General features: G+C 63.9%; 48 protein-coding genes and 1 riboswitch (2 of these 49 only partly in view). Of the genes, 12 read left to right on the plus strand and 36 right to left on the minus strand.

Annotation, left to right across the window (positions count from 1 at the left end; genetic code table 11):
* Positions 1–798: the 5' portion of an ATP-binding protein gene (locus H2O75_RS07270; RefSeq protein WP_182170244.1), read on the minus strand. Its footprint begins 345 nt before the window's first position; 798 of the gene's 1,143 nt are visible here — the first part of the coding sequence; the start codon lies at positions 796–798; its stop codon lies off the left edge, out of view.
* A gap of 113 nt (positions 799–911) precedes the next feature.
* On the opposite strand from H2O75_RS07270, the gene H2O75_RS07275 reads away from it, so the two are divergent.
* Positions 912–2,051 (plus strand): PspC domain-containing protein, encoded by a 1,140-nt coding sequence (locus H2O75_RS07275; RefSeq protein WP_182170247.1) that lies wholly within the window; start codon positions 912–914, stop codon positions 2,049–2,051.
* On the plus strand, positions 2,048–2,584 hold the full coding sequence (locus H2O75_RS07280) for a hypothetical protein (protein WP_182170250.1): 537 nt from the start codon (positions 2,048–2,050) through the stop codon (positions 2,582–2,584). Before H2O75_RS07275 ends, H2O75_RS07280 begins: the two co-directional genes overlap by 4 nt.
* A 40-nt stretch (positions 2,585–2,624) precedes the next feature.
* Here H2O75_RS07280 and H2O75_RS07285 read toward each other — a convergent pair whose 3' ends face one another.
* Positions 2,625–6,026 carry a proline dehydrogenase family protein gene (locus H2O75_RS07285; protein WP_182170253.1) on the minus strand — a complete coding sequence of 1,134 codons (3,402 nt, stop codon included), beginning with the start codon at positions 6,024–6,026 and terminating at the stop codon, positions 2,625–2,627.
* A gap of 13 nt (positions 6,027–6,039) precedes the next feature.
* Complete coding sequence (locus H2O75_RS07290; protein ID WP_182170256.1) at positions 6,040–6,312, minus strand: DUF3017 domain-containing protein; 273 nt, start codon at positions 6,310–6,312, stop codon at positions 6,040–6,042.
* On the opposite strand from H2O75_RS07290, the gene H2O75_RS07295 reads away from it, so the two are divergent.
* The gene (locus H2O75_RS07295; RefSeq protein WP_259365223.1) at positions 6,288–7,382 is read left to right on the plus strand and encodes an FAD-dependent oxidoreductase; all 1,095 of its coding nucleotides are present in this window, start codon (positions 6,288–6,290) and stop codon (positions 7,380–7,382) included. The two genes, H2O75_RS07290 and H2O75_RS07295, sit on opposite strands and share 25 nt — an antisense overlap.
* A gap of 32 nt (positions 7,383–7,414) precedes the next feature.
* Here the strand turns inward: H2O75_RS07295 and purH are convergent, their stop codons facing one another.
* From purH to H2O75_RS07315, 4 genes are all read right to left on the minus strand, one after another.
* Complete coding sequence (purH, locus tag H2O75_RS07300; protein WP_259365224.1) at positions 7,415–9,001, minus strand: bifunctional phosphoribosylaminoimidazolecarboxamide formyltransferase/IMP cyclohydrolase; 1,587 nt, start codon at positions 8,999–9,001, stop codon at positions 7,415–7,417.
* Positions 9,002–9,023: 22 nt separating this feature from the next.
* Positions 9,024–9,106, minus strand: a riboswitch (ZMP/ZTP riboswitch).
* A gap of 4 nt (positions 9,107–9,110) precedes the next feature.
* Positions 9,111–9,947, minus strand: coding sequence for a PT domain-containing protein (locus H2O75_RS10845; RefSeq protein WP_220462712.1), 837 nt, complete (start codon positions 9,945–9,947; stop codon positions 9,111–9,113).
* Between the two features lie 81 nt (positions 9,948–10,028).
* Positions 10,029–10,643, minus strand: a complete 615-nt coding sequence (gene purN, locus H2O75_RS07310; RefSeq protein WP_182170266.1) for a phosphoribosylglycinamide formyltransferase — start codon at positions 10,641–10,643, stop codon at positions 10,029–10,031.
* The gene (locus H2O75_RS07315) at positions 10,640–11,959 is read right to left on the minus strand and encodes a cell division protein PerM (RefSeq protein ID WP_182170269.1); all 1,320 of its coding nucleotides are present in this window, start codon (positions 11,957–11,959) and stop codon (positions 10,640–10,642) included. Before H2O75_RS07315 ends, purN begins: the two co-directional genes overlap by 4 nt.
* A 132-nt stretch (positions 11,960–12,091) precedes the next feature.
* On the opposite strand from H2O75_RS07315, the gene H2O75_RS07320 reads away from it, so the two are divergent.
* Positions 12,092–12,439, plus strand: coding sequence for a hypothetical protein (locus H2O75_RS07320; RefSeq protein ID WP_182170272.1), 348 nt, complete (start codon positions 12,092–12,094; stop codon positions 12,437–12,439).
* 52 nt (positions 12,440–12,491) lie between these two features.
* Here the strand turns inward: H2O75_RS07320 and sucD are convergent, their stop codons facing one another.
* The 8 genes from sucD to H2O75_RS07360 all read right to left on the minus strand — a co-directional run bounded on the left by sucD (position 12,492) and on the right by H2O75_RS07360 (position 22,564).
* The gene (sucD, locus tag H2O75_RS07325) at positions 12,492–13,406 is read right to left on the minus strand and encodes a succinate--CoA ligase subunit alpha (RefSeq protein WP_182170275.1); all 915 of its coding nucleotides are present in this window, start codon (positions 13,404–13,406) and stop codon (positions 12,492–12,494) included.
* Positions 13,407–13,417: 11 nt separating this feature from the next.
* Positions 13,418–14,581 (minus strand): ADP-forming succinate--CoA ligase subunit beta, encoded by a 1,164-nt coding sequence (gene sucC / locus H2O75_RS07330; RefSeq protein WP_182170278.1) that lies wholly within the window; start codon positions 14,579–14,581, stop codon positions 13,418–13,420.
* Between the two features lie 97 nt (positions 14,582–14,678).
* Positions 14,679–16,547, minus strand: coding sequence for an acyltransferase family protein (locus H2O75_RS07335; RefSeq protein WP_182170280.1), 1,869 nt, complete (start codon positions 16,545–16,547; stop codon positions 14,679–14,681).
* 80 nt (positions 16,548–16,627) lie between these two features.
* Positions 16,628–19,186: a UvrD-helicase domain-containing protein gene (locus H2O75_RS07340; RefSeq protein WP_182170282.1), complete on the minus strand. Its 2,559-nt coding sequence runs from the start codon at positions 19,184–19,186 to the stop codon at positions 16,628–16,630.
* Between the two features lie 19 nt (positions 19,187–19,205).
* The gene (locus H2O75_RS07345; RefSeq protein ID WP_182170284.1) at positions 19,206–19,532 is read right to left on the minus strand and encodes a hypothetical protein; all 327 of its coding nucleotides are present in this window, start codon (positions 19,530–19,532) and stop codon (positions 19,206–19,208) included.
* A 139-nt stretch (positions 19,533–19,671) separates the two neighbouring features.
* On the minus strand, positions 19,672–20,142 hold the full coding sequence (locus H2O75_RS07350) for an aromatic ring-opening dioxygenase LigA (RefSeq protein ID WP_182170286.1): 471 nt from the start codon (positions 20,140–20,142) through the stop codon (positions 19,672–19,674).
* 406 nt (positions 20,143–20,548) lie between these two features.
* The gene (gene guaA, locus H2O75_RS07355; RefSeq protein ID WP_182170288.1) at positions 20,549–22,090 is read right to left on the minus strand and encodes a glutamine-hydrolyzing GMP synthase; all 1,542 of its coding nucleotides are present in this window, start codon (positions 22,088–22,090) and stop codon (positions 20,549–20,551) included.
* A gap of 6 nt (positions 22,091–22,096) precedes the next feature.
* Positions 22,097–22,564: a DUF3817 domain-containing protein gene (locus tag H2O75_RS07360; protein WP_204736269.1), complete on the minus strand. Its 468-nt coding sequence runs from the start codon at positions 22,562–22,564 to the stop codon at positions 22,097–22,099.
* A 155-nt stretch (positions 22,565–22,719) separates the two neighbouring features.
* Here H2O75_RS07360 and H2O75_RS07365 point away from each other — a divergent pair, with 155 nt between their 5' ends.
* Complete coding sequence (locus H2O75_RS07365) at positions 22,720–24,519, plus strand: ABC transporter transmembrane domain-containing protein (protein WP_182170290.1); 1,800 nt, start codon at positions 22,720–22,722, stop codon at positions 24,517–24,519.
* Positions 24,516–26,261, plus strand: a complete 1,746-nt coding sequence (locus H2O75_RS07370) for an ABC transporter ATP-binding protein (RefSeq protein WP_182170292.1) — start codon at positions 24,516–24,518, stop codon at positions 26,259–26,261. The genes H2O75_RS07365 and H2O75_RS07370 overlap by 4 nt, the downstream gene beginning before the upstream one ends.
* Before the next feature lie 35 nt (positions 26,262–26,296).
* Here the strand turns inward: H2O75_RS07370 and H2O75_RS07375 are convergent, their stop codons facing one another.
* Entirely contained in the window at positions 26,297–27,130 is an 834-nt protein-coding gene (locus tag H2O75_RS07375; RefSeq protein ID WP_182170295.1) for an SURF1 family protein, read from the minus strand.
* A gap of 100 nt (positions 27,131–27,230) precedes the next feature.
* On the opposite strand from H2O75_RS07375, the gene pta reads away from it, so the two are divergent.
* From pta to H2O75_RS07390, 3 genes are all read left to right on the plus strand, one after another.
* Positions 27,231–28,802, plus strand: a complete 1,572-nt coding sequence (pta, locus tag H2O75_RS07380) for a phosphate acetyltransferase (protein ID WP_259365225.1) — start codon at positions 27,231–27,233, stop codon at positions 28,800–28,802.
* A gap of 11 nt (positions 28,803–28,813) precedes the next feature.
* Positions 28,814–29,995 (plus strand): acetate/propionate family kinase, encoded by a 1,182-nt coding sequence (locus H2O75_RS07385; protein WP_182170298.1) that lies wholly within the window; start codon positions 28,814–28,816, stop codon positions 29,993–29,995.
* A gap of 131 nt (positions 29,996–30,126) precedes the next feature.
* Positions 30,127–31,269, plus strand: coding sequence for an acyl-CoA dehydrogenase family protein (locus H2O75_RS07390; protein WP_182170301.1), 1,143 nt, complete (start codon positions 30,127–30,129; stop codon positions 31,267–31,269).
* An 18-nt stretch (positions 31,270–31,287) separates the two neighbouring features.
* On the opposite strand, the gene H2O75_RS07395 is transcribed toward H2O75_RS07390, so the two are convergent.
* The 6 genes from H2O75_RS07395 to H2O75_RS07420 form a co-directional block, all read right to left on the minus strand.
* The gene (locus H2O75_RS07395; RefSeq protein WP_182170304.1) at positions 31,288–31,926 is read right to left on the minus strand and encodes a LutC/YkgG family protein; all 639 of its coding nucleotides are present in this window, start codon (positions 31,924–31,926) and stop codon (positions 31,288–31,290) included.
* Complete coding sequence (locus H2O75_RS07400; RefSeq protein ID WP_182175068.1) at positions 31,923–33,479, minus strand: LutB/LldF family L-lactate oxidation iron-sulfur protein; 1,557 nt, start codon at positions 33,477–33,479, stop codon at positions 31,923–31,925. Before H2O75_RS07400 ends, H2O75_RS07395 begins: the two co-directional genes overlap by 4 nt.
* Positions 33,479–34,267 (minus strand): (Fe-S)-binding protein, encoded by a 789-nt coding sequence (locus tag H2O75_RS07405; protein ID WP_182170307.1) that lies wholly within the window; start codon positions 34,265–34,267, stop codon positions 33,479–33,481. Before H2O75_RS07405 ends, H2O75_RS07400 begins: the two co-directional genes overlap by 1 nt.
* A gap of 12 nt (positions 34,268–34,279) precedes the next feature.
* Positions 34,280–35,941 carry an L-lactate permease gene (locus H2O75_RS07410; RefSeq protein ID WP_182170310.1) on the minus strand — a complete coding sequence of 554 codons (1,662 nt, stop codon included), beginning with the start codon at positions 35,939–35,941 and terminating at the stop codon, positions 34,280–34,282.
* Between the two features lie 117 nt (positions 35,942–36,058).
* A complete protein-coding gene (locus H2O75_RS07415; protein ID WP_182170314.1) occupies positions 36,059–36,505 on the minus strand; it encodes a GNAT family N-acetyltransferase in 447 nt (148 codons plus the stop codon).
* A 9-nt stretch (positions 36,506–36,514) separates the two neighbouring features.
* Positions 36,515–37,639, minus strand: a complete 1,125-nt coding sequence (locus tag H2O75_RS07420) for a glucose-1-phosphate adenylyltransferase family protein (RefSeq protein WP_182170317.1) — start codon at positions 37,637–37,639, stop codon at positions 36,515–36,517.
* Positions 37,640–37,757: 118 nt separating this feature from the next.
* On the opposite strand from H2O75_RS07420, the gene H2O75_RS07425 reads away from it, so the two are divergent.
* Complete coding sequence (locus H2O75_RS07425) at positions 37,758–38,069, plus strand: carboxymuconolactone decarboxylase family protein (protein ID WP_182170320.1); 312 nt, start codon at positions 37,758–37,760, stop codon at positions 38,067–38,069.
* Positions 38,070–38,123: 54 nt separating this feature from the next.
* Here the strand turns inward: H2O75_RS07425 and tsf are convergent, their stop codons facing one another.
* Positions 38,124–38,966, minus strand: a complete 843-nt coding sequence (gene tsf / locus H2O75_RS07430) for a translation elongation factor Ts (protein ID WP_182170323.1) — start codon at positions 38,964–38,966, stop codon at positions 38,124–38,126.
* 13 nt (positions 38,967–38,979) lie between these two features.
* On the minus strand, positions 38,980–39,867 hold the full coding sequence (rpsB, locus tag H2O75_RS07435; RefSeq protein WP_182170326.1) for a 30S ribosomal protein S2: 888 nt from the start codon (positions 39,865–39,867) through the stop codon (positions 38,980–38,982).
* Between the two features lie 235 nt (positions 39,868–40,102).
* On the opposite strand from rpsB, the gene H2O75_RS07440 reads away from it, so the two are divergent.
* Positions 40,103–40,657, plus strand: a complete 555-nt coding sequence (locus tag H2O75_RS07440; protein WP_182170330.1) for a M23 family metallopeptidase — start codon at positions 40,103–40,105, stop codon at positions 40,655–40,657.
* 48 nt (positions 40,658–40,705) lie between these two features.
* Here H2O75_RS07440 and H2O75_RS07445 read toward each other — a convergent pair whose 3' ends face one another.
* Positions 40,706–46,276 carry a DUF5979 domain-containing protein gene (locus H2O75_RS07445; protein WP_182170332.1) on the minus strand — a complete coding sequence of 1,857 codons (5,571 nt, stop codon included), beginning with the start codon at positions 46,274–46,276 and terminating at the stop codon, positions 40,706–40,708.
* A 530-nt stretch (positions 46,277–46,806) separates the two neighbouring features.
* Here H2O75_RS07445 and H2O75_RS07450 point away from each other — a divergent pair.
* A complete protein-coding gene (locus tag H2O75_RS07450) occupies positions 46,807–49,401 on the plus strand; it encodes a LuxR C-terminal-related transcriptional regulator (protein ID WP_182170334.1) in 2,595 nt (864 codons plus the stop codon).
* On the opposite strand, the gene H2O75_RS07455 is transcribed toward H2O75_RS07450, so the two are convergent.
* The 11 genes from H2O75_RS07455 to H2O75_RS07505 all read right to left on the minus strand — a co-directional run.
* A complete protein-coding gene (locus H2O75_RS07455) occupies positions 49,398–50,327 on the minus strand; it encodes a tyrosine recombinase XerC (protein ID WP_182170336.1) in 930 nt (309 codons plus the stop codon). The two genes, H2O75_RS07450 and H2O75_RS07455, sit on opposite strands and share 4 nt — an antisense overlap.
* Positions 50,324–51,406, minus strand: coding sequence for a DNA-processing protein DprA (dprA, locus tag H2O75_RS07460; protein ID WP_182170338.1), 1,083 nt, complete (start codon positions 51,404–51,406; stop codon positions 50,324–50,326). Before dprA ends, H2O75_RS07455 begins: the two co-directional genes overlap by 4 nt.
* Positions 51,407–51,525: 119 nt before the next feature.
* Positions 51,526–51,840, minus strand: a complete 315-nt coding sequence (locus H2O75_RS07465) for a DUF2469 domain-containing protein (RefSeq protein ID WP_182170340.1) — start codon at positions 51,838–51,840, stop codon at positions 51,526–51,528.
* On the minus strand, positions 51,833–52,492 hold the full coding sequence (gene rnhB, locus H2O75_RS07470; RefSeq protein WP_259365226.1) for a ribonuclease HII: 660 nt from the start codon (positions 52,490–52,492) through the stop codon (positions 51,833–51,835). Before rnhB ends, H2O75_RS07465 begins: the two co-directional genes overlap by 8 nt.
* Positions 52,489–53,244 (minus strand): signal peptidase I, encoded by a 756-nt coding sequence (lepB, locus tag H2O75_RS07475; RefSeq protein WP_182170342.1) that lies wholly within the window; start codon positions 53,242–53,244, stop codon positions 52,489–52,491. The genes rnhB and lepB overlap by 4 nt, the downstream gene beginning before the upstream one ends.
* Before the next feature lie 86 nt (positions 53,245–53,330).
* On the minus strand, positions 53,331–53,681 hold the full coding sequence (gene rplS, locus H2O75_RS07480) for a 50S ribosomal protein L19 (protein ID WP_182170344.1): 351 nt from the start codon (positions 53,679–53,681) through the stop codon (positions 53,331–53,333).
* Positions 53,682–53,824: 143 nt separating this feature from the next.
* Positions 53,825–55,222, minus strand: a complete 1,398-nt coding sequence (trmD, locus tag H2O75_RS07485) for a tRNA (guanosine(37)-N1)-methyltransferase TrmD (RefSeq protein ID WP_182170347.1) — start codon at positions 55,220–55,222, stop codon at positions 53,825–53,827.
* The gene (gene rimM / locus H2O75_RS07490) at positions 55,223–55,759 is read right to left on the minus strand and encodes a ribosome maturation factor RimM (RefSeq protein WP_182170350.1); all 537 of its coding nucleotides are present in this window, start codon (positions 55,757–55,759) and stop codon (positions 55,223–55,225) included. It abuts the gene before it with no gap.
* Between the two features lie 61 nt (positions 55,760–55,820).
* Entirely contained in the window at positions 55,821–56,060 is a 240-nt protein-coding gene (locus H2O75_RS07495) for an RNA-binding protein (protein WP_182170353.1), read from the minus strand.
* Positions 56,060–56,515, minus strand: a complete 456-nt coding sequence (gene rpsP / locus H2O75_RS07500) for a 30S ribosomal protein S16 (RefSeq protein ID WP_182170356.1) — start codon at positions 56,513–56,515, stop codon at positions 56,060–56,062. Before rpsP ends, H2O75_RS07495 begins: the two co-directional genes overlap by 1 nt.
* 163 nt (positions 56,516–56,678) lie before the next feature.
* Positions 56,679–57,671: the 3' portion of an amidohydrolase family protein gene (locus H2O75_RS07505; protein ID WP_182170359.1), read on the minus strand. 102 nt of this gene lie beyond the right edge of the window; the window shows 993 of its 1,095 coding nt (coding positions 103–1,095); the start codon falls outside the window, past its right edge — the gene reads right to left on this strand; its stop codon occupies positions 56,679–56,681.

Consider the following 57,671-nt stretch of genomic DNA (forward strand, 5'->3'; position numbering starts at 1 on the left):
ATCTGCCATCATGGCTCGGAAAGCTTCCGGGAGCGACGTCTCGTCGCGGTTCGTGCCATACAGCCACGTGCGGAGCTGGCGCTCCTGCACGCGGGCAAGGCGAGTCACCGTGTCCGGGTCTCCTGCTGAGTTGCGGATAAGAGTGAGGGTTTGGAGGACGGAGTCGTGGAGGTGAGCAGCAATATCAGCCCGAGCGGCCTCAGCCGCACTCTCCCTGCGGGCCTGATCCAGCTCCTTCAACATGCGGGACACTGCCGGCCACATGGCGAGAGCGGCAACACCGAGGACAATGAGGGTGATGACAACAGACGTGGCCATGGTGCGGGGGTCCTCGTCACGCACAGCGAAGATGAGCACCCCGATCACGAGGAGCGCGATGCCGGAGGAGAGCCTCACGAGCTGGACTCGGACCGATGAGCCGCCGATGTTCGTCCACGCGAGGGCAGCGCCAGCCACCACGCACGCCAGGGACACGACGATCCCGGCCGAGATGTCGATCGCGGATTGGAACACGATAAGGCCGAGTGCGCCCGTGAGGGCAAGGCCTGCCAGGAACAGGAGCCTGGTCCTCGCCGTTGGCGAATAGCGCGGGCCCGCCCGGTCCGGCACGTCGTCGGAGGCTGGAATGGCGATCGCGAGCCACGTGTAGAGGAGGATGCCGACGAACCCAAATGCGACGAGCCCGCCGACGATTCCTCTGACGAGCCACACATTGATACCGAGATGGTCGGCGATTCCCTGGCACACGCCGGCAACGATCCGGCCCGACTGGGGCCTCACGAGCGGGTAGCGTTCCATGGATCGATCTTCCCACGTCCAGCACCCCCCATGGGGATTCCGATCCCTATCTCAGGGTTCAATCAGGGATTCCCCCACTACCGCGCATGACCATCCGGGGAGACGATAGAGGCATGACTGGAGATAGCTTTTTCGATTCGGTGAGATCCCTCGGGATCCGGCGGCCTGACAATACTCCCCTCGCGGGTGTCTGTGCGGGCTTGGCGCGAAGGTGGGGTGTAGATCCTGTGCTCGTGCGCGCCGCGGTCGTGGCCCTCGGGTTCTTCGGGGGTGCCGGGATCACGCTCTACGCTCTGGGATGGCTCTTCCTGCCCGACGAATCGGACCGGATCCACGCCCAAGAACCCTTCTATGGCACCGTGTCATCCAGTTTCGTGTTCGCGATCATTCTCGTCTTCCTGCCCACCTCCGGATGGGGATTCCGGGACGTCTTCTTCGTCGGCCCCTTCGGCTTCATCATCACGGTCGTCATCACGGTCCTTGTCGTCCTCGCGCTCAGAGACTCCAGAGTCGAAACCCGTTGGCAGGCCGAGAAGGTCGCGCCCGAAAGGGATAGCCCGCCGGGACCGGACCGCCGCCACCTGTACAGCCCGGACGCCGCCGTCCAGGTCACCCCTCCCGCGGCAGGCGGGAGGCTCGTCCTCTTCGCCATCGCCGTCCTCCTCATCATCGCAGCCGGCGTCGCCTACGCGATTGATCGAGGAAGCTCATCGTTGTCGGACTCCGCCCTCGTACTTGCCGCCTGCGCGGCAGCATCGATCCTTCTCGGCCTGACCGTCACGGTGTATGGGATCGTGGGCCGGCGCGGCGGCGGACTGTCGACTCTCGCGATCCTTGCCGCCCTCCTCTGCCTCCCCATCGCCGCGACCACGTCGATACCCTCGGCCGAGCACTCGGTCATCATGGGTGAACGTGTGTGGGCACCAACATCGGCATCGGACGCTGACGGCGGGTTCTCTGTTCTTCTGGGCTCCGGCGAGATCGATGTGACCGGGCTCGATGAAGCCGAGATCGATGTGACGGGCAGGCTCGGTGAGGTGACGATCGTGATCGGCGATGAGCAGCGCGTCGCTGTCGTTGCCGACTATGTCATGTCGGATCTTTCCGGCGTGGACGAGCGCTCCCAGCGCAACAGCGGGGTTGCGGGAGACGCAACCATCCTCAACGGCGACATCGATTCGATCGACGATGCCGACATCATCATCCGCCTCAACCTTGTCGCAGCGGATTTCACCCTTGAGAGGCAGTCATGAGACAACCCGTCGTCGGAACGATCATCATCGGCGTTCTTGTCACAATCCAGGGCCTGTGGGCCTTAGCGCTCGCCCTTGACAGTTCGATCTTTCGCCGCAGCGAACCAATCCACCTTCTGATCGCCAGCCTTCTCGGCTTCGCGATCATCCTCCTCGTGGCGGCCGTATGGCCGCGCTCGAAGACCCCCGAACCCATCAGCTTCACACCCGTCACGGTGGACCAGGCGCGACTCGGTATCGCCACGGAGCGTGAGATGATCGCCGACCTGCGCTGGATCGACTCCCCCGATGCTGTTGTCGTGCCGCTCACGACGACAGAGTCCGCGACGATTATCGTCAATCCCGACTATGTCGTGCTCCGCACGTCCGCACCCCTCCTCAACCCCGAATGCGGGATGTCGAGGTGGGGAGCCGATGGGAACCGGACCGTCTACGTGGGCTCTGGAGTGACCGATCCGTCCCAGGCGCTTCTCACGGTCGATCTGACAGCCCGCTCGGTCACGTTGAGATCACACGCACTCCCGACGCCCTGAGAAGGAAGGGGTGCGGCGCTCCCGCCGCGCCCCTTCCAGCCTAGATCAGGACGCCCTTGAGAAGTGACGTGTGGTTTCCGAACCTGTGGTTCGTTGCGGAAATGGCCTGCTCCTGGACGTAGGGCAGCAGCTCCACTCGACCGGCTGGCGTGATCGGGTCTGCGTAGATGCCGACATCGACAGAGCCGTCAATCGCGGCGGCAAGAGCTGACGCGTCTTCGCCGAGAACGCGGAACCGGACGCCGTCCGCAGAGACGGACATGCCTTTCGCCCTCCTCTGCCACTGCTCGGTCGATTCGACGGTGACGAGCACCTCGTGATCCGCCATGAACTGGGCAACCGCTGCGGCGAGCGTCCCTGCGGACGATACCTCGACATTGGCTCCCAATGACACGGCTCCGGCTACGGAGGCGAGGAGATCTCCGACGGGTGCGTCCGCGCCGAGGCGGACGACGACGCGCGGGAAGCCCACGTAGCGGAGAATGTTGATCTCGACGCCGAGCTGAGACGGATCGTGTTCACCATGGAACTCCTCCGCCAGCGCCCTGTCCATGCCGGACAGGATTTCCTGCGTCCTCTCAGCATCCTCGAGGGATTCCGCAACCGTCTTCGCCTTGCGCAGGATCGGGTCGTTCAGCGTCTGAGCATACATTCCCGTGAACGCGGGCGTGACGTGGCCGAGGCCGTAGAGATAGTTCGGGCCGCCCGCCTTCGTGCCGGTGCCGACGGAGGATCTCTTCCAGCCGCCGAAGGGCTGACGCTGCACGATGGCGCCGGTGATGCCTCGGTTGACGTAGGCGTTGCCGGCGTGGACGTGGTCGAGCCAGTAGGCGATTTCCGCAGCATCGAGAGAATGGATGCCAGCAGTGAGGCCGAACTCGACAGCGTTCTGCCATTCGACAGCCTCGACGAGGCTATCCGCTCTCATCACGCCCAGGATCGGGCCGAAGTACTCGGTCAGATGGTATTCGCTGCCCGGCTGCACACCGGAACGCACGCCCGGCGTCCAGAGGTTGTCGCTGAGCTTGCGTGGCTTCACCACCCACGACTGGCCCGGTTCGAGCTTCGTGAGGCCACGCAGCAGCTTCCCGGAGGGAACTTCTGTCAGCGGCCCCATCTCTGTCGACAGGTCAGCGGGATATCCGACGTTGAGGGACTTCACCGCATCGACCAGCTGATCGTGGAACCGTCGGGAGAAGCCCACCGAGCCGACCAGGATCACGAGGGATGCGGCAGAACACTTCTGTCCAGCATGCCCGAAGGCAGAGTAGACGACATCCTTCACAGCCAGGTCGATATCGGCATGAGGGGTGACGATGATGGCGTTCTTGCCGGACGTTTCGGCAAAGACTCGAAGGTCGGGACGCCATGACCGGAATCTGCGTGCCGTCTCGATCGATCCTGTCAGAATCACCTGGTCGACGCGCTCGACCAGGTATTGGCCGAGATTGCGGTCGGAGCCGTCGAGGTTGACGAGCTGCAGAACGTCGCGGGGCACACCGGCCTCCCACATGAGGTCGGCGACGAGCGAGCCGATGCGGCGGGTGAGACGAGCAGGTTTGAAGAGGACTCCCGAACCGGTGGCCAGCGCGGCAAGCACTCCGCCCGCCGGGATCGCGATGGGGAAGTTCCAGGGCGGGGTGATGAGCGTGGTCTCGACGGGAGTGAATCTCGCACCCTCGAGGTTGTCGAGGGCTGGCGCGAGAGAAGCATAGTAGCGTGCGAAGTCGATTGCCTCCGACACCTCGACATCCGCCTGGTCGATTGTCTTGCCGGCCTCCGAACCGGCAACCTCGATGAGTCGTCCCCTGTTCGCTTCGAACACGTGGGCAACCTTGAGAAGGATGTCTGCCCTCTCTCCGGCTGGCTTGGCCGACCATGCCTTACCTGCCGCGACCGCGGTCGACAGTGCCTCATCCAGTTCCGCGATTGTCGTCTGGGTGTGGGCGCGAACAATGTCCGAGCCGAGCTCCGACGTGGGGATCCTTGCGGCGATCCCTTTCGCCCAGGCAATGTTGGCGGGCAGAGACGGGTCAGTATCCGGCGTGTTGGAGAACTCGCGCGGGAACGCCTCGGGAGCCTCGTTGCGGTCCTGGATGCGGCGCGGGCCGTGGTCGATGCCGGACTGGGCAAGCTCGTACGCGGTCGAGAAGCGCTCAGCCTCGAGGCCGAAGACAGAGCTGTCCTCGAGCGCGAACACGTTCGACATGAAGTTCTCGGGCGTAGCGTTCTCTTCGAGGCGCCGCACAAGATAGGAGATCGCGACATCGTACTCTTCGGGCTTCACAACCGGCACGTAATAGAGGAGGGAGCCGATGTCGTCGCGCACGGCGTGAGCCTGCGGCGTCGCCATGCCGGCCAGCATCTCCACGTCCACCTCGGTGCCGATCGCGAGGCCGCGGTCGCGGCACAGCAGCACGCCATAGGCGAGCGTGAAAAGATTCTGTCCGGCAATGCCGATGTGGACGGCGTCGATGTTCTCCTTCGTCAGTGCATGGTCGAGCATGACGAGATAGTTTGCGTCCGTGGCCTCCTTCGAGGGCTGCACGGCAAGCTCCCAGCCGTGCATGACAGCATCGACCCTCTCCATCGACAAGTTGGCGCCCTTGACGATGCGGACTTTGATGGGGGCTCCTCCGCGGGCGCGGCGCGCCTTCGCCCATTCCGTGAGGTCAGCGAGAGCCGCCTCCCCATCGGGCAGGTAGGACTGGAGGACGATACCGGAACGGTAGTCGGTGAACTCGGGGTCGTCGAGGATCGTCTTGAACACGGCAATGGTCAAGTGCAGATCCTTGTACTCCTCCATGTCCAAGTTGATGAAAGTCTTGGAATCGCGGGCAACCCGGAAGACGGGAAGGAGCTGGGCGACCGCGTGATCGACTGCCTCGTCGAAGCCGTAGGGTGCGTGCGGGCCGATCACGGAAGATACCTTGAGGGACACGTAGTCGACATCATCGCGGCGAATCAGTTCGGTGGTGGCGGCAAGCCGACGCTCGGCCTCACCGTCACCCAGGACTGCTTCACCGAGGAGGTTGAGGTTGAGGCGGGAGCCGTCCGCCCGGAGCTTGCTGATCGCGGGGCCGAGTTTCGACGGTGTCACGTCGACGACGAGATCACCGACGAGAGCTGCGAAGATCTTCTCCGCAACCTCTGTCGCCACGCCGGGAAGAAGCGGCGCAAGCTTGCCGCCGCCCTTCGCGAGGATGCCGAGATAGGGCGGAAGGAATGAGGCATCCTTCTGGGATATGGCAGAGAGATTGTCTGCGACGACGTGAGAATCCTCTGGCCGAATGACGCCGTCGACGAAGTTCACGGTGTAGTCGAGGCCGCCGGGATGGTCGAGCACCTGGGATAGCAGTCGCGAAGCGTAGGGAGTCGAGTACGCTCGCGCGTTGTCCGACCACTCTTGAGCCTTGGCAATAGCCCGTGTCACGATATCCATGTCTAACTTCCTCCTAGGCCACGTTGGTGGCGTTTCCCCAATCGGCAAGAGCCAGCAGGGCTATCCCACAAAGCATGAGCGTGGCAGTGTCCAGTGCCCGCCCTCGAACGTCAGGAACGGTGCCGGTCGGCAAGACCAGCCGCGCAATCGCATATCCCACCATGCTGATCCCCAGGGACCGGATCGCGAACACGGGTCCCGCAGTCAATGCGAAAACGGCGATCATGACAACCCAGAGGGTCGTCAGCCACAGCAGTGCAGATGCAGGAACCCGCTTTTCTCCCATACGATCAACTCTATATCTTGGAGGACCTTTTGATCACCATTTGTGGAACTGGCTTGGCGGGCTTGCGCGTCGCAGCCGAACTGCGGGAAGCCGGATACGACGGCCCGATGAGGGCTATCGACCGGGAGGGAGTCCCGCCGTATGACAGGCCGCCCCTGTCGAAGAATCTGTTCGGCGATTATCGTCGCCCTCTGTCGGCCGATGGTCTTGGACACATCGCCGAGCTGTGCGATGAGATCGTCACCGGTTCAGTCGATTCTCTCGACGGCTCGGATGTCATCGTCGATGGCATCCGCTACGCCTCGGACACGACTGTCCTGGCTCTGGGAGCAGATCCCCGGGAAACCTACCCCGGCGCCCTGCATCTGCGAACGCGAGAAGACGCCGAGAGGCTCCGTGCCGTCACGGGACCCGTGACGATCATCGGCGGCGGCTGGATCGGATGCGAACTCGCCTCATCCTTCGCCGCGGCCGGACGTCCCGTCACGCTCGTCGAGATAGCGGAACACATTCTGCCCGCGATAGGCCCCGCTCATACCGCGATCGAGAGCGCTCTGAATAGCATGGGGGTCGATATTGTCTCCACGATCCCTCAGGATCCGGGCACGATCATCGAGGCGACCGGGGCCGTGCCGCACACTCTCGGACTCGACTTGAGGACGGACGGATGGGGGCGGACCTCCTATCCCGGTGTCTATGCTGTCGGTGATTGCGCGACGATCGGGATCGGGCCGAGCGGCGGGCACTGGAACACTGCCCTGCACCAAGCCGCTCGGGTTGCCCACGCGATCATGACCAACCCGGCAGACGATCCCCTCCCTCTCGTTCCGGATGTATTCTCGACGATCGCAGGACTGGAGATCCTCGTCATCGGTCACCCTGTCGGGACGCCCGTCACGATCGATGACGGTTCGAGGATCCTCTGGGTGACAGAGGATCGCCTCACGGGTGGTGTCACAGTCGACCGTCCCGCGGACGCGGTTGCCCTGCGGAGAAACATCGGCAGCCGCATCACTCTCGAGGCAGCGGCAGACCCTCGTCCGCTCAAGAAGATCCTGCGCGAACTCTAGAACTGGGGGGATGTCCGGCATCCCCCAGCGTCTCAGTGCGCGAAGTGCCGCGTGCCGGTGAAGTACATGGGTATCTCAGCCTCGTTCGCGGCGGCGATGACGTCCGCGTCGCGTATCGATCCGCCCGGCTGGATCACAGCCCTGATCCCCGCGTCGGCGAGCACCTGGAAACCATCCGCGAACGGGAAGAAGGCATCGGACGCGGCAACCGCGCCCCTGGCACGTTCCGCGCTCGACGAGGATCCGGCCTGAGCACCGCCCGCACTCTCGACGTCAGATTCGACGGCAACACCAAGGGTGTTGGCTCGTTCGATGGCGAGCCGACACGAATCCACCCGGTTCACCTGGCCCATGCCGACCCCCACGGAGGCACCATCGCGTGCAAGAAGGACAGCATTGGATCGCACGGAGCGAACCGACCGCCACGCGAACTCGAGATCGGCAAGCGTCTGCTCGTCGGCTTCCGGGCCCGCCACGTGCGACCATCCGCTCCTCACATCGCTCGGAGCATCGACACGGTCACGATCCTGGATGAGGAAACCGCCCGATATCTGGGTGATGTCACGTTCCGTTCTCCCCGGCGTGACAACAAGGATCCGGAGGTTTCTCTTCGATCGCAAGAGTTCGAGAGCATCCGCGTCGTAGCCCGGCGCTGCGATGACCTCGGTGAAGACGGGCTTCACCTGCTCGGCCATTGCCAACGTCACGGACCGGTTCGCCGCAATGACTCCGCCATAGGCAGAGACCGGGTCGCAGGCGTGGGCCCGTGCGTGGGCCTCCGCAATGTCATCTGCTGCCGCGATGCCGCACGGGTTGGTGTGCTTGATGATGGCGACCGCGGGGCGGACGTGATCGTAGGCTGCCCGAACGGCCGCATCCGTGTCGCGATAGTTGTTGTAGCTCATCTCCTTGCCGCCAAGCTGCACAGCGTTGGCGACTCCGTCAGTGCCGTCTGCCGCGAGCCACGCCCACTGGTGGGGGTTCTCTCCGTAGCGGAGAGTGCTCGTGCGCTCCAGTGCGATCCCAGCAAATGATGGCTGCTCCTCGACCAGGCCTGTCATCCAGTTCGCGACCGCCGCGTCATAGGCCGCGGTGTGGGCGAAAGCCTTCGCGGCGAGAACTCGACGTTCAGACTCGCTGAAACCTCCGCGGAGGACGGCAGCGATTGCATCCTCGTACTGGTCGGGAGAAGTCAGAACCGCGACGGAGGCATGGTTCTTTGCGGAGGCGCGAACCATGGCGGGTCCGCCGATGTCGATCTGTTCGATGATGTCGCCCACCTGCGCCCCTGAGGCGAGAGTGTCCGCGAACGGGTAGAGGTTGACGACGACGATGTCGAACGGTTCGATACCGAGCTCACCGAGCTGGGCAACGTGCTCGGCTTTGCGCCTGTCGGCGAGAAGCCCGCCGTGGATGAGTGGGTGAAGCGTTTTGACGCGACCGTCGAAACACTCCGGGAACCCGGTCACGTCCTCGACCGCGGTGACGGCGATGCCGGCGTCTCGCAGTGCGTGAGCGGTTCCACCGGATGACACGATATCGATGCCAGCATCGACGAAAGCCTGGGCGAGTGGAAGAATTCCTGTTTTGTCGTAAACGGATATGAGTGCGCGAGTCATAGCTCTCCTCGGAGACGATCCGCTGCTATGCCCAGGCGTGCGACGCGACGGTGTCGGCCGCTCCCCGATGGTCATCCATCTCGTGCGCCAGTCGCGGCCGAGAACGATTCTAGCGGATGCGGCGCAGCCTTGCCGAGAGGATGAGACCGAAACCGCTCACGATGAGAACGAACGCTCCTGCTGCGAGATAGCCCGTCTCTGCACCCGTCCATGCCAGCTCATCTCGGTCGATCTCGACGAGTTCAAGACCATCGGCGATGACGCGGCTCGCTCCGATCGCGGACGAGCCCGGCATGTTCGCGCGGCCCGTGATGATGACGTCGCGTGCGCCCTCGGCGAAGTTGTCCTCCGAATCGAAGGCAAGGAAGACGATTCGATACGTGCACGGGTAGCCGTTCGGGCATTCTTTCTCGTCGAACCATCCTCCCCAGTCGGAGATGACCGGAATCAGTCCCCGATCGACGTCGTCGACGACCCGCACGCCCGCCACGATATCGTCCTCTGTGACATCGCTGCGAGTCTCGGCAACGATCGGCTCGATTGCCGAGAAAACAGGAGCCCGGCTCGCGGGCGGCACCCCGTCCTCAGGGAACACCACGGTCGGTTCTTCGGTGGGCTCCTCCGTCGGCTCCTCCGTGGGCTCCTCCGTGGGCTCCTCCGTCGGTTCTTCGGTGGGTTCTTCGGTGGGCTCCTCCGTCGGCTCTTCGGTGGGTTCCTCCGTGGGTTCTTCCGTCGGCTGGTCTGTGGGATCCACGTCGTCGGAGGGCTCATCCGTGGGGATGGCAGTCGCTTCCGCAAGCGAGCCGACAACCCGCAGATCCACGACGGGATCGAACGGCGGTGCGAGTTGATCGTCGATTGTCGATGCGAAGGCTGTGCTCCCGAGGAAGAGCCCCGAAACGACGAGGATGAGACCCGTCGTCGTTCCTCTGACAGACTGCCGCATTCGAACTCCATCTTTCAACCGCGCGTGCACAAGACATTTAACCACGTCAACGCCCTGTTCTGCGCTTCCGGACTCTGGCGGCTATGGGCGTGCGTTGAGGAAGGCCCGTCGGCCTTCGACCCGCCATCCGTCCCTCATCATCGACCCCACCGTGCGCACGAGCTGGGCGCGTTCCGCAGCCTTGATCCGCTCGAGCAGGACTTCTTCCGTGTCGTCCTCGAGAACCTCGACGGCGCACTGCGCGAGGATCTGCCCCGTGTCCATCCCCTCATCGACGACGAACAGTGTGGCACCGGCGATCTTGACGCCATAGTCCAAAGCATCGCGGGGACCGTGAATACCGGGAAAGGATGGGAGAAGCGAGTTGTGGGTATTGACGATGAGACCGGGGAATGCAGAGAGCACAGCGGACCCGAGGATCTTGAGGAAACCGGCCGAGACGACGAGATCGGGTGACGACTCCGTCAGTCGTGAAGCGAGGGCCTGATCCCATTCTTCTCTGCTCGGGAAGTCCGTCACAGCAAGAACCGCGGTGTCGATTCCTGCCTCGGCGGCGTGATCGATGCCGGCGCAGCCGTGCCGGTCGGCGATGACAAGGACAACCTCACATCCGTACTCCGGGTCTTCACATGCGTCGAGGAGGGCTCGAAGATTCGAGCCCCCGCCAGAGATCAGTACTGCGAGGCGGCCTGTCATGAGCCATCCTTTCCGGATTCGGGAGCGGTCTGTGCTGTCACTGCGGTTGTTGCGTGCGGATCGTCGGGAAGCTCAGGCTCTGGTTCGACAACCTGCAGATGACTATCGGCTTCCGAGGATGTGTGAGCAGCGGTCGTATCTTCCTGGGGGATATCGCTGTTCCGCAGGTTTTTCACGGCCGCGACGCCACGTTTGGCCCAATCTCGATAGGCTGCTATCGATGTTCGGTGGCCGAGAATCATTCCCGCGAGGAAGGGAATCCCAAGGATCACAATCGTCATGGCCATCATTCGAAGCATGTCTGGGCCTGTTGCCGCCATGCGGTCAGGTCCGATGGAGCCCTGGGACAGGAAGGCGAGAAGGGCTCCTGCCGCGCCGAGCACAGCGAGATGGATGCCACCCGTGACAAGGACTTCTTTCAGGTCGGGGAAGGCTCGAGCCTGACGGATGCCGGCAAGGAGGAGAACAAGCGCCACCACTGCGAGAAGCCACGGATATCCCGGCCCGGGTTGTGGCAGCGCGCCGAGGAGCGGGATTGCCGGCAGCGGCGCAGATGCCACACCGAGCGCGGAGAACACGGTTCCCGAGCCGACCGCGAAACCGGCGCCGAGAACAAAAGCGAACCCCCACAGGACAAGGACTGGCAGGTAGGCGAGCTGGAAGAGCCACATCATGAGGTTCGAATGCCAGGCCACGATGTAGTAGCCGTTGATCTTGACGATCTCGGACCAGCCGAGCACGGTCGCCGTCACGAAGACAAGGATGCCGATGATGAGTCCGATGGTGAGCGCGCGGCGCGCCAGGATCATTCCGTCATAGATCGCACGCCCCGCAACGGACGCGAAGAAGCCTCGACCAAACCAATCGGTGCGATTCTTCGATGTCGCGACAGCGAGGAGCACGACGGCCGCGGTGCCGATACTGGCCGGCCACGATACGCTCCCCGCGGGTGACGCAAGGCCGAGGAGCGCCGTCACGGCAGCTGCACTGCCCGTGAGGACACACACGTCGATCCAGTCTTTCACCGGCAGCCTACGCACGAGTCCGAGCGTTGCCGCATAGGTGAGCAGGGTGATGAGGAGGGGCGGAAGGGAGATTCCCACTCCGTCGAAGTGGAGGGTTCCTCCGAATGCGGTCAACCACCAGCCGGTTGTCACGGATGCCACATCCTGCCAGGAGGTGGTGCCGAGAGCGGGAGAGTCCGCCATGAGAGTGTAGGCGAAGATACCGAGCACCACAGCGATCGCCCATCCGAAGACGATGGGCTGTGCTGCCGCGAGGATTAGGCGAAGCGGGTGGGTTCGTGTGGTGCTCATCGAGTCCATGTTCCCAGCCCTTGCCCCTGTCTGCGGGGAGCAACTCACCGTTGATGAAAGGACTCTCATTTTGCTCTCCCCCGATCATCATCTTCATCGGCTTGAATGGGGAGAGGTTACGAAAGGAGCGTCATGTCTCGCAAACTGTGGGTAGCGGCCGGATCTCTCGGCGCACTCGGCGTCGCCATCGGCACGGGCATGGCGGCAGCGGATTCACCGGATGTCGTCATTCCCGTCATCTCTGAGGGCCCCCGCGAGACGGCATCCCCGTCGAACGAGAATCCGTCCGGCCAGATCACGGCGACGACAGCTCCCTCGACCGAACCCTCACAGACTCAGGATCCCACCGTCGCGCCGTCCCCCGCGCCGTCCGTCTCACGTCCGACAGGCACGCCCACGGTCCAGCTGCCGAGCCAGGTCTCCCCCGCGTCTGCTGTCTCGATCGCCTCGGCGCCCTCAGCGCCCTCCGCCGACGAGTAGTCGCGATGGCATGTGGGAGGGGGCCGTCATGGCCCCCTCCCACATGCGAGTCCTAACCTTGGAGGATCTGGCGTGCCAGATTCGCGGTCTCTGTCGGTGTCTTCCCGACTCGGACTCCCACTGCTTCGAGTGCTTCCTTCTTCGCCTGTGCGGTCCCTGCGGAGCCGGACACGATAGCCCCGGCATGCCCCATGGTCTTCCCCTCGGGCGCGGTAAATCCTGCAACGTAGCCGACGACAGGCTTCGTCACGTGCTCCTTGATGAAGTCAGCGGCACGCTCTTCGGCATCGCCGCCGATCTCGCCGATCATGACGATCAGGTCCGTGTCCGGGTCATCTTGGAATGCTCGGAGGGCATCGATATGGGTCGTTCCGACGATCGGGTCGCCTCCGATGCCGATGCAGGTGGAGAAGCCCAGGTCGGACAGCTCGTACATCATCTGGTACGTCAGCGTCCCCGACTTGGAGACAAGGCCGACACGGCCGGGACCGGTGATATCGGGCGGGGTGATCCCCACGTTGGACTGTCCGGGTGTGATGATGCCGGGGCAGTTCGGGCCGATCAGCTGGACGCCCTTCTTCTCTGCATAGGAGCGGAAGACTGCGGTGTCTGCGACCGGGACGCCCTCCGTGATGATGACGACGAGCCGGAGCCCGGCATCGATCGCTTCCATGACTGCGGCCTTCGTGAACGCCGGCGGGACGAAGATGACGGACACATCTGCGCCCGTTGCCTCTTTCGCGTCCTTGACGGTTCCGAACACGGGCACGTCCACGGTGCCTGCTGTGGCCTGGCCGGGACCTGCGGGGACGACATCGAATGTGACGGTTTCGCCCGCCTTCTTCGGGTTGGTGCCGCCAACGATCTTTGTGCCGGCACCCAGCATCCGAGCCGTATGCTTGCGGCCCTCAGAGCCCGTCATGCCCTGGACGATGACCTTGGAGTTACTGTCGAGAAAAATAGACATGTCTTAAATCCTTATGCCGCAATCTCGGCAGCCTTGGCTGCCGCGCCGTCCATCGTGTCCATGATCGTCACGAGTGGGTGGGCTGCTTCCGTGAGGATGCGCCGCCCCTCGTCCACGTTGTTGCCGTCGAGGCGCACCACGATCGGCTTCGTCGCCGCATCCCCGAGGATGGCGAGTGCCTGCACGATGCCGTTGGCAACCTCATCGCAGGCGGTGATTCCGCCGAACACGTTGACGAAGACAGAGCGCACCTCCGGGTCGCCGAGAATGACATCGAGGCCGTTCGCCATGACTTCGGCCGAGGCGCCGCCGCCGATATCGAGGAAGTTCGCGGGCCCGACGCCGTACTGTTCGCCCGCGTAGGCCACGACATCGAGCGTGGACATGACAAGACCCGCGCCGTTGCCGATGATGCCGACCTGGCCGCCCTCGAGCTTGACGTAGTTGAGGCCCTTCTCCTTGGCTTTCGCCTCGAGCGGGTTCTCGGCCGTCTTGTCTTCGAGATCGGCGTGGGCGGGATGACGGAAGGAGGCGTTGTCGTCGATGCTGACCTTGCCATCGAGGGCGAGAATCGTGCCGTCCGCAGTCTTGACGAGCGGATTGACCTCGACGAGCGTGGCGTCTTCCTTGACGTACACCTCCCAGAGACCCAGGATCACGTCCGCAACCGCGTCAGCATCCGCCTCCGGGAAGCCTGCCTCGGAGACGATGTGCCGTGCCATCTCCTCATCGATTCCCTGACCGGGGTCGATGGCGATGCGGGCGAGCGCCTCCGGGCGCTCCACGGCAAGCTGCTCAATCTCCATGCCGCCTTCCACGGAGCATAGGGCGAGATAGCGGCGCTCCGAACGATCGAGGAGGACAGAGAAATAGTATTCTTCGGCGATATCCGCGCCTTCTGCGATCATGATCCGGTGCACGGTGTGCCCCTTGATGTCCATCCCCAAGATCTGCGACGCTGCATCTTCCACCTCCTCGGGCGACCGAGCGAGCTTGACGCCGCCGGCTTTGCCGCGCCCGCCGGTCTTCACCTGCGCCTTCACAACGAAAAGCTTGCTGCCTAATTGCTCTGCTGCTGCGCGCGCTTCTGACGGAGTGGTGGCCACGATGCCTGCCAGCACGGGGACACCGTGCTTGGCGAACAGGTCGCGAGCCTGGTACTCGAAGAGGTCCACGGAGGAGATCCTTCCCATAACGACTCGATGTCTCGACTTCGAGACACCACTATCAGGGTATCAAGTGGGAGAGTGATCCGTGCCCTAAAACGGACGGTTAGGATGCAAGTGTTTCAAAAGCGGTCCGCACCGTCTCCGCAAAAAGGTACATTCCACCGATATCGGGATGCGTCTGGTCCGCTTGGAGGAGATGCGGCTGAGCGCTGATGGCAGCATGCCAGTCCGCCACGGCCACGTTGGGATAGTCGGCGGCAATGTCGCGGATCGTCTCGTTCGCGCTTTCGATGAATGTGGACTGGCCGTAGATCGTCACGAGCACGATCATGCGATCGGGGCCCAGGAGTTCGATCGTGTCGCGGACGATCTGCGGGTCCGGGATACCGGCGTTGGTCCCGAAGTCGAGAATGACGGCGCGGCGTATCGTGCCGTCACGCAGGCCCGCCTCGACAAGTGCCGGAGCCTCGTGCCATTGCCGGTTGGACTTGGCGATGAAGTTGAGGCCGGGGAACTCGACTTCGAGCCCGTCGGCGGAGGTCACGATCAGGGAGTCTCCGATAGCGGTGATGTCCTCTCCCCCCGGCATCGCAAATCCCTGCGGCGAACTCTCGGTCGGCGCCGCGCTAGCATCCGGCTCGGGGCTGTCAGCGCCCTCACTGGGCTGGGGAGTCGGATCGGCCGGCGTCGTCTCGAACCGTTCCTCGTTCTCTTCGATCTCGAGCTGAACCGAGGACTTCTCGGGTGCGAGGGCAACGGCTGCGCCTGTCCCCACCAGCATGATCGCGGCCGCTGCGACGATCGCGAGGTAGCGGGGCTGGCGGGTCGAGACACGGGAGGAGGCGGCGGCCAGGGTTGCCCTGAAGCCATTCGTGCGGATCGGTGTTTCGATGACGCGGTACGAGAACTCGCAGATGATGCCGGTGAGGAGAACCGCGACAGCGGACCTGATCCAGAAGGCTGTGGATCCCGGTGCCGCGGGGGCGAGGAGGCCGACCATGACGAGGACGGGCCAATGCCACAGGTAGAGGGCGTAGGAGCGGGTGCCGATCCAGTGGAAGATCGGATTCTCGGCTGCTCGCGCGATCGGGGAGGCGGGCGCGATCATGGCCGCGATGATGGTGAGCGTGAGGAGCGATGCCAGGAGGATTCCACCGCGATAGGTGAAAAGGGACTGATCATCGAGCGATGCCATGAGGAGCAGGAGGCCGCCGAGCGCGGCGAGTCCTGCGACCTGGCTCCACGCCGACCACCGCCCCGCCAGCCATGTGCCGGACGCCGGGGCCCAGGAGAATGCGAGGGCGATGCCGAGTGCGAGGCCGAACAGATGGGTGTCCGTGCCGTAGTAGACGCGGGTGAGATTCTCCGGGTCTGCCATGACACCCATGAGCACCGCGGAGAGGAGTGCGAGCCCGACCGCCATACCCACCCGTACCCGCCACGATCGCACGAGCATGATGACAAGGAGGAAGAGCGGGGGCCACACCAGATAGAACTGCTCTTCGACCGCGAGTGACCAGAAGTTCTTGAACAAGAGCGGCGACGTCTGGTCGAAGTAGGATGAGCCGTTGGCGATCTCGAGCCAGTTCGAGGAGAAGGTCAGCGCACCCAGCACCTGGCGCCCGATTCCGACGAGAAGATCCCTGTTGATGATGCCGGCGATGGGGACGACGATGATGACGAGGAAGACAAGAGCGGGCACGAGCCTGCGTGCGCGTCTCCTCCAGAAGCCGATGAAGTCGATCTTCTTCGTCTTGCGGACCTCGCGCAGGAGCAGTGTGGTGATGAGGAATCCCGAGACGACGAAGAACACGTCGACTCCGAGGAAACCACCCGGCAGTGCCCCCGGGGTGATGTGGTAGATGACGACCGAGGCGACGGCGAGTGCTCGAAGACCATCGAGCCCGCCGATGTATCCGCCTGGGTCGGCCATGCGATGACGACGGACGCGCGTCGTCTCAGCTGCTGTCATCCTTCACTCTCCTCCCCGATGAGGCCACTGTAATGCTGACAGCCCGCCGATACGATGGAGCGGCCCGGCGTTTCGCCAGGTTACTCGGGGAGGCTGAGGGGAGCCATGGCGAGCATGAGCCTCTTCGGCTTCTTGCCCTCGAACTCGATCTTGACGACCATGTTCGCGCCGCTCCCCTCGACTGCCAGCACCGTGCCGGGTCCGAAGGTGCGATGGACGAGGGTATCGCCGGCGGTGACGGATGCGAGGGGGCCCAGCTTCTCGGCCTCCAAGCGAGCTGCTTCCGCGCGCTTGCGCCGCGTCTCCTCCGCTGCCGCTTCGCGTTCCGCCGCGAGAGCGGCCTCTGCCGCAGCCAGCTTCTCAGCATCCTCGGGACTCAGGGTTGGCTTTGCCGAGGGCTGGCGCTTCGCCATGCCGCCGTCGAGCCTGCCCGGCTTGACCTTCGTGCCCGGCCGCACGCCGGAGTCCGAGCGGGATCCGCCAAAATCTGGCCTGGAATAGCTCGATGCGCTGGAGCGGCGGAGGACGTCGGAGGCGGAGTGTGCACGGCGCCAATCGACGAGGTCGTCGGGGATCTCGTCGAGGAATCGTGAGGGGGGAAGCTCCTGGGGGGCACCCCACTGGCTCCGCACCGAGGCTCGTGTGATGTAGAGGTTCTCCCGCGCCCGGGTGAGTGCGACATAGGCGAGCCGGCGTTCCTCCGCGAGCTCGACGGGATCGGCAAGCGACCTCATGTGCGGGAATGTGCCGTCCTCGAAGCCTGTCACGAAGACGACAGGGAACTCCAAGCCCTTGGCGGTGTGGACGGTCATGAGCGTCACCTCGCCCTCGTCCACGCCATCGTCCGGCAGCTGATCCGAGTCGGAGACGAGAGCGACGTGCTCGAGGAAGTCGCCGAGAGAGGCATCCGGGTTCTTCTTCTTGAAGTCCGCTGCGACGGCATGCAGCTCGGCTAGGTTCTCGACCCGTGCCTCGTCCTGCGGATCGTCGGACCGGCGCAGCTCTTCCGTGTACCCGGTGGCGGCCATGACCTCGTCGAGGATGTCTGCCGGGGCTCCTCCGTTCTCGCTCTTTGCTCGTGCGTTCTCGAGGATCGTCCGGAAATCGATGATCGTGTTCTCTGCCCGCGCCATGAGCCCCATGACGCGGCCACGCGTCGATGCGTCGTTTCCGACGTCCTCGAGCGCGCCGCCGAAAGACAGCCCGTAGCGCTGCGCGTGCAGGGCGAGAGCGTCCTCCGCCTTCGCCCCCAGCCCGCGGCGGGGCGTGTTGAAGATCCGCCTGAGGGCGACCGTGTCGTCAGGGTTGGCGATGACTTGGAGGTAGGCGAGGGCGTCCTTGATCTCCTTGCGCTCATAGAAGCGCGTCCCGCCGATGACTTTGTAGGGGATGCCGGCCCTCATGAGCATCTCTTCAAGAGCCCGTGACTGCGCATTCGTCCGATAGAACACGGCAACATCCGACCAGGAGCGCTTGCCGTGGATGGCCTGGAGCTCTTCGACGAGGAAGCGTGCCTCATCATGCTCGGAATCCGCGACATAGCCGATGACCTTGTCGCCCGCACCTGACGCTGTCCACAGCTTCTTGGCCCGCCGATTCGGGTTGTTCGCGATCACGGCGTTTGCGGCCGTGAGAATGTTCTGGGTCGACCGGTAGTTCTGCTCGAGAAGGATGGAGGCCGCGTTCGGGTAATCGTCTTCGAAGGACTCGATGTTGCGGATCGTGGCGCCGCGGAAGGCGTAGATGGACTGGTCGGCGTCACCGACGACAGTCAGCTCCCCCATGCTCTCCCCGGTCCCTGTCAGGGCTCGCACCAGAACGTATTGGGCATGGTTCGTGTCCTGGTACTCGTCGACGAGGATGTGGCGGAATCGCCGCTGATAGTGCTCGAGGATCGCAGGATGGGACTGCAGGAGGTTGACGGTCGTCATGATGATGTCATCGAAGTCGAGCGCGTTCGCGGCGTGCAGGCGATTCTGGTAGCCGCGATATGCGGTGGCGACATTGACGTCCGCCTCATCGTTCAGCGTGCGCGCAAAGTCCTCGGGATCGATGAGTTCGTTCTTGAGGTCGGAGATGCGGCGGAGAAGGCCCTTGGGCGTTGCCACCCGCGAATCGATACCCTCTTCGCGGCAGACCTGGTTCATGAGCCGCAGCGAGTCCGCCGAGTCATAGATCGTGAATGTCGACCGCATGCCGAGTGCTTCGTGTTCGGCTCGGAGGATGCGGACGCAGGCCGAGTGGAAGGTTGAGATCCACATGCGGTGGGCGACGGGGCCGAGGAGCGCCTCGAGTCGTTCCCTCATCTCTCGCGCGGCCTTGTTGGTGAACGTGATCGCAAGGATCTCGCCGGGGCGGGCCCTGCCTGTTTCGACCAGGTGGGCGATCCTGTGGGTCAGCACGCGTGTCTTGCCGGAACCCGCACCTGCGATGACGAGGAGCGGCTGGCCGCCGTGGATGACGGCGGCACGCTGCTGGGGGTTGAGACCATCGAGCAGCCTGCTCTCCCCGCCCTCAGCACCATCGGGCGCTGGGTGCGACGCCATCGGGGGCGGCGCGGCCGACTGGGTGGCCGCGGACTGTGCGGCTACTCGTTGACGGAGGCGATCAAGGGCGGAGAGAGGAGGCTGAGAAGTCATAGGTCTACCAGGATACTCCTCAGACGAGGACGGCGATCGCGACGTTCGCGGCTACGAGGCCGGCAAGAAGTCCGAAGTAGCCCGGCTTGAGCTCATCCTTGCGGCCTCCCCAGAAGGCAAGGCCCGTCACCGCGAGGGCGACGAGGAGCTTGATGCCGATCTTCATGTGATTGACGTCGCCGTCTCCCATTTCTTTGAGGACGACGAGGATGAGGCCCGTGAGGAGTGCGCCGATGGCGCCGTGGAGCAGACCCTTGGGCATGGCGCGCTGCTTCATGCCGGTGAAGGACAAGCCGAACACGATGGCCCAGCAGAGGAGATGAAGAACAATGATGACTGAATACATGTCTTTCACACTATCCGCTTCCGTGGGCGCACTGAACCTAGGACCTTCGACTCAGGGTGAGAACCCTGCCACACGAACGTCGCCATCTCCTGGGAACGCAAAACGCGCGGCCGAAGCCGCGCGTTTCGTGCTGTGAGTCTTAGACCGAGTCGTTGCGACGGTCGGCGGTCACGAAGGTCGCGCCGACGAGGAGCATCCACACGCCAACGCCGACTGCCATGAGGGCAACGCCGTAGGAGAGGACGGAGGTGAAGAGCGAGGAGCGAAGGAACGAGGCGTTCATCATCGTCGTGCGCTGCTGGGTGTACTGCGCGGCGAGGTCCTCATCGCCGGCCTCTTCGGCCTGGCTGGCCAGTGTGCCGAGAGTGGCGTAGGTCTCGCCGTTGGAGATGTTGAGGGCGTGCTTCTGGATGACCTGCGCCTGTGCGAAGGCGGAGATGGGGCCGGCAACCTGGTTGCCCGCTGCGAAGTCCGCATCCTCAGCGACCGTGATGTTCTCGGCCTTGAGCTGGTCGGTGACGACGAACCACGCGGCGCCGCCAGCACCGACGAAAAGGATGCCGAAGATCAGGGTGACGATACCGGTGATCTTGCCAAGCTTGCTGTTCATTACTTCCTCCTGCGGATAACGAACTCGCTACCCATTCAACGTTTACGAGCCAGCCATTGCTTGCTCTGTGCACCAAATCTAAAGTCTGTGCGGTACCTGAACAAGTATACATTGAATACCGAAAGCCCAGCGTTGCGTAAATCCGCGAAAAAACGGTAACAAAACGATACTTCCCGTGACCGTCATCACTTTTTCGCCAACGTCGGCTCTAATAATTATTCTCCACAAATGGACAATACGGGCACTTATTTGAATGAAATTTGCATATATACGCCCATTGCCGGGCCGACTAAAGTCCCATGTTTTTCACAGTTCCCGCACGACTGCAGTGTTTGGTCCGTATCCATAGGCTGTGATCCTCGTTGCACATGAGAGGGGGCCTGCGTCAGCAGGCCCCCTCACCGTGTCACTCCCACTCAATGGTGCCCGGCGGCTTTGACGTCACGTCGACGACGACGCGGTTGACCTCCGGCACGGAGTTGGTGATCCGGCGGGAAATGGTTGCCAGCACGTCGTAGGGCACCCGAGACCAGTCGGCCGTCATCGCATCTTCCGAAGAGACGGGGCGAAGCACGATCGGATGGCCGTAGGTGCGCTGATCACCCTGGACGCCGACCGAGCGAACATCGGCCAGCAGGACGACGGGGCACTGCCAGATATCTTGGTCGAGGCCAGCCGCGGTGAGCTCTTCGCGGACGATGAGATCGGCGCGGCGCAGCACGTCCAGCCGCTCGCGCGTCACTTCTCCGATGATGCGGATTCCAAGGCCCGGGCCCGGGAAGGGCTGACGTCCGACGATGGCTTCCGGGATCCCGAGTTCGCGGCCGACGGCCCTCACTTCGTCCTTGAAGAGTTCGCGCAGCGGTTCGCACAGCTCGAACTGGAGATCATCGGGCAGTCCGCCAACGTTGTGGTGGGACTTGATGTTGGCTGCTCCCTCACCCCCGCCTGATTCGACGACGTCCGGGTAGAGGGTGCCTTGGACGAGGAACTTGACGCTGCCCTCCTCCTCGGAGACGAGACGCGCTGCGCGTTCGAAGGAACGGATGAACTCGCGTCCTATCGTCTTCCGCTTCTCCTCGGGCTCGGTGATCCCGATAAGAGCGTCGAGGAACACGGCAGAATCGTCGACGGTGACGAGCTTGACGCCGGTGGCGGCCACGAAGTCGCGTTCGACCTGCTCCCGCTCGCCCGCACGAAGTAGCCCGTGGTCGACGAAGACGCACGTCAGCTGGTCACCGACAGCCTTCTGGACGAGGGCGGCCGCAACAGCCGAGTCAACCCCTCCAGAGAGGCCGCAGATCACCTTGCTGTCGCCGATCTGGGCTCTGATCCGAGCGACCTGCTCTTCGATGATGCTGCCCGTCGACCAGTTCGACGTCAGGCCCGCACCCTCGTGGAGGAAACGCTCGAGGAGGGCCTGCCCGCCCGGCGTGTGACGCACTTCGGGATGCCACTGGACGCCGTAGAGGCGCCGCTCGGCATCTTCGAAAGCCGCGACGGGGGCGCCCTTCGATGTCGCCGTGACGGTGAAGCCCTCGGGCGCGACCGAGACGGCATCGCCATGGCTCATCCACACGCTGGCACTATCGGGAGTACCGAGGATGCCGCCGGTGATCTCGACGTCCGTATGGCCGAACTCCCGCTCCCCCGTCTTGTCGACGGTCCCGCCCAGGGCGGCCGCCATGGACTGGAAGCCGTAGCAGATGCCGAGAACGGGCACTCCTGCGGTCAGGAGGTTCGGATCAACCTGGGGTGCACCATCTTCGTACACGGAGGAGGGACCGCCGGAGAGGATGAGTGCTGCCGGGCGGCGTTCGAGAAGGTCGTCGGTCGCGATCGAATGCGGGACGATCTCGGAATAGAAGCCCGCTTCGCGGACCCTGCGGGCGATGAGCTGTGCGTATTGTGCGCCGTTGTCGACGACATAGACAGTCTGCTGATCCATGTTCTCCTACCTTTCGCGCTCGGTCTTGAGACGCGAGATCTGGGCGCGGCGCAGCGCTCTGCTCTCCACCGCATCGAGGACTCCGGGAAGGTCTTCCCGGAACCACGTTTCTGCTTTCCGTTCGAGGACGAACGAGAGGACGGGGACAACCCCGGCAATAACAAGGTAAACCATGCGGCCGAAGCTCCACCGCATGAGCGACCAGAGATTGAAGACGGAGAGGACGTACACGACATAGATCATGCCGTGGGCGATCGCGATCCAGGTGCCGAGAACGGGAGCATGATCACCATTGATGTCGACCACATATTTGAGGACCATCTCGACGACGAGGAGTAGGAGCCAGGCACCTGTCACATAGGCCATGACTCGGTAGAAGCCGAAGGCGAGAGACGCCTTCCGCGCCGTGTTGTCTCGCACGAGACCAGCGTGTTCTCTCTCATCGGCTGTCGGTTCGGGCAGTCCAGTGGGCACGTCATCTATCCTTCACTCACGCCAGTATTCTGCGACCATTCTACGGGGGAAAACTGCAATGGCCGACATGTCGGCGCCTGGACTATGCTGACCAAGTGTTTTCCTTCCCCCGAGTTGTCGATAAACCCCTGCCGTTAAACCGGCCACGGGCTATAATGACCAATTTCTATACCTCCTCAGGCCGGGAGATGACGGTTGCCGTCATCTCGCGCTCCATCCAGGAGGTTCTTGGCGCACTGACTCCCGTCGTGCTCGGTATCGCCCTCGACTCGGGCCTCGAACGCGGCGCAACGTCGTCGGTGTGGATCATCGCGGGCTGGCTGACCATACTCGCCCTTGTGCAGGCGATCACCATGGCCTTCGGACACGGCGTCGAAATCGTTCTCTGGATGAGGACCGCACTGCGGTCCATCAACCAGGTGCACAACCATGTCACACGGTCCGGGCCTGCGATCCTGCGCCAGCGCTCGACTGGCGAAGTTGTCGCCACGACGATGAGCGACTCGGAACATGTGGGGAATCTTGTCGAGGTCACGCCTCGACTCATCGGCTCCCTCATGGCGTTCATGACGGTGGCTATCGTTCTCCTCCTCCAGCACACCGCACTCGGTCTCGTCGTCCTCATCGGCGTCCCCGTCATCACTGCCCTGGCGGCGCTTCTCATCAAGCCGCTGCAGAGCCGCCAGCAGGTACAGCGCGATGAGCAGGGCAAACTCACGTCCCTGGGCACCGACACTGTTGCTGGGCTGCGCGTCCTGCGCGGCATCGGCGGAGAAGCTCAGTTCGCTGCACGCTATGCGGAGCAGTCCCAGAAAGTGCGCCTGGCAGGCAACGAGGTGGCCAGGCTCCAATCCTGGATCGATGGCCTCCAAATCCTCATCCCCGGAGTCTTCACAGCTTTCGTCATGTGGCAGGGCGCGCTGCTGACCATGGCGGGTGAGCTCACGATCGGCCAGTTCACGGCATTGTTCGGCCTCACGATCTATCTGGTGCGCCCGCTGCAGATCGTCATGATGGTGATCACCCAGTTCGGCCGCGCCCGCGTCGGCGCTCGGAAGATCTTCAACGTGGTCCGTATCGACCCGATCGCAGGCACCCTCGACGAACGCCTCGCGGCGGAGGATGGTCTGCCCGTGTGGGACGAGTCGGACGAGAACCCGTTCGATGGGCCGCTTTTTGATGCGCAGACAGGCATCCTCATCCAGCCCGGTCTGACGACGGCGATCGTGTCGAGTAAGCCGGAGGATTCCGCGGCACTCGCTGAGCGCCTTGCCCGGATCGACGATGATGAGGCGAACGTGCTCGTCTCAGGCCGCGACATTCGCTCCCTGCCGATCTCCTTCGTCCGCGACAACGTCATGCTGACACGGGCCACCCCTGAACTGTTCGGCGGCCAGCTCCGTGCCGTCATCGACGCCAAGCATCCGTACGAGATCGTCGACGCTCCCCTGATCGCGGCCCGCGAGAAGGTGTACGGGCCTGAAGCGGTCGCCCCCTTCCATGCTGACGAGGATAGAGACAACGAACTCCTTGATGCTTTGACCGCGACTGATGGTCACGACGTCCTGTCGTCGCTCGATAACTCGCTGTCCGGTGAGGTGACAGAGAAAGCTCGGTCGCTCTCGGGCGGCCAGCGTCAGCGCGTTGCCCTCGCGCGCTCCCTCGTCGACGCGCCGAAGGTCCTCATTCTCGTCGAGCCGACGTCCGCGGTCGACTCGCACACGGAGGACAGGATCGCGGACCGGTTGCGGGCCAGACGCTCCGGCAAGACGACCGTCCTTGTCACAAGTTCCCCCCTCATGCTGGATCGCGTCGACGATGTCGTTCTCTTGGAGGACGGACGCGAAACCATTCGCGGTTCACACTCGGAGCTGCTGCGACGAGCCCATGCCGGCGATCCGGCAGCCCAGCGATATGAGCGGGTTATCACCCGCCAGACAGGTGCAGACGCATGAACCAGGTTCTTCCCATCGCAGGCAATCGCGAGGTTGTCGACTACGCGAAGGAACTGATTTCACGGCACAGGTGGCGGTTCTTCGTCATCGTCGTCCTCCATGCCGCGGCCTCCGTGAGCGCACTCGCGGTGCCCTATATCGTCGGCCGGATCATCGATGCGGTTGTCGACGGCACGACGCGCGGCTACATCAACGGCGCTGCTCTCATCGTCGTCCTCTCCTACCTGTTCTATGCGTTCCTGACTCGGGCAGTGCAGCTGCGCACCCGCGTCCTCGGCGAACAGGTCTTCGCGGAAGTCCGCGAGGAGTTCCTCTCGACGGTGACGACGCTTCCCCTCTCGACCGTCGAGTCAGCCGGTACGGGAGACCTTCTGTCGCGCACGACGAACGACGTCGATCGCATCCAGTGGGTCATCCGCTTCGGCCTGCCCGCGATCATCACCTCCGCGATCACGATCATGGTGACGATCATGATGGCGATCGTCGCGTCACCGCTCGTCTCTCTCGCACTCCTCCTCGGAGTGCCCTTCATCGTCATCGCCGCATGGCGGTACCTGTCGCGCGCACGCGCCACCTACCTGTGGGAATCGCAGGCGTGGGCGACCCTCAACTCTGTCGTTGCCGAATCGGTCGACTTCGTCGGCACGATCGACGCGATGAACTTGGGAACGGCCCGCCGCACCCGCATGAAGTCCGTGATCGCGGCCGATACGTGGGATGCGAATGTTCGGGCCGCGAAGCTGAGGATGGAGCTGTTCTTCTTCCTCATCTTCGGCTGCGCGCTTCCCACCGCCGCGGCGGTCGTGTGGGGCGCCCACCTCGTCGGGACCGGCGCGGCCTCTGTCGGCATGGTGACAACCGTGGCCCTCTACACTTCTCAGCTGCGCAACCCCCTGACCGAGTTCCTCATGTGGCTCGACGAGCTGCAGGTCGCCTCCGTCTCCCTCGCCCGTATCGTCGGCGTTCGCCTCGTCGAGAACGATCGTCAACCCTCCGGAGCTCAGCCCGCGAGCGATCGCATCGTCGCCACCGATGTTCGCTACGCCTATCGTGCGGGCAAGAATGTTCTCCACGGCATCGACCTCGAACTGAGGCCCGGGGAGCGCCTCGCGATCGTCGGACCATCCGGGGCGGGCAAGTCCACCTTCGGCCGGATGCTTGCCGGCATTCATCCTCCGACCGCCGGATCCGTCACCGTGGGGGGCGTCCCCCTCGTTGACCTGACGGAGGATGAGCTCCGCAGCCAGGTCGCTCTCGTCACCCAGGAGCACCACATCTTCGTGGGCACGATTGCGGACAATCTGCGCCTTGCGAAGTCGGGCGCCAGCGACGACGAGATCCGAGCCGCATTGGCATCCGTCAACGCCCTCGACTGGGTGTCGGACCTTCCGGACGGGATCCTGACCGAGGTCGGTTCGGGCGCGAAGATCCTCAACCCTGCCCAGGCTCAGCAGCTTGCACTGGCGCGTCTTGTCCTTCTCGACCCGCACACGGTCGTGCTCGACGAGGCGACATCCCTCATCGATCCGCGTTCGGCGCGATCTCTCGAGGCGAGTCTGTCTGCTGTCCTTGACGGCAGGACTGTTGTCGCCATCGCCCACCGGCTGTACACGGCCCATGATGCTGATCGTGTTGCCGTCATCGAGGATGGTCGCATCCAGGAACTCGGCCCACATGACGAGCTGGTCGCCAACGGCGGGCCATACGCCAAGCTGTGGGAAGCCTGGCATCGCGAGAAGTGAGAGAACGCCCCTGCGATTATCGCAGGGGCGTTGCTTCACCGTCCGAGCGGACTCGCGTCCTCGAACTCTTTCGACCATTCCTCGAGGAGCTCGTCCTCTCGGCTTCGCGTGACTCTCGCGCGCAGCACGCGGAACCAGATGAAGAGCGCGAAGCCGGCGAAGATCACCCATTCCACCGCGTACGCGGCGTTCTGCAGGTTGAAGCCACCTTCTTCGACGGGCCGCGGGGGCGGCACATGCGCCACGCCATCGTCCGCCGGCGGACTGGCGGTGTCTGCGCCCTCGTTCATCCCGTACTCGACGAGATAGCCGGAGAGGATGGGGCCGCCCCATTCGTTGACGAGTTCGGCCGGTGAGATGGAGAGGGCTGTCTCGGAGGTCAAGCCGCCGATCGAATCCTCGGGGTCCGCGAGGTAGCCGAACACCGTGACCTCCCCCGCGGGGACCTGAGGGAGGTCCTCGCCCGCGCGAACCCAGCCGCGGACGATGGGAACGTTCCCGCCAGCCTCCGGGCCTTCGGTGATGATGAGGCGGGCCAGGACGAGGTCGGCGTCCTGGCCGTCGATGGCACGGTCGAGGACACGCAGCTGTTCGGGAGCGAATGTGCCCGTCACATAGACCGGCTGAGCATATTCCTCGGCCGTCATCGTTGTCTGGAGTGGCAGCACGTCGGCAAGCGACAGGGCGGGGGATGTGAGCCGTTCCTCGTGCTCGGCGGCGATGCGCTCGGCCCCGCGCGACGTGGCCCTCTCCATCTGCCAGTATCCGAGCCGGATGCAGACGCCGGCCGCGATGAGAAGAATGATCAGCAGGCCGATCATCCGCGGTGCCGTCGCTTCTCGTATCCACACGTTCGTTCGCCTGCCCATGGATAGATGGTATGTCACATTTGGCTCTAGACCTCAAAACATTGGGACTTATGGCCGATAATGGGGGTATACATTTCGATCGTGCGGAAGGAACAACGCTGTGACTGACTCTCTCTATCTCGCTTCAACGGAACGGATTACGGGAGGGATCGAGATCGCCCGTGAGATCGTTGCGATCCTGCGCGAAAACTATGCTTCTGTCGGGGTTTTCCGGCCCTACATCAATGGTGCGCCGGAGGAGGATCCGATCGTGTCCGGCCTGGGCGCCTGGCACGGCACGCAGCGTGACCACTACTTCGAGGACGAAGCGTCGGCGATGAATGCCATTATTCGCGCCTACCGCAAGCAGGCACTCGACTATGACGCGGTTCTCATCGTGGGCCACACCGAGGGCGACCCCGTCAATCCGGGTCTCATCGGCCGTTCTGGTCGCACCGCGGCGAACCTCGGCTCGAAGATCGGCCTCGTCGTGGACGGCTCCCGCCGCAGCGCGGACCGTCTCGCCGGCTACGTCGATCTGGCGGCTGCCGAGATGTCTGGCTCGAAGGTCACAGTCAACGCCGTCTTCGTCATCAACCCTCCCGATGGCATCGAGGCCGAGATCGCGGAGGATCACCCGGGGGTGCCCGTCTTCACGGGCCGCGTCACGGACGATGTCCTCAAGGCGTTCAGGGAGAAGCCTGCCGTGCGCACCCCGCTCATGTTCCAGACAGAGCTGATGGAGCGCGCACGCACGGATCGACGGACGATCGTGCTTCCCGAGGCGGATGACGATCGCGTCCTCCAGGCCGTCTCTATTATCTTGTCGAACGACGTCGCAGACATTGCTTTCATCGGCAACCGGGAGGAGATCCTGGCACGTGCGGCCGAGCGCGGCTATGACGTGGCCGCCGCCACGGTCGTCGATCCGACTGACCCCGCCTATCTCGACCGTTTCGCCACCGAGCTGGCTCGCCTGCGGGCGAAGAAGGGCATGACGGAAGCCCAGGCCCGGGAGACGCTGCGCGACCCCAACTATTTCGCCACGATGATGGTGCACATGGGTGATGCCGATGGCATGGTCTCTGGCGCGAACCACACGACGGCGGAGACCATCATCCCCTCGTTCCAGATCATCAAGACGAAGCCCGAGACGTCGATCGTATCGTCCGTGTTCCTCATGCTCATGGCCGATCAGGTCCTCGTGTACGGGGATTGCGCTGTCAACACGAACCCGACACCCGAGCAGCTCGCCGATATCACGATCTCGTCCGCACAGACCGCCATCCAGTTCGGTGTGGAGCCGCGAATCGCGCTCCTGTCCTACTCGACGGGCGATTCCGGCACCGGCGCGGATGTGGAGGCTGTTGTGGAAGCGACCCGGCTTGCACGGGAGAAGAATCCTGATCTTCTCATCGAGGGCCCCATCCAATACGACGCGGCTGTCGACCCTGCGGTTGCAAGGAAGAAGATGCCGAACTCCCCCGTTGCCGGCAAGGCAAATGTTTTCATCTTCCCGTCGCTCAATGCCGGAAATATCGGCTACAAGGCCGTCCAGCGGTCTTCGGGTGTCGTCGCTGTCGGCCCCATCCTCCAGGGCCTCAACAAGCCCGTCAATGATCTCTCCCGCGGCGCCCTCGTCGACGACATCGTCAACACGATCGCCATCACCGCCGTCCAGGCACAGAACTAGAAAGGCACCCTATGACAGTCCTCGTCATCAACTCCGGTTCATCCTCCATCAAATACCAGCTCGTTGACCCGGAGTCCGGTGAGGCCATTGCCGTGGGGCTCGTCGAGCAGATCGGTGAGTCGTCCAGCCACATCAAGCACACGTATGAAGGCGTGAAGCACGAGTTCGATGAGACCCTCTCCGATCACGGGGAAGGCTTGCGCTTCGTCCTTCACCTGTTCGACACGATCGGCCCGAAGCTCTCCGAGGCCGGCATCGTCGCCGTCGGCCACCGCGTCGTCCAGGGCGGCCGTCACTTCGATGGTCCCGCCCTTATCACCCAGGAGGTGCGCGACCTCGTCGCGGAACTGGCGCCCCTCGCTCCCCTGCACAATCCGGCAAACCTCCGCGGCATCGATGTTGCCCGTGACCTGCTCGATGTTCCCCACGTCGTCGTCTTCGACACGGCATTCTTCCAGACGCTCCCCGAGGAGGCTGCCCGGTACGCCCTCGACCGCGAGATCGCAGACACGTACGCGGTCCGCCGCTACGGTGCGCACGGCACGTCCCACCAGTACGTATCCCGCAAGGCGGCCGAGTATGTGGGCCGTGAGGATCTCAAGCAGATCGTCCTTCATCTCGGCAACGGAGCATCAGTCTCAGCCGTCGTCAACGGCGAAGCAGTCGACACATCGATGGGGCTGACTCCGCTCGAGGGACTTGTCATGGGAACCCGTACCGGAGACATCGATCCGGCCGTGATCTTCCACCTGCACCGCGTCGCTGGCATGAGCATCGATGAGCTCGATGATCTCGTGAACAAGCGGTCCGGGCTCAAGGGTCTCGTCGGAGAGAACGACATGAGGGCCGTCTGGGACATGGCGAACGGCGGGGATGCGAATGCTCGAGAGGCTCTCGACATCTACGTCCATCGGATCGTCAAATACATCGGTTCGTACGCTGCGGTCATGGGCGGTCTCGATGTCCTCACGTTCACCGCCGGCATCGGCGAGAACGATGATCTGCTTCGTGCCGAGGTGATCGCCCGTCTCGCCCCATTCGGCGTCACGCTCAACGCCGAGACGAACGCGATTCGCGGGGATGAGATCCGAAAGATCTCGACCGACGAGTCGTCCGTGACCGTGCTCGTCATCCCGACGAACGAGGAGCTTGCCATTGCCCGGCAGGCCATGGACGTCGTCGCAGGCCTGTAGCATTCGGCTCTGATGGGGGGATGCAAATCGCATCCCCCCCATTCTTCTGTTCGGCTTCCGGTCTTTGCGGATCGCGGCCCTGGCGGGCGCTAGTGTGGGAGTGTCTCGTACCCGGATGAAAGCGATGCCACGTGTCTTTCCTCAGCCCAGAACTTGTCGAACGAATCCATTCCCGTGCAGCGGACGTCGACCGGGAGAATGTGTTTCCCCGCGACGATCTTGCCGATCTGCGCGACGCCGGATACCTGACGGCCTTCGTTCCCGCCGAGTTCGGCGGGGGCGGTCTCACGGCCGAGGAGCTGTGCGCCGAGCAGACCCGTCTCGCAGAGGCCGCCCCTGCGACTGCCCTCGGCATCAACATGCACCATATTATCGTCGGCCTGGGCCGCCACCTGGTCGCCAGCGGTGTCGAGTCAGGCAGGCAGATCCTCGAGGGTGCGATGGCGGGAGAGATCTATGCTTTCGGCATCTCCGAGCCCGGCAACGACAGGGTCCTCTTCGGATCGACGTGCGCCGCCGTGCCAGACACCAGCGGCGGCTATGCGTTCAGCGGGCTGAAGGTTTTCACGTCCCTCTCCCCCGTGTGGACGAAGCTCCTCACCTACGCCCAGGACGACAGCGAGCCGGACGGACCCCTTTCCGTCTTCGCCCTCATCGACCGACATGATCCCGGAGTAAGCATCAAGGACGATTGGGACACGCTGGGGATGAGGGGGACACAATCCCAGTCCACTCTGCTCCGCGGGGCGCATGCTCCCCACCATCGAATCCTTCAGAGGGTGGCGCCCGGCCCATCGACCGAGCCCGTGGTGTTCGGCATCTTCTCCTACTTTGAAGTCTTCCTCGCGGCCACCTATCTGGGGATCGGCAATCGCGCCATCGCTGTCGCAGCGGAGAAGGTGAAGACTCGTCGGAGTGTGCTCCATGGCGATGTCTATGCCAACGACCCCGATATTCGATGGCGCCTGGCGGGGGCTGCTGTGCGCATGAACTCGGCGACCGCAGAGGTCACTCTCCTCGCACGGGATCTCGACGAAGGGCGCGACCGTGGAAACCTGTGGTATCCGCAGCTGTCGGCCGCGAAGAACGCGGCGGCTGAAGCCTCCATCTACGCAGTGGACCAGGCGATCCGTGCGACCGGCGGATCCTCGTACTCGAACTCGAACGAACTCTCCCGCCTCTACCGGGACGCGCTCGCGGGCCTCTTCCAGCCCTCGGATCAGGAATCGCTCCACGGGGCCTGGGCGAACGTCGTTCTCGGCCCGCGCACCTAGGGGCCGAGAACGACCTCGTCAACGGTCGAGGGTCTGGTCGACGATGATGACACGGAGGTTGCGCGGTCCGTGCACACCATCGACGCGGACGAGTTCGATGTCGGATGTCGCCGATGGTCCGGCGATCCATGTCGTGGGCCGCAGCGGATGCTCCTCGACGATGGCGACGGCCTCTGGCACTGTGGCCTTGATGTCGTCGGCATCGAGGACGATGACGTGAGTGTCGGGGACGAGGGAGATCGCGCGCCGCCCCTGGTCGGGCTGACCATCGAGAATGATCGTTCCGGATAGGGACACACCCACTCGGGAGGCTGTGACGACAGCATCGGTCGCGTCGAGATCGGCCTTGCTGAGCGGAGGATCGTCGATGCGAACGGCACGTCCGTGCCGTCCAGCGGCATCCCGCCACGATTCGTCCAGCCCGGGCGGAACGACAACGGTGGCGGCCTCGGACAGCATCTCGTCGATCGCATCGCCCACGCCCGCGGGAGGCACGATGGTCACGATCGCCGTGTAATCCTCAAGCGCGGCGACCATGTCCGCGATGATGTCACTGCGGGACGCCTCCGTGCCGCACAGATAGTCACGGGCGGTATCGTGGGCGGGGATCTGCCCTGCCGCTCGGATCCGGTTGAGAATCTCCTGCTTCGCGTTCACTTCGTCTCCTCATGCTCGTCGTTCCACCACGTCCGGAAGCTTGTCGCGGGAGGCGCTGGGACGTCGCGCGTCCCCGTCCATTCCTTCGCGACAGGCAGTGGGATATGTCCGATCTTCCGATCCCTACCGGCGGCAAGCCTGCCGGCCTTCATCGCGTTCCCTGCACGCTCCATCTTCTTCCCAGAGCTCATGACGCTCGACGTCCCCTTCATCGCGACATCCCAGGCGTTCGGCAGCCCGCCTCGGTTCGCCTCGGTGATGGTGTGTCGAAGGTGGACGAGGATCTCGGGGATGTTGATCTTGACGGGGCACACGTCGTAGCACGCCCCGCACAGCGTCGAGGCGAAAGGCAGCGATGTGGCGGGATCCTTCCGGTCTGTCGCATTGAGCAGCTGCGGTGTGAGGATCGCACCGATCGGGCCGGGATAGACCGAGTTGTAGGCGTGGCCTCCGGAGACCCGATAGACGGGGCAGATGTTCATGCAGGCCGCGCAGCGAATACACTTGAGGGCTTCCCTCCCGACCTCGTCTTTCATGACATTCGTGCGCCCGTTGTCGAGGAGGATGAGATGGAACTCCTGCGGACCATCACCCTCGGTCACCCCCGTCCAGAACGACGTGTACGGGTTCATCCGCTCCCCCGTGGCCGATCTCGGCAGCAGCTGGGAGAACACTTCGATGTCACGGTAGCTGGGCACGATCTTCTCGATCCCCATGACCGTGATGAGAGTCTCGGGGAGCGTGAGGCACATCCTGCCGTTTCCCTCGGATTCGTAGACGGCTAGAGTGCCGGTCTCGGCGACACCGAGATTCGCTCCCGAGATTGCAACCTTGGCGGACAGGAATTTCTTTCGCAGGTGTGCGCGTGCCGCCATGGCTAGCTCTCGCGGCTCGTTCGTGGCGAACCGGGGGCGCCCCTCCATGCGGGCCTCGAAGATCGCTTTCACTTCGGACCGGTTGCGGTGAATAGCGGGAACGACGATGTGGGATGGCATATCGTGCGACAGTTGGACGATCATCTCGGCCAGGTCCGTCTCCCAGGCTTCGATGCCGCGCTCCTCCAGGTAGGAGTTGAGGTTGATCTCCTGGGTCGCCATCGATTTCACCTTGACCACCTCATCGACACCCTTGGCGGCGATGATGCTGTAGGCGATCTCGTTCGCCTCCGCAGCATCTCGAGCCCAGTGGACGATGCCGCCGCGCTCGGTCACCTTCTGCTCGAACGTCTCGAGGAGCTCGGGGAGGTGTGCGAGGGTGTTGCGCTTGATGAGGGAGCCGGCCTCGCGCAGCTCTTCCCAATCGGGCAGCTCCTCGACGCGCGTGTTCCTCTTCGTGCGGATCTTGCCCGTCGCATATCCGAGATTGCGCCTCATCTGCGTGTTCTGCAGCGTCTCGCGGGCACCCTCGGGGAATGTCCTCCCCCACCGGAGCGGGTCATCAGGGGTCGGATGTCCGGGATACCATCCGAGCTTCTGCTCCTCGATGTCCTGTTCCGACCAGTCTGCCGGGTTGAGTCCGATCGAGGATCCAAGTTCTTTCAGCTTGTCGAGCATCATGCACCCACCTTCGTGTTCGTTGCCGGGGCGACCCAGGGCTCGTCCCGCGTTCCCGCCAGCACCTCGGCGAGATGCATGGCCCTGATTCCTGACCTGGTGCGCGACAGCCCACCGGCGATGTTCATGAGGCACGAGTAGTCTCCTGCCACGAGGATCTCGGCGCCTGTTGCTTTGATGTTTCCCATCTTGTCGCTCATCATCGCCGCCGACACATCGGCATTCTTGAGCGAGAACGTGCCTCCGAAGCCGCAGCACACGTCAGCGTCCGGAAGCGGCACGAAATCCATGCCGTCGACATGGTTGAGCAGCTGCAGCGGCTTGTCCCCCACTCGTGTGACCCGGAGGGAGTGGCAGGTGGTGTGATAGGTGACGCGGTGCGGGAAGTAGGCTCCGACATCTGCCTGCCCCAGCACGTCGATGAGCAGCTCTGGCAGGTCGACAGTCTTCGCCGCGACACGCTCGGCCCTTGTCGCGAGCTCCTCGTCGCCCTGCGTGCGGGCCACCATCGCATGCTGGGTGCGGATCGCTCCCGTGCACGAGGCGGAGGGGGCCACGATAATGTCCCATTCGCCGTCGAGGACGGGTTCGAACGTGGAGACATAGTTGCGAATCATGGGCATCGCCTCCGGGTAGTACCCGGTATTGACGTGCATCTGACCGCAGCAGGCCTGCTCGCGCGGGAACGCGACCGTGTGTCCGAGCCGTTCGAGCAGCCGCACGGTCGCTTGGGCGGCCTGCGGGAACATGACATCGTTCAGACAGGTCGAGAACAGTGCAATTTTCATCGTTGGTCCTTCCTAGACGACAAGGAATCCGAGGATTCCGTTGGACGCGAGGAATGTGATGACGCCCAACAGGATAATGAGGAGTAGTGAGTACGGGAGGGCTTTGCGGAGGAGCTCTGATTCCCTGCCTTCGACCTTGACGGCTGCCGAGGCTATGGCAAGGTTCTGGGGGCTGATGATCTTCCCGATCCCGCCGCCGATCTCGTTGACTCCCAGCAGGAGCTGGGGCGGCAGCCCGGCATTGCTGGCCGCGGTTGCCTGGAGGCTGCCGAAGAGGGCACCCGCTGACGTGGCGGAGCCGGTGACGGCCGTGCCGATCCAGCCGAGCAGCGGGGAGAGGAAGGCGAAGGCGGCCCCGGTTGCGGACATCCAGGCGCCGATGGTCACTGTCTGCCCCGAGAGGTTCATGACGTAGGCGAGAGACATGACGAGGCAGATCGTGAGGATCGAGACCCGCAGCTGGACGATGGTCTGCCCGAGTGTCTTCATTCCCATCCCGAACGAGAAGCGCTCCGGATCGGCTTTCGCGTAGACGACACACACGATCATGCCGGTGAGGAGGAGCATGGTCCCGGGGGATGCGAGCCAGGGAACGGAGAACTCGGTGGCCGAATTCGGGCTGCCATCGATGCTGAGAACACCATCGAGGCCCGGCCAGGTGAAGCTCAGGGTCGTCGAGGCAAGGAACGCGGGCACGTCCACTCCGACCGTCCAGAGCTTGGCGATGGCGAAGACGATGATGACGAGCCAGTACGGGAGCAGCCCGAGAATCATGCGGGAGGCTGGCAGCTTCTCCTCAGCAGCGGGAGATCTCATGTCGTCCGGTGTGGTGGGCGACCAGACGGTCATGAGGCCCGCGAGGAGAATAAAGGACAGGAGCGAGGCGAAGACCGCGGTGAGCTCGTAGGACAGCAGATGTGTGCCCACGAGGTGCCCGCCCGCCATGCCCACCCATGCCACGAGGGCCGCCAGCCAGCACTGCTTGACTCCGCGCACTCCGTCGAGGATGAAGAGGAGGAGGAACGGGACGAGGAGGAGCAGGAACGGGGTGATCCGTCCCATCGTCATCCCCACGACGGCCGCGTCTTCCCCGCCCAGCTTCGCGACCGTGGTGACAGGGATCGCCATCGCCCCGAAGCCGACGTTGAGCGCGTTGCCGACCATGACGGCAATAGCGGATCTGATCGGAGGCAGGCCCAGGGTCCACATCATCGCGCATGCGATCGCGACGGGCGCTCCGAAGCCTGCCAAACCCTCGAGGAGGCCGCAGAAGGCGAAGCCGATGAGAAGGCCCTGGATTCTCTTGTCACCTTTGCCGACAAGAGAGAACACCGCCTGGACATCGACCGCGCGCCCCGTTCGGTCGGTCAGGTTGTAGAGCCATACGGCCATGACGACGATATAGACGATGGGGAGGAGGCCGAAGGCTGCTCCTTCGACCGCGGACATGAGAGACATCCCGACCGGCATGCCGAAGCCCACGACAGCGACGATAAGGGCGACGATGAGGGAACCGATGGCGCACCATTGCGTCGGCAGGGAGAACACCCCGAGCGCTGTGAAGAAGAAGACGAGCGGGAGGAGGCTGACGAGTGCGGATCCGGTGAGACTGTCGACCGTCGGCTGGAAGGCTTCGAGAGGCCACGGATATGCTGCGCTGCTGAGTTCAAGCAATCTGACGTCCTTGTCATACGATATTCGCTACATATCTACTCTAAACCCTACAATCACCAAAGATCTGACCTCTGAGGTGGTGAAACGCGATCTTTCCGTGCTATGTGGCTTGCGTATTCAGCGGAGGACGCGGAGGAACGGCATCCCCTCGCGTGTCTCAGTGACACTGTCAGCCTCGAACCCATGACGACGGTAGAACGATTCGGCGCCCGCCGGAGCCCACGCGAGACAGGGCGCGGTGCCGACAGCATGGTTGAGCAGTTTCGAGCCGATGCCCCGGTTCCGGTGGGAGGCGAGAACCCCGAGAGAGGAGAGCTCGAGCATGCGGGCATGGCCGGGGCCGAGTGCCGTCGCGGACACGAAGCCGACGATCTCACCATCCCATGTCGCCACCCACGTGGTCGTGGCATCCATGACGCTGAGCGCCCGCTCATACCGATCCTCGAGGCCGGACTGGTCGATGATCTCGCCAGCGAGTCCGCTTTCACGGACGCACTGCTCGTGGACTACGGCGAGTCTTTCGGCATCAAGAACGGTCGCGGCACGTATCCCTAAAGAACCCATGTGTTCAGCCTAGCCCTCGGATACGTTCCCCTCAGCATCGATGAGTGTCACACGATCGGGAGAACCATACGTCCCGGATGTGAGCACTGCACCGGTGTCGACGATGCAGCGGGTGAGGTGCACGCCGGGCGATATTGTCACGCGGTCGAAGAGGATGGATTCGCGAACGGACGCATCCTCGCGCACAGTGCACTGAGGGCTGATCACACTCGACTCGACGACGCCCGCGATAAGAGAACCGGGTGCGATGAAGGAGCGTCCGATCGTGGCCGTTGACTCGATTCTGGCCGGCATGAGCGGGCGCTGACCGGAGAAGATCGGCCAGTCCGGATCATCGAGGGCGACGCCGGTGCCTGCCAGCAGATCCATGTGCGCCTCCCAGTAGGCGCTCAGCGTCCCCAGATCCTTCCAATAGCCGTCGAGGCGATGCTCGACGACGGTCCGGTTCTCGACGAACCAGGGTAGAAGATCATCGCCGTAATCGGAGAGCTCCCCCAGTTCCTCATGGAGGTGTTCCAGGGCGTCGAACAGCGCGCCCGCGGTGAAGCAGAAGATCTCGGCCCCGACGAGACTCGTCTGCGGCTGATCGGGCTTGTACCAGAAGTCGGTGACCCGCCCGTCCGGATCGGCGTCGATGACGCTGTAGCGGGAGGCGTCCTCGGAGACCTCCGTCGTCACCATGGTGAGGTCTGCTTCCGTCTCGAGGTGTGCCTCCACGAGGCCCCTCATGTCCATCCCATACAGGTGGTCTGCGGAGAGGACGAGGACAAGATCGGGCTCGAACTCCCGCATCCGATCCAGCTGGCGCCACAGCGAGTCGCTGTTGCCGTGCGAGAACCCGGCCTTCTCGTCGTCACCGCTGAAGGGAGGCAGGAGGACGAGGCCACCGTGTGAACGATCGAGATCCCAGGGCCTCCCGCCCGACAGGTACTGGTTGAATGAATGCGGGTCGAACTCCTCCACGATCCACACGTCCGAGATATCGGAGTTGACGAGGTTCGAGAGCGCGACGTCGATCAGACGGTACGTGCCGGCAACCCTGAGGGCGGGCTTCGCTCGCGAGGCCGTCAGTGCTCCCAGACGAGACCCGCTCCCACCCGCAAGGACGATGGCCAGGATTTTGGGATGCTTCATGATGCTCCTCGTTTGCCGGTTGGCGAGTCGCTCGACCTTCGCCAGACCGCCGCACGCGCACGGTCACGTGAAAGATACTATAGTGATCCAGACCACGCCAGCGAAGAGGGAGTCTCACATGTTTGATCACGTTCCCCATGTCTATACAGCCTTCAGGGACCGTTTCCCCGACATATCAGAGCATCAGGACCGTCTCGCATCGAGCATCGACTCGGCAGGCCCCCTCGACGAGAAGACATCCCGGCTCATCAAGCTGGGCATCGCCCTCGGTGCACAATCGGACGGCGCTGTTCGCTCGAACGTGCGCAAGGCACGTGAGGCCGGCGCAACCCGGGACGAGATCGAACACGCGATCCTCCTCGGCCTCACGACCCGGGGCTTCCCCGCCACCGTGGCCGCATGGCAGTGGATGAACGACGTCGGCGAGTAGACGACAGTGCCCCGCAGGGTCAACCTGCGGGGCACTATCAGACGCTGTTCGAGACTACTCGGTGCCGACGCGGACGCGTGCGAAACCGGTCACCGTGGCGCCGGCTGCCTTGGCAACCTGGCCGACGGACTGCTTCGGGTCGCGTGCGTAGGCCTGATCGAGCAGAACGATCTGCTTGAAGAAGCCGCCGAGACGACCCTCGACGATCTTGGCGATAGCCTGCTCCGGCTTGCCCTCGGCGCGGGTGACCTCTTCGGCGATACGACGCTCGTTCTCCACGACATCGGCCGGGACGGAGTCACGATCGAGGTAGGAGGGGTTGAGAGCGGCGATGTGGACCGCGATGTCGTGCGCGACCTCGGAGCCTGCCTTGTCGGTGGCGACGAGGACGCCGACCTGCGGGGGCAGGTCCATGGCGGTGCGGTGCATGTACGCCTCGACGTGCTCGCCTTCGACGACCGAGACCGTGCTGATCTCGATCTTCTCGCCGATAGCGGCCTGCATGGCGTTGAGCTTGTCCTGGACGGTCTCGTCGCCTGCGGACGCGGCAAGGACCTCCTCGACGGTGGACGCGCCGGCGGCGACAGCCGCGGCGAGAACCTCGTCGGCGAAGGCGATGAACTTGTCGTTCTTGGCAACGAAGTCGGTCTCCGAGTTGACCTCGATGAGGATGCCGCGGGCGGTTTCGCCCGATGCGTCAACGTTGGAGACGACGAGGCCTGCGGAAGCCGTGCGGCCTTCGCGCTTGGCGATGCCCTTGAGGCCCTTCACGCGCAGGATCTCTTCGGCCTTGGCGGGATCGCCTTCTGCCTCGGAGAGCGCGTTCTTGACGTCGAGCATGCCTGCGCCGGTCTTGTCGCGCAGAGCCTTGATATCAGCGGCGGTGTAATTTGCCATGGATGGTAACCTCTCAGGCCTTATCGGCTTCAGTTGTCTCCGCCTCGGCAGTTTCCTGCGCGGCGGGCTCGGTCTCTACAGGAGCCGGAGCAGCTGCCTCGTCGGCGGGTGCGGCCTCGTCAGCGGCAACCTGCGCGTCGTGTGCGTCAGCCTTCGCGAGCATCTCGCGCTCCCATTCGGGCATGGGCTCGTCTGCGGCCGCTTCGCCGCCGGAGCGCTGGATCTTGCCAGCGGCAACGGCGTCGGCGACAACGCGGGTCAGCAGCGAGACGGAACGGATCGCGTCGTCGTTGCCGGGGATGCGGTAGTCGACCTCGTCGGGGTCGCAGTTCGTGTCGACGATGGCGACGACGGGGATGTTGAGCTTGGTGGCCTCGGCAACCGCGAGGTGCTCCTTGTTCGTGTCGACGATCCAGATAGCGGAAGGAATCTTGTTCATGTTCCGGATACCGCCGAGGGTGCGGTCAAGCTTTTCCTTCTCACGGGACATCATGAGAAGTTCCTTCTTGGTCAGACCGGAGCCTGCGACATCGTCGAAGTCGACGAGCTCGAGCTCCTTGAGGCGCTGGAGGCGCTTGTGGACGGTCTGGAAGTTGGTGAGCATGCCGCCGAGCCAGCGCTCGGTCACGTAGGGCATGCCGACGCGGGTCGCCTGCTCGACGATCGTCTCCTGCGCCTGCTTCTTCGTGCCGACGAAGAGGATGGTGCCGCCGTGAGCGACAGTCTCCTTGACGAAGTCATAGGTGCGCTCGATGTCTTCGACGGTCTTCTGAAGGTCGATGATGTAGATGCCGTTGCGCTCGGTGAGGATGAAGCGCTTCATCTTGGGGTTCCAGCGACGGGTCTGATGCCCGAAGTGGACGCCGCTCTCGAGGAGCTGGCGCATGGTCACGACTGCCATGTGTTGCCTTTCATTGCGCGGATGCGCGGTTCCCAGTTCAATTGACGAACGCCGGTTGGCGCCGTCCCTAGTGCCCGGCGTCGAGGGACCGCGATGCGGACTGGACTCGACGGTGTATTCGGACACGCGAAGTCACCCGGATAAACCGAATGCCTCCCCATCGTATAGGACGGGGAGGCGCAATCACCATGCACCAAGGGTTCATCCCGTGTGATCCTTGTCCACAACGAGGCTGATGAGGAGTCTTCCCACCTGTACTGCCCCACATCGCCGCAGTGCGGGAGACGGCGGCAAGGTGGTGACCATGAATGTTCCCGCTCTCCTCCACGCACTGATCCTCGGGCTCGGATCGCTGGCCGGCACTGTCTCCCTGTCGAGCGAATCCGATAGCGGCTTCGACTGGCCCACCTCATCCACTACCGTCCTGCGCGCCTTCGACCATCTGGAACACAACTGGCTGCCGGGTCATCGAGGAGTCGATGTGGCGGGCTCCCCCGGTGAAACGATTCGCGCGGCGGGCCCCGGCACGGTCGTGTATGCCGGGCGGGTCGTCGACACGAATGTCGTCTCGATCGAACACAACACCGGCATACGAACCACCTATCAGCCTGTCACGGCCTCCGTCTCCGCCGGGGACACTGTCGAGACGGGCGATCCCATCGGGACGCTGGAGGACGGCCACTGCATCATCGGGGCCTGCCTCCACTGGGGTGCGAAGCGAGGCGACACGTACTACGATCCGCTGTCTCTCCTCGGCGAGATCGAGATACGACTGTTTCCTGCTCGTTGACGCAGGACAGCGCCGCACCCGGGGGTGCGGCGCTGTCACTCCTACTGCCTAGCTTCGTGCCCTTCGCATCGCGAACAGGCCGCCGCCTAGGAGAAGCAGGGCCAGGCCGGCAAGCATGCCCACACTAGCGCCCGTCCACGGCAGCGTCGAGGGGCCTGAGGGCTTCTCGACGATGTCGTACGCATTATCGAGCGTCACGGAGGCGTCTCCTGCCGTCACGACGATGGTTGCGGAGATGCCGTCACCGGTGATGGAGACCGAGTCGGAGTCGGACGACCAGGTCGCCTGCTTCCACGTCGCACCATCCGGGGCGGCGAACTCGCCTTCGGTGACTCGCAGTTCGGTGCCGAGCGGCAGGCCGTCGATGACAACCGGCTGTCCCGCCACGAGTTCCACGTCGCGTGACTGCTCGACGCCGAGGAGGTCCGTCCATTCGACCCTGACTGGGTAGGTCGTGTCTGCCGGAACGGCCGGTGCACCGGTGCCTGAGAGCTTCTTGACGAGTGTCACGTCGCCGAGTGCCTGCGTGGCGTTGTTCGTCACGGTGACAGTCGGGTTCTGTGCGGCGCCGATCGTCAGCGTGGCCGAACCGTCCTCGTGGACGACGAGGCTCTCGCTCCCCGACCACGCCGGGGTGTCCCACGTGAAGGCAGGCGCACCGGCCGTGGGAGTCTCGACGAGCGTCACGGCGGTGCCGTGCGGGAGGTCCTCGCCGAACGCGACGGGCGTCCCGTCCGTCGGGATCTCGATCTCGCGGGTGACGGTCACGAGCTGTCCGTCCGAGCTCTCGATCCATGACGCCGTGACGGTCACCGAGGCGGGGACATCAGCGTTGTCGAGAAGAACACCGGTGATGTTCTTCGCGAGGGAGAAGCTGCCCGGGGCCCAGGTGGCCTCGTTCGTGACGGTCACGAGAGTGACATCGCCCTGGAGGTCGGAGACCGTGACGGTGGCCGTGCCATCGCCCTGATCTTCGACGTCCTGTCCCCCGATGACGATCGCGTCCCACACGACCGTGTCGAAGCCGGGGCGGTCGCCCTCGGTGATCGTCACAACCGTGCCGGCGGGAAGATCCACCCCGAGCGGGGTCGGAGCGACAGAGTTGATGAAAAGCTCACGAGACTGCTCGTTGCCCTCACGATCGACCCAGGACGCCGTCACCGGGAACTCCGTCTCCGGCGATATCTCACCGGCAGCCTCTCCCGCCACAGCCTTGACGATGCTGATTCCTGCGACAGATGTCGCGGCGTGGTTCTCGACGAGAACACCTGCCTCGGCGTCACGAGACACGGTCACGACCGCGTTCTCGCCGTCGACGACGACATGATCGCCGCTCCATGCGGGCTGTGCCCAGGCGATCGATGAACCATTCTCGAGGGGAACCTCCGTCAGTGTCACCCGGGTGCCGATGAGAAGATCGACGCCGAGCGGGACAGGGGTGCCATCGGTCGGAACCTCGAGGGTCGTCTCCCCCGCAGTTCCCTCCTCGTTCCACAAGGCGAGAATCGTGACCGTTTCCGGAACAGCAGGATTATCGGCCTGCTCACCGGTGACGGTCTTCGAGATCGAGAACGTACCGACCGTGCGCTCGACCGAGTTCGTCAGAGTCACAGCCGCTGGTTCGTCCACGTTCTCAACGCCCACGACGACGCTCTCGGGGGAGAAGACGGGCTGTCCCCACGTGAGGATGTCGTCATCGACGAGAGGTGTCTCCGTGAACGTCACGGTCGCACCGATCGGAAGATCGTCGATGATGACGGGCTCGCCCGCCGTCAGCTGGATCTCACGGTCGGCCTGTGCCGGGACGTTCTCACCGAGCGCGCTCGTGTCGATGTGAGCCGTCACCGTGTACGTGCGTTCAGGATCGACTCGATCCGCGGCTCCGCCCTCGACAGCCTTCACGAGGGAGATGGAGCCGAGCTCCGCCACGTTCGTGAGCCGGACAGAGAAATCCCTACCCGGAACGTACGTGATCGTCGCGACCTGACCGTCCTCCGACACTGCGACCCCATCAGACGCTTCGAACACGGGGTGGCCGAAGTGAACACCCGAGATCTCGGGGAAGGCGGGTTCCGTGAGGACCGCTGACCATCCGGGCCCGAAATCGTTCGAGGTCGAGACGGGATCCCCATTGAGCGGGACATCGAGGTCGTACTCGGAGGAGAGGACACCCTCGGGGGTGAACTCCTGGACGTGGACGGTGAACATCGTGCCGTCCGGCACGAACCCGGCGCCTGCCGTATCAGCCAGGTCCTTGGAGAGCTGGATCGTACTCGGCGCCCAGGTGGCCTCGTTCGTGACGGTCACGAGAGTGACATCGCCCTGGAGGTCGGAGACCGTGACGGTGGCCGTGCCCTCGCCCGCGTTCTCGACCCTGTCTCCCGAGATGGTGATCTCGCCCCACTCGACCGTGTCGAAGCCGGGGCGGTCGCCCTCGGTGATCGTCACAACCGTGCCGGCGGGAAGATCCACCCCGAGCGGGGTCGGAGCGACTGAGTTGATGAGAAGGTCACGAGACTGCTCGTTGCCCTCACGATCGACCCAGGACGCCGTCACCGGGAACTGCGTCTCCGGCGATACCTCACCGGCAGCCTCTCCCGCCACAGCCTTGACAAGACCAAGGGTGGCTGTCGAGGTGTTCGCATGGTTCTCCACGGTCACCGTGGATGCGTCGTCACGATTGACCGTGACGGTGACAGCTGAGCTGTCGACGGTGACTCCGTTAGCGGACCATGTGGGAGTGCCCCAGGCGATCGATGAACCATTCTCGAGGGGAACCTCCGTCAGCGTGACCCGAGTGCCGATGAGAAGATCGACGCCGAGCGGGACAGGGGTGCCATCGGTCGGAACTTCGAGGGTCGTCTCCCCCGGAGTTCCCTCCTCGTTCCACGAGGCGAGAATCGTGACTGTCTCCGGAACAGCAGGATTATCGGCCTGCTCACCGGTGACGGTCTTCGCGATCGAGAACGTACCGACCGTGCGCGTGACGCTGTTGAGCACCTCGACTGTCACCGGGGCGGCAGGGTCTCCGACGATGACGGTGGAGGGGGAGAAGACGGGTTGTCCCCACGTGAGAGTGTTGTCGTCGACAAGTCCCGACTCCGAGAATGTCACGGTCGCACCGATCGGCAGATTGTCGATCGTGACGGGCTGGTCCGGTGTCAGGTGGACCGTGCGGTCGTCCTGTGCCGGGACGTTCTCAAGCGCACTCGTGTCGATGTGAGCCGTCACCGTGTACGTGCGTTCGGGCAGGATGATGCTCTCATCGCGCACATCCACGGCCTTGACGAGGGTGATCTCGCCGAGCCGCGTCGTGTTGGTCAGTCCGACTGCGACGTTCGTTCCCGGGTCGAGGGAGACGGTGGCGGTGGGCCCGATCTTCTCGCCGTCGACGGTGAAGGAGGGCTCCCCGAAGAGCACGCCGGGGATCGCGGGGAAGGTGGGCTCGGACAGCTCCGCCGTCCATCCCGTACCGCGAGCGTTCAGGCCGCGGACAGGATCACCGTTGAGAGGAACCTTCAGGTCGTATTCGACCTGCGTGGTTCCCGTGGGATCGATCTCTTTCACGTGAACGGTGAACATCGCGCCGTCCGGCACGAAGCCCGCGCCCGGCGCGGACTCATCGAGAGTCTTGTTGATGGTGATGGAGCCGCGGGCAACGCCGGTGCCGGTGCCCGATCCGCGGTTCGTCTGGACGACAGCCTGGGAGAAGGTCACAGAGGAGCCGACGACTTCGTTTCCGTAACGAGTATCAGGTGCGTCCATGCCGCCGCTCGTCGTGCACGTCGTATACGTGACGAGGTACTGGTATTCCTGGCTGAAGCCTGTTGCTTCTCCCCCGCCCGGCATCGCCAACGTCGGCTCGGGGATGGTGAGAACAATCTGCTCCTTGCCGTCGCCTGACTTCGCGAACTCCACCTCTGTGGAGTCTGTCAGGTTGACGGTCTGCAGGCCGCCGTTGATGATCTGGTCCCGGGCCGTCACCGCGAGGTTGAGGCGAGACTTCTCCCCGCCCGTCGGATCGCCCGGCGCACACACGGTGTGCGTGCCCTCCAGGGTGTCGGTCAGCGTGAGCGGGCCGCTCGTCTCCGCGAGCTTCTCTCCTGGAATGCGTACGGTCCAGTCGAGGGTTGTCTGCGGGGCGTATTCGATGCCGTCGATCGTGACGAACGAGCCGTTGATGGTGCCGCTCTTGCCCTGGGATCGGCCGGGGACCTTGGCGGTACCGGTTGTCGTTGTCCCTTCGACGGTCGCGGAGTTCGTGTACGCGGTCCCGCCCTGGGGCAGATCCGTCTCGGTCACGTACGTCTCGTAGGTGATGATGTAGCGGTAGTCAGAGGCCTTGAAGGAGAAATCGCTGCCGTCGGGAACCGAGAACAGCAGCTCGAACGAGTCGGTCTCCTGCGACACGACAGTCTTGTCGAGCCGATCCGTGATCTCCCTGTCGCGCTGATTGGACGGACCGTAGCGCTCGACGATCCGCAGGCCCGAGATCGTCGAGTCGCGAACCTCGTGGCCCTCCCCGAGTTTCTCGGAGAGGGTGAAGGAGTTCTTGTTGACGAGAGCATCGCCCGGGACCGTCACAGTCCATGCAATCGTCCCGTTGCGGGACGTGCTGCCGAGAACGCTGCCCGACTTCGTGATGCTGCCTTGCCACGGCTTGTTGCCGACACCGATGACGTCGGATCCTGAGTTCCAGGCCGGGATTCGCGCCTCGTTCGTGTACTCGGTCGGGTAGGAATCGATCGTCTTGTTAGGGGTGCAGGTCTGGTAGGTGACCCGGTAGACGACGTTCGGGTCGAAACCGCCCTCGGGCGCCCCGAGGACGATGCTGAACGTCCCATCGTCGCCGGGCACGATCTCCTTCGTGCCCGTGAAGGTGCCGACAGCGTCTCCCCGGACCGTCTGAACAGTCAGCCCGGAGGGCTCGCACAGCACGTGGCCTTCGCCGAGTGTGTCGACGATGGTCAGAGAGTCCTCTGTCATGCGGGCACCTGGCAGATCGATCTGCCAGGTCATCGACCAGTTGTTCGAGTTCATCCACCCGGACTTCGTCCACTCGACTGGCAGCTCGACACCATCGCCGATACCGCCGGGCGGGATCACGACAGGCGTCTCGATGCCGTTGAGGTTGAAGATGAGCTCGACTTCGACTGTCGTCAGTTCGACGGCCACCTCGAACTCGAAGGTTCCGCGCACCTCTTCCGGGTAGTCCGTGACCTGGTCGGTCAGGACGCACAGGAGCTCGCCGGTGTCGGGGTCTGAGATGCAGGCGGCCCAGGTGACGAGCTCACCGGCAGGATTGACTCCTGTCAGGTTGATGGGAAGGCTGGCCTCGAAGTTCAGCTCCGGGGGAAGACCGATGACGAAAGAATCTCCCGCTTGGGGGTCCGCCTCGGACGCATCCCAGTCGCCTGTCACCGTCACGACGTCACCGAGGATGAGCTGCCCGTCCGGGCCCGATCCCTCTCCGATGACGACATGGTCGACGACGATGGCATCGTTCGGTGCCGCGGTGGCAGCTATCGGCATTCCGATCACGCTCATCGCCGCGATCATCAACGTGGTGAAGACAGCAAGAACTCGTCGCCCGCTTCTGCTCGGCACGGCTCTACGCATGGTCTCCCCTCTCTCTTCTCTTTGCATAATCATTGACTGCAGCTACTCCTGTCCGTGACCACGACGTCTGACGCAGCTCTCCCCCGAGGGTGGGGCGAGGATCTGTGTCTCTCGGCGCTGTCTCCGTGATCACGCATGTGGGTGTGGCGACTGTGGGGCCTCATTGGTTCCCGACACCACCATCTCTCTCGCGCGACGACAGGACAGAACTCCCCGCGTCGCCTTCGTTGACTGGGCCGGGCTCGACCCGGCGCCCTTTATCATGCGAATTCTGGGAAAGAACGGCTAGCTGAGGTGTGCCTAAGCCTCGAAATATCATCAACAATTGATGACTTTGAGGGTGGGACGTCCGAAGCATACCGACAGGCTCAGCGCGGACGTGAGCCGCGACACAGAGATTCGGCCAGGAGAGCGAAAGGCGCTTCCGAGACGCGAAAACGCTCCAAAAAGTACATAATTGCACCATATGGGCAATAGTCCCCACGGTGACTTGACATGCCCTCAAAGCCGCAGATTGCTACGATGGCACCATGTCAAGCGAGTCTCTCCACCGGTTGTCGCCGACCCCCTGGTTTCTCATATCGGCACCGGAGATTCGACCGGACGCTCTTCCACGCCCCAACGTGGTCAATCTTCTCGAATCGTGCGCCCGCAGCTTCACCATCACCGTCGTCGATGCTCCTTCGGGCTTCGGGAAGACGACTGGGCTCGCCATGTGGGCGAGGGACAGGACGGCACCGACCGCGTGGGTGACCGTGGTCCGCGACCACACGACGCCACGGGAGCTCCTATCGTCCGTCGTCGCTTCCCTCTTGGAGATCTACCCACACAATTCGATCCTTGAGGAGCAGATCGTGCGCATGCAGGAGGGAGACGAGCCCCTTCACGTGCTGCTCGATTCCCTCATGGCCGCTTTGCCGGCGTCGGAGACGACGACAGTCATTCTCGATGACGCACACGAAACGACGAAGGAGGCTCTCGTCGCCGTCATCGATCCCCTCGTGCGATACAGCCGCGGCAGGCTCCGCTTCGTCGTCGCGGCCACACGGGACATGAGCACGTGGTTGGCCAAGCAGCTCGCCAACGGCACGGCTCGGCAGTTCCCCTCGGAATCGCTTCTCTTCTCGCCAGCGGAGGTTGTCAGCCTGGTGTCCTCGGATGTGCCGCGGGGGCACGCCCGGGCGACGGGACGCCGACTGTGGGAGGAGACGGGAGGTTGGCCGGTCGCTGTTCAGCTTCTCCTGCGCAGCGGCCACGGAGCACCGGTCGGTGTCGACTTCTCCGACCATGGAACCCCGACCGTACTGACCGACTACATCGAACATGACATTCTCGGGAATCTCGAACCCGGGCTCCGGCGGTTCGTTCTCGATGCAACGACCTGCGACCGATTCGACACGGCGCAAGCCGTCAGCATATCCGGCAACCAGAACGGCGCGGCCCTCCTCGCGGAGTGCCAGCGGCGGGGACTGTTCCTCGATTCGTTCCGCCGCGCCGATGGGAACGGCCACTTTCGCTGGCACACGACGTTTGCGCAGAGCTGCCGAGACATCCTCAAACGCACAGATCCAGAACGGCATGCGTTCGTCCATCGTCGCGCCGCCGAATGGCATGTGGACCGTGACCCCTCGGCAGCCATTCGCCATGCGGTGACGACGGGGGATCGAACCTTCGTCGAGAGGACCATCGAAGCCAGTTGGCTGCAGCTCATCACCGACGGAAAGGCCGCCGTCCTCGAGAGACACTGCCTCGACCTCGACTCAGAGAGCCCGGGCCTGCTCTACATGAGGGCCTGCTGCAGGGACATGGCGGGAGACTCAACCGGCTCCGCTCTCCTGCGGGCCAGGGCGGACCGTGCGGCGGACGGACTGTCCGAGGAGGAGGTGCTCCGCGTCAACGATGTCCGCCGTTTCGCTGACCTCCTGCTGTTGTCCGACTATGAGGACATCGCTGAGGCACTGACAGCGGCGGAGAACATCCTCTCGAGCCGCCCGCTCAGCAGAGGCCAGTACACGCACGGCAGCTTCCTCGCGGCATGGACGCGGCTGCGCCTGCGGTCGAACCCCCGCCGCGCCATCGACCTCCTCCACGGCGCGGCGCTCAGCGCCGAGCGCTCGGGCAATCATTCTTTTGCCCGCCGAGCATCCGCCACCAGCGCTCTCGCTCTCGCCTTTGCCGGACGCCTCACCCTTGCCCAGAAGTCTCTGGGCACGCTGCGATCCCAGGATCGGACCATGGGTTGGGATCCGTTCGATGGGAGTCTCAACTCGTGGTCCGCGATCTTCATCGCCTTCTGGCAGGGCGATCTGACGACAGTCTTGGACGAGGCCAGGCTTCTCGACAAGACGGGTGGCCCTGTCTCCTCCAACGCCGGCATGGGACGTGTCTACTTCGCCTACGCGGCAGCCCTTCTCGGAACCCATCTTGACGAAGCCGCGATCATGCTCCGCAAGGTCGCCGACGACGTGATCCATGGCCTGCCGTGGCCCTCCTACAAGTGCGTCGCGGCTGCAGGCCTGCATTGGGCATCTGGCAACCAGAGTGCCGCGATCAACACACTCGGTGAGCTCGACGAGACGAGCGGGATCACCACGACGCTGGTGATGGCGGCGGATCTATGGCGCAGGCTCGGTCATCCCGACCAGGCGCTTCGTCTGCTGGGCAGCCTCGACGAGGGATTCATGCCGAGTTTCACGACAGGTTCGGTCCTCTTCACCCACGCCGCGATCGCCTGGGAGCGGGGGCACAGCGAGCGTGCTCACGAACTCCTCGAACAGTGCCTCGACGTCATCGCTCCCGAATCGATTGCGCAGCCGTTCGTGAGGATGGACGACCACGCGCGCGAGCTTGCCACGGCCCATGCCGCGTGGGGTACCGCCCACGAACCCTTTATCGCAGCCAGGCTCGCGGCCGACGCTCTCCTCCTCGGCCCGTCCCGCGTTCCCTCCTCGCTGACCACCCGAGAACGGGAGATCCTCACGTATCTGGAGACGACGATGACGGCAGCCGAAATCGCGGAGGAGCTTCACCTGTCTCCCGCGACGGTCCGCACTCACCAGCGCTCCATCTATCGCAAGCTCGGCGTGACGACGCGGCGCGAGGCCGTCCGATCATTGCGCGGCTAGGCGCGCGGATGTGCCTGGCCGAACGCGGCACGGAGCCGATCCGGTGACACGTGGGTGTACCGCTGGGTGGTGCCGAGCGAGGCGTGGCCGAGGAACTCCTGGACCGTCCTCAGATCCGACCCGCCCTCCAGCATGTGTGTCGCGGCGGAATGCCTGAGATCGTGGGGCGCGGTGTCGGAGACGCCGGCCGCGCCGGAGAGACGATGGAGGATGCCGCGCAGGGTCCGCGGATCGAGCCGGCCCCCGCGGTCTCCGAGGAAGAGTGCATCCGTCGGAGTGACGATAAAGGTATGGCGCACGGCCAGGTACGCGTCGATGGCCTCGCGGGCGGGGACGCCGAGAGGAACGATCCGTTCCACCCCGCCCTTGCCGAAGACTCTCACCGCATCGTCCGACACGTCCGTCGTGTTGAGCCCGGTGAGTTCGCTGATCCTCAGAGCCGACGAGTAGAGCATTTCGCATGCGGCCCAGTTCCGGATCTTCGACCGATGTCCGCTCGCGGCAACGTCTCGCGCATAGTCGAGCAGCCGCCGAGCATCGTCCTCCGACAGCACGTTGGGCAGGCGCGAGTCTGCCCGTGGGCTGACGAGTCGCTCCCCCGCGTCTCGTTCGGTCACGTCTCTGTCCGCCAGCCAGGCCGTGAACGACTTGATCGCGGCGGCACGTCGAGCAAGCGATGATCGCGAGGATCCTGCCCGCTGCTGGGCGCCCAGCCAAGACCTCAAGTCTGCAAGCTCGAGATGGCTGAGATCAAGATCGGCGACCGTGACGTCGACGGGGTCGAGTCCGACGAGGGACGCCAGATAGTTGATCAGGCTCCGAGCATCGGCAACATAGGCGGCGACGGTGTGCTCCGACAGTCCTCTGCGCACTGAGAGTTCGCGCCGATAGGCATCGAGCAGGGATGACACAGCAAGAGAACTCATACGATCACCCTAATCCACCGGCCGGCGATCGATCTGGCCATGCCGATCGACCGAAGAAGCTCGAGAGAACTGACAGTTTCGGAGACGCTCAGGCCAGCCTCCCGCGCGAGGGCTGGAAGCGACCGTATTCGGCTCGTCTCCAGAGCGTTCCACACCTTCTTGTCACGCTCGTGCAAGCGATCATAGGACGTGGCATGCTCGGGCAGGATCGGGTCCGGTCCGATCGTTCCCAACAGTTCGAGCAGGTCCCCGGGCGATGTCACGCAGGTACCGAAATCCCGCAGCAGCTGGTTCGTTCCAGAACTTGCGTGGGAGGTGATCGGGCCCGGCACCGCACAGACTTCTCGGCCCAGCTCACCGGCCCACCTCGCGGTGGAGAGCGCGCCCGAACGGCGGGCCGCCTCGACGACGACCGTTGCCTGCCCGAGTGCTGCGATAAGGCGGTTGCGAGACAGAAAGCGATGCCGTGCCGGCGCCGCTCCGGGAGGCTGTTCGGAGACGATGGCACCGCCCGCCACAACGATCGTCTCGACGAGCGCGCGATGTGCCGCGGGATAGATCCTGTCGATTCCGCCGGCGGCCACGACCACGGTCCGGCCCCGCGCGGCAAGAGCGGCCCGATGAACGGCGGCATCAATGCCGTAGGCGCCGCCAGACACGAGGACGTGGGAGGAGCTCAAAGCGGTCGCGAACTCTGTCGCGACCGCCGTCCCATAGTGCGTGGCCTCCCGTGAACCGACAATGGACACGGCTGGGCGGTTCAGCACACTCGAGTCACCATCGACCCACAGGACGATCGGCGTCATGTCGCCCAGGTCGTCCAGGCGTCGGGGCCACCCCGGATCGGTCGGAATGAGGAAGGTGCCGGGCTGTATGCCGTCTTCGACGTCTGGCGGCAGTCCCTCGAGACGTGTCCGCCACCTGTCTGCATACGGCGCATAGCCCGATAAATCGCCCGATTTGAGTGCTGTGAGAGCGTCCTCTGCCCCGCTGTCCACGAGACTCCGTGCAGGATCTCCCGGTTCGCACAGATGTGACCAGATCGCGCGAGCTCGGTGCTCGCCGGTGAGTGATGTCATGGCGCCGCCTTTCCTCGACCATGATCAGCCTCCTGCGGTTCGCCCGGTCACGCAGACGGTTCGTCTTCGGAGAAAGCAGACGGCCCGTCCTCTGTGGACGGGCCGAGCACGGGTGGTGCCTACTTGTCGAGACCGAGATCTTTCATCAGGTCCGACTTGTTGAGCTCTTCGACATTGACATCCTTGAACGTGACGATGCGAACGGATTTCACGAAGCGTGTGGAACGGTAGATGTCCCACACCCAGGCATCCGTGAGAGACACATCAAAGAAGACTTCGCCGTTGCCCGACGAGCGGATCTTCACATCGACGTCGTTCGCGAGATAGAACCTGCGCTCGGTTTCGACAACGAAACGGAAGAGGTTGAGAACGTCGCGGTACTCGCGGTATAGCGCGAGCTCCATGTCCCCCTCGAAGTTTTCCAATTCACTCATGTGCTACTCCTGGAAGTTTCCACGCGGTTCGGTGATGATGATGCGGCCCGAGCAATGTCAGCGCCTCAATGTGGGACGGCGACGCATAGCCTTTGTTCGAACTCCAACTATAGCCCTCTCCCCCATCCAATCGAGACATGAGAGAGTCTCTGGCAACCTTGGCAAGGATCGATGCGGCGGCAATGACAGTGCATGTCAGGTCGCCCTTCACGACCGTCCGCACCGGCGGTGTTGCCGCGGATGAGAAGAGGTCTGCATCCGTCAGCCAATCGTGGACGCCGTCAAGAAGAACAAGGTCCGGCTGCCGGGGCAACTCGGCAAGTGCATTCATCCCAGCCTCCCGCAGGGCTGGCACGATGCCGCGGGTGTTGATCGTCTCGACCGAGCCGTAGCCGACGGCTCCGGGAGCCCACTCTCTGATCGGGTGGACGAGCTCGTCTCGACTCTTGACCGAGAGGACCTTCGAATCGGCCAGCCCCGTGGGCGGGGGCGGGCTGTCAGAGGCGATGAGGACGGCTCCGACCGCGACCGGGCCCGCAAGCGATCCTCGACCGACCTCGTCCATGCCCACCAGGCAGGCCGGGCGCCCAAGGGACTCGGCGAGCTCGGCGAGCAGCCGCTGCTCGAGCTCTCGCGTGGCGAACCGTGTCACGGCGAGGGAACATCCTCGAAGACTGCGGAGAAGTCGCCGAGTCCGCCGAAGCGCGACAGCGGATACATGATGAGGGAGACGCGCCCCTCGACATTGTCGACCGGCACGAAGCCGCCCCCGGGGGCTCCCATGTGGGCGCGTGAATCCTCCGAATTGGAACGATTATCGCCCATGACCCACAGGTGTCCGCTCGGCACGATGACATGGAAGTCCATCCCCGACGGGATGGTGCCCTCGCGGATGTAGGGTTCGTCGATGGGGACACCATTGACCAGGATCTCTCCGCCCTCGCTGCAGCACTCCACCTCGTCCCCGCCGACGCCGATGACCCGCTTGACAAGATGCTGGCCGGAATCGCGCGGCAGGAGCCCGATCGTCTCACCGATCGTGTAGAGACCGTCGACAAGAGCAGATCGATCAGGATCTGGCTGATCATCCAGCCACCCGCCCGGATCGACGAAGACGACGATGTCGCCCCGGTTGATGTCATCGACGGAATCGGCAAGCTTGTTGACGATGATCCGGTCGCCGATCTCGAGCGTGTTCGTCATCGAGGAGGACGGAATATAGAACGCTTGGAACAGGAACGTCTTGATGAGGACGGAGACCACGAGTGCGAAGGCGATGACGGTGACGAGTTCGAGGACATAGGCCTTGACGCTCGTCTTCCCGGGGGCCGCACCGTGATCCTTCGAGGGTTCGGGAGCATAGCTGGGCGGCATCTCACCCTCGGGAATACTGTCCTCAGCCATTCATCCTCCTGACCTCGATAACTCTAGCAACCATGCGCGGCGAAAAAATGCGACCCGCCGGATAATTCCAGCGGGCCGCATCATCACTACTTGTCGGTGCGCTTTTCGCGGATCTTCGCGGCCTTGCCGTGACGATCGCGCAGGTAGTACAGCTTCGCACGGCGCACGCGGCCGCGGGAGATGACCTCGATCGACTCGATCGAGGGCGAGTGCAGCGGGAAGGTACGCTCCACGCCGACACCGAACGAGACCTTGCGGACCATGAAGGTCTCGCGCAGACCATCGCCGCGGCGAGCCAGGACAACACCCTGGAAGGCCTGGACGCGGGAACGGTTGCCTTCGACGATGTTGACGTTCACGCGGACGGTGTCACCGGCGCGGAAGTCGGGAAGGTCGGACTTGAGCGACTTGGCGTCGACAATATCGAGAGTATGCATACTTTTCTTCTATTCCCGCTCATGCACGCAGGTCACAAGCGATTATCGGGGCAGGCAGGCTGCCGAAGATACGGAGGATCTCGCCGATGCGCGTCCCCCTGCGGCAGGATATGCGCACTGTGTCAGCGAGTGATCAGCGCGTTCTAGTATGTCACATCGAGAGTTCTCGCCATAACAACATCGTCGTTACTCTGCTCACCCACCATGAACGTCCGCCTGCCCACCACCTCGAAACCGAGCTTCGCGTACAGGCCCTGGGCGCGCCTGTTCCGCGCGTTCGTTCCCAGCCACACGTAGGGGCGCTCCCACGCGCGGGTTGCGGACAACAGCTCCTCGAGCGTTGCGGTCATAAGGAGCCCGCCGAGGCCGGATCCGCGCCAGTCGCGATGAAGGTAGAACTTCGAGAGTTCGATAAGCGGGCCGATCCGGTCTCCGACAGAGAGGACGGCATCAACCGGGGCGCCCTCATCCGCACCCGCCACGCCGTCACCGTCGGGGATGATCGACAGGGAGTAGGCGAGGAGATTGCCGTGCGTGTCCCGCACACCCACAACCCTCGTATCGTCTGACTGGATCGCGGCCGCGAAGAACTCTTCAGACAGGTTGGTCTCGAGGAAGGCTTCGATATCGGCCGGGCTCATGGTCGGAGGGCATGCATCCGGGAACGTGGAGCGTGCCAGGGCCGCGTACTCCGCCGCCGCGTGCCTGTTCCGCGCAATCTCAGCGGTCGGCCTGATCGGATGAGCACCGACGGCTGGATTCTTCGGCCAATACCACCCGTGTTGTCCGAGAGTCGCCCGGTCGCGCCTGTCGAGCGACGCGGCGTCGAGGCCGGCGATCATGTCGGGCCTGCGGAGTGCAGTCTTCCGCAGCGCTTCATCGCGTCGCCAACGGGCGACTCGCCCGTGGTCGCCGGAGGTGAGGATGGCCGGCACTGATAGGCCGCGCCAGTCGAGCGGTCTCGTATAGTTCGGATACTCGAGAAGACCGGCTGTGCCATGCGATTCCTCGACGAGGGATTGGGGATTGCCGATCACACCGGGGACGAGCCGCGCGACGGCCTCGACGAGTGCGAGCGCCGCGACTTCACCGCCGTTGAGAACGTAGTCTCCGAGGCTGAACTCGAAGACCTCGACGTCGTCACGATTCGCATAGTGGTCCGCGACGCGGCCGTCAATACCCTCATACCTGCCGCAGGCGATGACGATCTGGTCCGAGCCGGTGGCAAGATCGTTGCAGATCTCTTGGCTGAGCGGATATCCCGCCGGTGTCGGTATCGCGAGAATGCGGCGGGGATGGGCTATTCCGAGATCGGCATCGAATGCCGTATCGAGGGCCTTGCCCCAGATATCGGCTCTCATCACCATCCCGGCCCCGCCTCCGACGGGAGTGTCATCGACGGTCCGATGCCGATCCTCGGTCCAGTCGCGAAGGTCGTGGACGCGGACATCGATCGCCCCGCCCTCGTTCGCCTTCCCAACGAGAGAGAGTTGGAGCGAGTTGAGGTAGGAGGGGAAGACGGAGAAGATATCGAAGCGCATTCAGTCTTCTCCGTCAGCAATGATGATGTCCTCGTCCGAGAACAGTCCGGGGGGAGCATCGATGACGACACACCCGTCCTCGAGATCGACCTCGGTCACGATGTCCTGCACGAACGGGACGCGCGTGATCTTCCCATCCGGTTCCTCGACGACGAGCAGATCCTGAGCCGGCATCGTCTCCAAGTCCGTCACGGTTCCGAGGGTGTAGCCGTCCGGATCGAGAGCTTCGAGACCGACCAGCTCGTGCCGATACCAGCCCTCGTCGTCCCGCTCCTCCTCCTCATCCGTCTCGATGACGAGCGCGACCCCGCGGAGCCCCTCCGCGCCCGTGCGATCGTTGACCTCCTCGAAGGCGACAAAGAGCGAATCTTTGTAGACTCTGGATTTCTTGATCGTCAACGGGCCCGCCTCGGGCGGCTCCGTCTCCAAAACAGCCCCCACGCCGAGACGTTGCTCGGGGGAGTCCGTTCGAACGTCGAGGCGCACTTCGCCCTTGAGACCATGAGGCTGACCGATGATAGCTACCCGTAATTGCACGTTCTCAGGGTACAAGACGGGGCCGGTGCGATAAGAATCGCACCGGCCCCACGACTTGCTGTTATGCCTGGTCAGTCTCGACGACGTCGACCCTGATCGAGCCGCGCGCAACGAGCGCGGACATGACGGAGCGCAGAGCTCGAGCGGTCCGTCCGGACCGTCCGATCACGCGACCGAGATCGTCGGGGTGGACTCGTACCTCGAGGGTCTCGCCGCGCCGACCGCGCTTCGAGTCGACACGAACATCGTCGGGATTATCGACGATTCCACGCACGAGGTGCTCGAGAACATCCGCCAGCATTAGGCGTCCTCAGCCGGAGCTTCTGCCTCGGCGGACGCTTCAGCCTCAGCTTCGGCCCGAGCGGCGAGATTAGCTTCGGCCTTCTTGGCGCGCTGCTTCTCTGCCTCATCCTGGATCTTGGCAATGGCCTCGTCACGTGCCTTGGTCTTCTCGTCTTCCGAGATTTCCTTGACGGCAAGCATGCCTTCGGTGTTGCCCTTGCCGCGGAACTTGGCCCAGTCGCCGGTGATGTGGAGCTGACGACGGACGGCATCGGACGGCTGTGCGCCGACGGAGAGCCAGTACTGTGCGCGCTCGGAGTTGATCTCGATCAACGAGGGCTCCATGAGCGGGTTGTACTTGCCGATCTCCTCGATGACGCGACCATCGCGCTTCTTGCGCGAATCGACGACGACAACACGGTAAACCGGCGCATGGATCTTGCCCATGCGCTTCAAACGAATCTTAACTGCCACTTGTGTGGTCACTCCTGGTTCTGAGTTATGGAATCGGGTCTTCTTGGTGGGGCCAAGATGACCGTTCTCCGGGACACGGCATGAGTAGGCGAGAGGGTCCTGAAAACACGCCGGGTACAGCGACCAATTCTGCCAGAGAACGCCGCTCAACCCAAGTGCAACATCACACCTCGGGGGTGGCCTCACTCACGAGTGTGCCGGCCCGGATAACGGCGACCGGTCGATCGAGCACGGACATGTCGGTTCTCGGGTCCGATTCGTAGATCACGACGTCCGCGACAGTGCCCTCCTCGAGACTGCTGTAGCCGAGGCGGCTCCTGCCCTCCCACGAGGCGGCAGCAAGGACCGTGGGGGCCGGTATGCCGACGGACACGCAGGCCTGAAGCTCGCTCGGCAGCGTGCCGTAGGCGAGCGTGCTCCCCGAATCGGAGCCCATGAGCAGCGCGATCCCAGCATCCGCCATGGCCGCCATATGCTCGTAGCGGTTCTCGAACATTCTCATCATCCGCTCGGCATAGACCGGGTACTTCTGGCCCGCCTGGCGGGCGATATCGGCGAAGGTGGACACCTGGTTCGCGGTGGGCGTGACGAGGATGCCGCGCGCGGCCACCTCGGACATCTGATCCCGTGTCATTCCCGTGCCGTGCTCGATGTCATCGACACCGGCCTCGAGCAGATCGTCGATCGTGTCCGTTCCGAACGTGTGGACAGCAACACGGGCGCCGGCCTCGTGTGCGGCCTGGATCGCATCGACGAGAACGTCGCGCGGCCATAGCGGCTCAAGGTCAGAGTCCGCTCCGCGGGAGCGGTCGATCCAGTCACCGACGAGCTTGACCCACCCATCGCCGCGCTGTGCCTCCTCGACGATGACAGAGGGCAGCTCTGCCGGTTCGATGTCGCGGGAGACTCCCCGCAGGTAACGCTTGGGGCGAGCGATGTGGGTGCCGCAGTGGATGATCGTCGGCGTGGCAGGCTCACCGTCGATCCACCGCATGTCTGCCGGCACGCCGAGGTCCCGGACAAGCGTCACCCCCGTTGCGAGAACATCGCGCGCCTGCCCGAGAGCGTCCTCGCGAGAGACGACGAGATCAGCCCCGAGCCCGATGTGGCAGTGCACGTCGACCAGCCCCGGCATCGCGACACCCGCGATCGTCGT

Source organism: Flaviflexus equikiangi, from assembly GCF_014069875.1.
Taxonomy (GTDB): domain Bacteria; phylum Actinomycetota; class Actinomycetes; order Actinomycetales; family Actinomycetaceae; genus Flaviflexus; species Flaviflexus equikiangi.

What these genes read in the sequence shown, in the direction of transcription:
- H2O75_RS07275 (WP_182170247.1), top strand. Translation starts at nt 912, where the DNA reads ATGACTGGAGATAGCTTTTTCGATTCGGTGAGATCCCTCGGGATCCGG.
- H2O75_RS07280 (WP_182170250.1), top strand. Translation starts at nt 2,048, where the DNA reads ATGAGACAACCCGTCGTCGGAACGATCATCATCGGCGTTCTTGTCACA.
- H2O75_RS07285 (WP_182170253.1), bottom strand. Translation starts at nt 6,026, where the DNA reads ATGGATATCGTGACACGGGCTATTGCCAAGGCTCAAGAGTGGTCGGAC.
- H2O75_RS07295 (WP_259365223.1), top strand. Translation starts at nt 6,288, where the DNA reads ATGCAGGAACCCGCTTTTCTCCCATACGATCAACTCTATATCTTGGAG.
- H2O75_RS07290 (WP_182170256.1), bottom strand. Translation starts at nt 6,312, where the DNA reads ATGGGAGAAAAGCGGGTTCCTGCATCTGCACTGCTGTGGCTGACGACC.
- purH (WP_259365224.1), bottom strand. Translation starts at nt 9,001, where the DNA reads ATGACTCGCGCACTCATATCCGTTTACGACAAAACAGGAATTCTTCCA.
- H2O75_RS10845 (WP_220462712.1), bottom strand. Translation starts at nt 9,947, where the DNA reads ATGCGGCAGTCTGTCAGAGGAACGACGACGGGTCTCATCCTCGTCGTT.
- purN (WP_182170266.1), bottom strand. Translation starts at nt 10,643, where the DNA reads ATGACAGGCCGCCTCGCAGTACTGATCTCTGGCGGGGGCTCGAATCTT.
- H2O75_RS07315 (WP_182170269.1), bottom strand. Translation starts at nt 11,959, where the DNA reads ATGAGCACCACACGAACCCACCCGCTTCGCCTAATCCTCGCGGCAGCA.
- H2O75_RS07320 (WP_182170272.1), top strand. Translation starts at nt 12,092, where the DNA reads ATGTCTCGCAAACTGTGGGTAGCGGCCGGATCTCTCGGCGCACTCGGC.
- sucD (WP_182170275.1), bottom strand. Translation starts at nt 13,406, where the DNA reads ATGTCTATTTTTCTCGACAGTAACTCCAAGGTCATCGTCCAGGGCATG.
- H2O75_RS07335 (WP_182170280.1), bottom strand. Translation starts at nt 16,547, where the DNA reads ATGACAGCAGCTGAGACGACGCGCGTCCGTCGTCATCGCATGGCCGAC.
- H2O75_RS07340 (WP_182170282.1), bottom strand. Translation starts at nt 19,186, where the DNA reads ATGACTTCTCAGCCTCCTCTCTCCGCCCTTGATCGCCTCCGTCAACGA.
- H2O75_RS07345 (WP_182170284.1), bottom strand. Translation starts at nt 19,532, where the DNA reads ATGTATTCAGTCATCATTGTTCTTCATCTCCTCTGCTGGGCCATCGTG.
- H2O75_RS07350 (WP_182170286.1), bottom strand. Translation starts at nt 20,142, where the DNA reads ATGAACAGCAAGCTTGGCAAGATCACCGGTATCGTCACCCTGATCTTC.
- guaA (WP_182170288.1), bottom strand. Translation starts at nt 22,090, where the DNA reads ATGGATCAGCAGACTGTCTATGTCGTCGACAACGGCGCACAATACGCA.
- H2O75_RS07365 (WP_182170290.1), top strand. Translation starts at nt 22,720, where the DNA reads ATGACCAATTTCTATACCTCCTCAGGCCGGGAGATGACGGTTGCCGTC.
- H2O75_RS07370 (WP_182170292.1), top strand. Translation starts at nt 24,516, where the DNA reads ATGAACCAGGTTCTTCCCATCGCAGGCAATCGCGAGGTTGTCGACTAC.
- H2O75_RS07375 (WP_182170295.1), bottom strand. Translation starts at nt 27,130, where the DNA reads ATGGGCAGGCGAACGAACGTGTGGATACGAGAAGCGACGGCACCGCGG.
- H2O75_RS07385 (WP_182170298.1), top strand. Translation starts at nt 28,814, where the DNA reads ATGACAGTCCTCGTCATCAACTCCGGTTCATCCTCCATCAAATACCAG.
- H2O75_RS07400 (WP_182175068.1), bottom strand. Translation starts at nt 33,479, where the DNA reads ATGCTCGACAAGCTGAAAGAACTTGGATCCTCGATCGGACTCAACCCG.
- H2O75_RS07405 (WP_182170307.1), bottom strand. Translation starts at nt 34,267, where the DNA reads ATGAAAATTGCACTGTTCTCGACCTGTCTGAACGATGTCATGTTCCCG.
- H2O75_RS07415 (WP_182170314.1), bottom strand. Translation starts at nt 36,505, where the DNA reads ATGGGTTCTTTAGGGATACGTGCCGCGACCGTTCTTGATGCCGAAAGA.
- H2O75_RS07420 (WP_182170317.1), bottom strand. Translation starts at nt 37,639, where the DNA reads ATGAAGCATCCCAAAATCCTGGCCATCGTCCTTGCGGGTGGGAGCGGG.
- H2O75_RS07425 (WP_182170320.1), top strand. Translation starts at nt 37,758, where the DNA reads ATGTTTGATCACGTTCCCCATGTCTATACAGCCTTCAGGGACCGTTTC.
- tsf (WP_182170323.1), bottom strand. Translation starts at nt 38,966, where the DNA reads ATGGCAAATTACACCGCCGCTGATATCAAGGCTCTGCGCGACAAGACC.
- rpsB (WP_182170326.1), bottom strand. Translation starts at nt 39,867, where the DNA reads ATGGCAGTCGTGACCATGCGCCAGCTCCTCGAGAGCGGCGTCCACTTC.
- H2O75_RS07440 (WP_182170330.1), top strand. Translation starts at nt 40,103, where the DNA reads ATGAGGAGTCTTCCCACCTGTACTGCCCCACATCGCCGCAGTGCGGGA.
- H2O75_RS07445 (WP_182170332.1), bottom strand. Translation starts at nt 46,276, where the DNA reads ATGCGTAGAGCCGTGCCGAGCAGAAGCGGGCGACGAGTTCTTGCTGTC.
- H2O75_RS07450 (WP_182170334.1), top strand. Translation starts at nt 46,807, where the DNA reads ATGTCAAGCGAGTCTCTCCACCGGTTGTCGCCGACCCCCTGGTTTCTC.
- H2O75_RS07455 (WP_182170336.1), bottom strand. Translation starts at nt 50,327, where the DNA reads ATGAGTTCTCTTGCTGTGTCATCCCTGCTCGATGCCTATCGGCGCGAA.
- dprA (WP_182170338.1), bottom strand. Translation starts at nt 51,406, where the DNA reads ATGACATCACTCACCGGCGAGCACCGAGCTCGCGCGATCTGGTCACAT.
- H2O75_RS07465 (WP_182170340.1), bottom strand. Translation starts at nt 51,840, where the DNA reads ATGAGTGAATTGGAAAACTTCGAGGGGGACATGGAGCTCGCGCTATAC.
- lepB (WP_182170342.1), bottom strand. Translation starts at nt 53,244, where the DNA reads ATGGCTGAGGACAGTATTCCCGAGGGTGAGATGCCGCCCAGCTATGCT.
- rplS (WP_182170344.1), bottom strand. Translation starts at nt 53,681, where the DNA reads ATGCATACTCTCGATATTGTCGACGCCAAGTCGCTCAAGTCCGACCTT.
- trmD (WP_182170347.1), bottom strand. Translation starts at nt 55,222, where the DNA reads ATGCGCTTCGATATCTTCTCCGTCTTCCCCTCCTACCTCAACTCGCTC.
- H2O75_RS07495 (WP_182170353.1), bottom strand. Translation starts at nt 56,060, where the DNA reads ATGCTGGCGGATGTTCTCGAGCACCTCGTGCGTGGAATCGTCGATAAT.